Genomic DNA, 56670 nt, shown 5'->3' with positions numbered 1-56670 from the left:
GGCGACGCCGCTGAGTCCGGTGCCGCGGACGACCGGCCGGGCGTCGCCCGGGAACCAGACGTCGAGGCCGCATCCGCTGCCCTCACCCCGGGCCGTCAGGCTCGCGCGGTCCGATGTCAGGCCGGTCAGCCGGCCGGGGGCGGAGCGCGGGAAGGGGCGTGAGAGCTCGGCGACGTACTCGGCGGGCGGGGGCAGGTCCTTCCCGGTGACACAGTCCTCGATCATGAGGTTGCCGCCGGTCTTCGACTCGGCATCGGCGTGGGCGTCGCCGCAGGACTGCTTCCAGACCCAGAACGCGCCTCCGATGCGGTGCCGATCCTCCTGGTCGGTGTATCTCGCGATCGGGGCGGCGGCGGGGTCGCCGAACCAGCCCCACTCACCCGACCAGAGCCCGGCGCCGTAGTACTCCGCCGCCCGGCTCGCCAGCTCGAAGCCGCGCTCGATGCTCGTGACGGTGAGGCCGGTGCCCTGGTCGATGGTGATCGACTCGTTGTAGAGGTGGGGAGCGAAGACGAGCAGCCGGTCGTCGGTGAAGTCCTTGGGCACCGGGACCTCGAAGCCGAGACCCGACCAGAGCACGGACGGCTCGAAGAAGACCAGGTGGGGGAAGCCGCGCCGCTCACCCGCCCTGATGGCCTTGATCGCGCGGTCGTAGTAGCGGCCGAGCAGGACGCCGGAGGTGATCGGCGGCGCCTCGCCGAAGCCCGGCTCGTTCAGCAGGTCGTATCCGGCGACCATCGGCTCGTTCGCGAACCGCTCCGCCAGCATGCCCCAGGCGGCGACCAGGCGGGTCTGGATGCCGTCCCGGTCCTGGTAGAAGTTGGTGAAGGCGCGGGCGACGGCCGGTGAGATGTCGCGTCCGGTGAACTCGCACCTGGGGGCGCCGTCGAAGCGGTCGGCCCAGGTGGGGGCGCCGTCCCAGCCGTGCATCGGGGAACCGTTCGGGCAGGTGGTTCCGGGGGCGGCGTCGACGCCCTTTCCCCACGCGTCCTGGTGCATGTCGATGACCGTGCGCAGGCCGTGCCGGCCCGCGGTCCCGACGGCCCAGGAGATCTTGGCGAGGTAGGCCGGGTCGTAGTGGCCGGGCCGGGGTTCCAGCGCTGACCAGGACAGTGCGAGACGGATGACATTGAAGCCCATCTGCTCCATGCCGGCGAAGTCGGCCTCGGTGAGCGGTCGCGTCACCGCCTTGTCCGGACGCTTCTGGAAATAGTCTTCGAGCTGGTTGACGTTCACGCCGCGCAGCAGCACTTCGTTGCCGTCGGCGTCGATGATCCTGCGGTCGGCCGAGAGGGTCAGCCCCTTGGTGCGCGGGGGCTGCGCGGTGGTGGTGCCGGACGGCAGGAGCGGTAAGGCGAGCGCCGCCGCGGCCACGACGACCGCCATCGGGATCGGTGCGGCCAGGACGCTGCCCCTGCGCGCCGGCCGGGCGGCGGGCAGGAGGGCGACGAGCACGGCCGTCGCCAGGGCGAGGAGGGCGCCGAAGGAGAGCGCGGGGGCGAGGCGCAGCATGATCGCCGGTGCCCAGAACAGGTCGCCGCCCGCCAGGTCGCCGGGGATCCCGACGGCCACCTCGACCAGGCCCAGCATCGCGGCCGCGGCCAGTGCGGAGAGCCCGGCCACGACGGCCGGGGGCGAGGTGGTGGCACTGAGCCGGCGGTTCGACGCCCAGGTCAGCACACCCAGCAGAGTGACGGCGGCCAGGCAGCCCAGCGGTCCCGCCTCGGGCGCGGGAGCCAGCGGGGAGTCGCCGATGGCATAGCCGACGGGCGAGCCGCCCCACCACCCCCCGCCGACCGACGCGGCCAGGACCACGGACACTCCCGCCGCCGCCCATCCCGCCGCCGACGACCGTGGGAGAACCGTCCCCGGGGCCGCGGCGGGCCCTGCCTCGGACGCCGTGGAGGCCGACGCCGGGGGAGGTGGGACGAGGCGCCGGTGCAGGAGCTGGGTGAGCCAGGCGGCCGCCGCCACCGGCAGGCCGAACACCGCCGCCTTGACGCCGGTGAAGCCGGTCGACCACATCAGGTAGACCACGTCATCGGAGGTCATCGCCAGCGACATCAGCAGCTTCGCCGCCATCGCCGACCACACCACCGCGCCCCACACCAGCAATGCCGTACGCAGCGGGGTGCGTCCACGGGCGACCGCCCACGCCAGCACTCCCACCCCCGCCAGCAGCAGCGGCACGTAGACGGCCGGCGCCGCCACCTGCCAGAGCCCGGCGACGGGCAGCAGATCGGCGCCGGTCCATGTGTACGGCGCGGCCAGCCCCGACGGGTCGAACACCGCTCCCAGCGCGATGACGGCGGCCAGTACCACGACGGCGATCGGCGACAACCAGCGGTTCCTCATAGTGACGGCGACCATACATGAGCATCGCTCACAAATGAAGAGCCAAGATCCACGGCAGCACGTGGCCGCGCCGGGAGGGAATCCCGGCGCCTACGAGAAGGCGGGGGCGGAGTCGGTCACGCGACCTTGGACTCCGGCGCCTTCCAGGTGTTGCACGCGCCAGGAGTGCCCTTGGTGTAGCCCTGCGTGAACCAGTAGAGATCGTTGGCGCTGAGCTTGTCCTTGCTGAAGCGGTCGCGCCAGCGCTTGTCCTTCGGCGTGGGCTCCTCGGCCTTCAGGGTGGCCTTCCAGTTCTTCGACTTCGCGCCCAGGGCCTTGAGCGTCACGCCGGACAGGCACAGCCGCTGCATGTCGAAGCGACGCCCCTGCTCGTCGAGCTGCTTCTCGTCGGCGTCGTTCGGCATGGCCCAGTAGGCCCTGCCGATGCCGGTCAGGCCCATGACCACGCCGCTCCAGGCCTGGGCGACCTGGGTGCGGATCGGCAGGTCGTCCTTGGCGCTGATCCAGTCGGTGCCGAGCTGGATCTGGAGGAAGGTGTAGCAGGTGCTGACGAAGGAACCGGTGATCTCTATGCCGTTGTGGCAGACGCCCTTGTCGTGGGTGGTCTTGATGTCGGTCGTGACCGGCCGGAAGTCGGGGATGAACGGCCCCCAGGCGTCGTTCAGGCAGTCGACGAGGGTGTTCAGATACTTGGTGGTCGAGGACTTCGTCGTGCCCTTGTTCAGCTTGCAGCTGATCTTGGGCAGCTTGCCCTTCTTGTACAGGGCGTTGTGGGTCAGCTCGGGAACGCCCTTGACCGGGTAGGCGGCCGCCGTCCCGGAGAACGCCATCAGTCCGGCCGCCGTGGCAGCCAGCACGCGGATCATCATGAAGCGGGATGTTAGGGGCAGGAGCTTGGCACGGTCTACACAGATCGCGCCGCCATGATCCGGCGTGCGCCGCGTCGTTCTCCGGAGCCCGTCAGGGATGAGCCCCGGGGGCTACGTCTTCTCGCAGGCGCGTTGGCCGAGGACCCGAGGTGCTGCCGGGTTCTCGCTGCTCGCCTGACGCGTCGGCGCGAGCGACGGCGAATGGACCGACATGCTTTTCCCTTCGGCGGACACCACCGCCGTCATCGCGTGGACGTCCGTCAGGCGGCCGAGCCCGGACGGGGGAGCGTGGGCGAGTGTTCGGCGGTTCGGCATAATGTCCGGGTGATTCGCGCACGTATGGCCGTTTTGCCCGTCTTGTTCCTGTTGGCGTCCACTGCGGGCTGTGGGGTGATCGACTCGGTTGTCGGCACGTTCAGGATCAGCGTGTCGAGCAAGTCGATGGAACCGACGCTCATGCAGGGCGCGCGCCTGTCGGTGCGCCGAATCGATGGAGACCACTCCCCGCGCCTTGGTGACGTCGTCGTCTATCGAGCCCCTCAGGGCTGGGCCGGTATCACCCCGGACGCCCTGCTCGTTTCGCGGGTCATCGGCCTACCGGGAAGCACGGTGAACTGCTGCGATACCGCCGGCCGGCTCCATGTCGACGGCAAGGCGCTGGACGAGCCGTACCTTGCCGCTCCGCCGGCCTCGAATCGTCGGTTCGACGTTCAGGTGCCGCCCGGCCGGCTGTGGGTGATGAGCGACAATCGACACATCGCCCTGGACTCTCGCGCGCATGTCACCGATCCCGGCGGCGGAACCATCGGGATCTCTGACGTCGACGGCGTGGTGCAGCTCGCAAGACGCTGACACGTCCTCGCCGGTCGTCGCGGACCCCGGCGATGCAGCTGCTCACCGGCCTGCGAGAAGGCCGCCCACCTCCCTGGCGAACCCGTCCACGTTGTCGATCATGATGTTGTGGCCGGTATCCGGGACGGCGATCAGCCGTACTCCGGAGGCTGCCAGCCCGGCCGCCCCGCCGAGCTGGCCGTCCGCCTCCGGATAGAGGTAGGCGCGCGGGATCGGCAGCCTCCGCAGTCGTTCCCGCACGTCCGCGCGCGCGAGGTGGACCGCGCTGCGGTGCAGCGCCTCCCGTCCGGCGAGCCTCATCGTGGCCGCCCAGTGCGGCCCGACCCGGGTCAGCGTCTCGTCCCAGCCGTGCCGTACGAACTCTTCCTCGGTGTAGGTGGCGATGCCTGAACTGCCCGGCCGCAGTGCCGGTTCGGTCGGGTCCAGATTGGCGTCCACCAGCACCAGCTCGGCCACCAGCTCCGGATGCCGCTCGGCCAGGTGCACCGCGATCGTCCCGCCCATGCTGTGCGCGACCACCTGCGCCGCGCGCACGTCCGCCGCCCGCAACGCGGTCGCCAGCGCGTCCGCGTGCTCCTCCAAGGTGTAGCCGAACGCGGTGGGCCGGTCGCTGGTCCCGAACCCCAGCAGGTCCACGAACAGGCTCCGGTGCCCGGCCAGCTCCGGCCGGCTCGCGACCTGCAGGAAGTACGGCGCCGCCGCCGCGCCCAGCCCGTGCACGTAAACGCGGACCGGCTGCCGCCCGGCCACCTCGGCCCAGCGGATGCGGCTCCCGTCCGGCAGCGCCTGCGCGTCTCTCACAATCATCGCCTCCGAGATACCTAGATGTCGATGTACTAAGACATCGAGATAGCATAGCGGCATGATTGAGCTGTCGATCCTGGGCTTCCTCTACGACGAACCGCTCCACGGGTACGAGCTGCGCAAACGCGTCGCCGCCCTGACCGGCCACGTCCGGCCCATCGCCGACGGCACCCTCTACCCGGCGATCAAACGCCTGGAGCGCGACGGCCTGCTCGAACGCGACCTGCAGCCCGGCGCCCAGGCCGCGCCCAGGCACGTGCTCAGCCTCACCGGCGCCGGGCGCGCCGAGCTCCGGCGCCGGCTCGCCGAACCGGACGAGCCGTTCATCACCGACGAGAACCGCTGGTTCACGATGCTGGCGTTCCTGCGCCACCTCGACGAGCCCGCGCTGCAGGCGGGTGTGCTGCGACGCAGACTGACCTTCCTCACCGAACCGGCCAGCTTCTTCTGGGACGGCGACCGGCCCCTGCGGGCCGCCGACTTCGACGACCCGTTCCGCAAGGGGCTGTTCACGATCGCCACCGCGACCAGCAGGACCGAGATCGGCTGGCTACGGGAAACCCTGGCCGCGCTGGGCGCCTAGCTGCGATCGCGGCTACGCGTACCGCCCGGAGGACGTCATCCGCCCGAGGCCAGCGCCTTGACGTCCGCAGCCGTCACCGGCTGTCCCCCCACACCCCAGTCGCCGCTCTTGATCTCCTCGACCACGACCACGGTCAGGGGACGCATGTGCTCACCCTCGATGGCGACGATCGCGTCGGTCAGCTTCTTCACCATCTCGGCCTTCTGGGTGGCGCTGAACACACCCTCGATCACCTTCACGTTGACGAGTGGCATGGGTTCCCCTTCCCCCCGATGCGGTGCACCGATGGCACCTCACGCCGTGAGGCCGACCTGCCCCTGGGCGAAGGGGGCAAACTCCGCCAGGGAGCGGCGTGGGTGAGGAGCGAAGGTGGAGGGGTATGCGCAGGTGGGAGCTGGTGTGAGGGGGAACGGGGGATCCATGCTGGGGCTGCCTGAGGGGATTCGGGGGTGCCTGTTCGACATGGACGGTGTGCTGACACGTACCGCCACCGTGCACGCCAGGGCGTGGAAGTCGATGTTCGACGACTTCCTGCGGGCCTGGAGCGAGAAGACCGGGGTCGCGTTCGTCCCGTTCGACGCGGGCGCCGACTACGACCGCTACGTCGACGGCAGGAAGCGGGCGGACGGTGCCCGCGGCTTCCTGGACGCCCGAGGCATCAGCCTGCCCGAGGGGACACCGGACGACCCGCCCGGCACGATGACCGTGTACGGCCTGAGCAACCGCAAGAACGCCCTGGTGCAGGCCATCATCGACCGGGACGGCGTGGACGTGTTCCCCGGCTCCGTCCGCTACCTGGCCGCGGTCCGGGACGCGGGGCTGCGCCGCGCGGTGGTGTCCTCCAGCGCCAACACCGAGCAGGTCCTCGCCGCCGCCGGGCTCTCCGCGCAGTTCGAGGCCCGGATCGACGGCCTCGTGGCCCGGGATCGGCGGCTCGCCGGCAAGCCGGCTCCGGACATGTACCTGGCGGGCGCCGAGGCGCTGGGGCTGGGGGCGTCCGAGGCGGCGGTGTTCGAGGACGCCCTGGCCGGAGTCGCGGCCGGCCGGGCGGGACGGTTCGGCTTCGTCGTCGGCGTCGACCGGGTGGGGCAGGCGGACGCGTTGCGCGAGCACGGCGCCGACGTCGTGGTCACCGACCTGGCCGACCTGCTGGAACGGGACGCGCCGTCCCGGGATGCCGGATGATCCGGCATCCGGCGTTCACCGTCGAGCCGTGGGCGGTCCGCGAGCGGCATCTCGACCTGCGGGTGCTGGCGCAGACCGAGTCGGTGTTCGCGCTGTCCAACGGCCATATCGGGCTACGCGGCAACCTGGACGAGGGCGAGCCGCACGGGGCGCCGGGCACGTACCTCAACGGGTTCTACGAGGTGCGGCCGCTGCCGTACGCGGAGGCGGGCTACGGGTACCCGGAATCGGGACAGACGGTGGTGAACGTCACCAACGGCAAGGTGATCCGGCTGCTGGTCGGCGACGAGCCGTTCGACCTGCGGTACGGGACGCTGCACCAGCACGAGCGCGTCCTCGATCTGCGCGCCGGCACCCTGACGCGCACGGCGCACTGGAGCTCACCGACCGGGACCCCGGTCCGGATCAGGTCCACCCGGCTGGTGTCCTTCACCCACCGCGCGGTCGCCGCGATCCTGTACGAGGTCGAGGCCGTGGACCGGCCGTTGCGGGTCGTCGTCCAGTCGGAGCTCATCGCCAACGAGACCCAGACCTACGAGGGCGGCGACCCGCGCGCCGCCGCCCCGCTGCACGCGCCGCTGGTCGCGGAGGAGAACGTCCCCTGCAGCGACGGAACGGCGATCATGGTTCACCGCACCCGGGCCAGCGGCCTGCGCGTGGCCGCCGGGATGTGCCACGAGATCGACGGGCCGGACGGCACCCGGATCGAGGCACAGGTCAGCGAGGACGTCAGCCGGATGACCGTGGCCACCCGCCTGGCGCCCGGCCAGACGCTGCGGCTGGTCAAGTTCTTCTCCTACGGATGGTCGGCGCAGCGCTCGCGGGCCGCGCTGCACGACCAGGTCGCCGCCGCGCTGGCCTCGGCCCGCCTGGACGGCTGGGACGGCCTGCACGCGGACCAGCGACGCTTCCTCGACGACTTCTGGGAGGGCGCGGACGTCGAGGTGGAGGGCGACGCCGAGGTGCAGCAGGCGGTGCGCTTCGGGCTGTTCCATCTGCTGCAGTCGGCCGCGCGCCTGGAGGAGCGAGCCATCCCGGCCAAGGGCCTGACCGGCTCCGGCTACGACGGGCACGCCTTCTGGGACACCGAGATCTTCGTGCTGCCGGTGCTCACCTACACCTATCCCGCAGCCGTCGCGGACGCGCTGTCGTGGCGGCGGACCACGATCCCCCTGGCCCGCGAGCGCGCGAAGCAGCTCGGCCTGCACGGCGCCGCCTTCCCCTGGCGGACGATCCACGGCGAGGAGTGCTCCGGCTACTGGCCCGCCGGAGCCGCGGCCTTCCACGTCAACGCCGACATCGCGCACGCGGCGACCCAGTACGTGGACGCCGGCCAGGACGTGTCGTTCGAACAGCGGACCGGCCTGCCGCTGCTGGTCGAGACGGCCCGGCTGTGGTGCGCCCTCGGCCACCACGACCCGGCCGGGCGCTACCGCATCGACGGTGTGACCGGCCCCGACGAGTACACCGCCGTGGTCGACGACAACGTGTACACGAACCTGATGGCCCAGCAGAACCTTCGCGCGGCGGCCGAGGCCGCGGACCGCCATCCGGGCCCGGCCGAGCGGCTCCAGGTCACCGCCGAGGAGATCCGCCGCTGGCGGGACGCGGCGGAGGCGATGTCGGTGCCCTACGACGAGCGGCTCGGCGTCCACCCGCAGTGCGAGGGCTTCACCCAGCACGCGCTGTGGGACTTCGCGGCCACCAGGCCCGACCAGTATCCGTTGCTGCTGCACTTCCCGTACTTCGACCTCTACCGCAAGCAGGTGGTCAAGCAGGCGGACCTGGTGCTCGCCATGCATCTGCGCGGGGACGCCTTCACACCGGAGCAGAAGTCCCGCAACTTCGCCTACTACGAGGCGCTGACCGTACGGGACTCGTCCCTGTCGGCCTGCACCCAGGCGGTGATCGCCGCGGAGGTGGGCCATCTGGAGCTCGCCTATCGCTATCTCGGCGAGGCGGCGCTGATGGACCTGGCGGACCTGGAGAAGAACACCATGGACGGCGTGCACATGGCCTCGCTGGCCGGGGCGTGGATCGCCCTCGTCGCCGGTTTCGGCGGGATGCGCGCGGGCCAGGGACGGATCTGCTTCGCCCCGTCGCTCCCTCCCGGCATCACCCGGCTCGCCTTCCGGCTGCGCTACCGCGGCAGCCTGCTGAGCGTCGGCGTCGCCCCGGAGGCGACGGTCTACCGGCTGCTGCGGGGGCCGTCGCTCACGGTGACCCACCACGGCGAGCAGATCCTCCTGGACGGGACGGAGGTCACCCGGCCCAACCCGTCGCGACCGGCGCCGGAGCAGCAGATCCACCAGCCACCCGGCCGCGAACCGAGCCCGCGCCGCCACCCGCGACCTTCCCGAAGCTCCGGCACGAGGACACGTGGCTGAGACTCCCTGATCCTGTGCATCCGGCAGGGCCGCCGGCACGGGCCCTGCCGGATGCCTTCCGTCAGTTGCAGGGGCTGGAGGACCAGGTGATGTAGCCGCTGAGCCTGCCCCAGGTCGAGACCGAACCATCGCAGAACTGCGTCCTGACGCCCACCAGGTTGGTGCGCGCGGCGTCGGAGAAGTACTGGGTGTTGCACAGGTAGCCGGCCGGGCAGGCAGGGACGGCCTGCGCGGCGGCCGGGATGGTGGCGAGCGTGGCGGCGGCCAGGACCGCGACGGCCAGTACGCGACGGATCATGGATCGTCCTTCCTGATTCGCAGGGAAACGGGGGGAATCAGCTACAGGGTGTCGGACCAGTCCGGATGTACGGTGTGCACGCCCCTCCTGAGCGCGAAGCAGCACAAAGGTTCCACGGCTTCATGGGCAGCCCAGCCGGTGATCGAAATGATCCGTCGCATGGAATGAAAACGCAAGGGGCACTCATCTCCGTGGCGCAGCCCCTGAGCGGTACGTCGTTCTGCTCAGCCCTCTCGTGAACCGGCGAGCAGGTGACCGGTCTCGGTGCGCCGATAGACCACGCGCCGACCGGCCCGCGTGCCGACGACGAGGTCCGCATCGCGCAGGACGGCCAGGTGGCCGCCCACGGTGCCAAGCGACAGGCCGAGGTGTGCGGCGAGTTCGCTGCTCGTCGCGGGGTGTTCGAGTTCGAGGAGGATGGCCGCTCGACCGGCACCGATGAGCCGCTCCAGCGACCGCGCGCGCGGGGAACGCGCCGCGCCGTCGGCGGACCCGCGGGCCGGGTAGACCAGTGCGTACGACGTCGGCGGCGCCTCGCACAGCCACGTGCCGCTGCTCAGCACACTGACCGGGACGAACAGCATGCCCTCGTCGCCGACGACCCGGTCGGGGGAGGCCTGGTCGCTGAAGCGGATGGCGTCATCGCCGACCCAGGCACTGCGGCGGCTCATGTGCTGCAGCGCGCGCGGCCACCCGTAGGCGGCCAGCAACCCCGCCCGGTAGGTGACGTCGCGTTCCAGCAGTGCCCGCCGGCGCGGCCAGTCGGGGGCCACGTGAGCCTCCCACACGTACGTGAGCAGGTCGGCGGTACGGGCCGCCCAGCCGCGTCCGGTCAGCCAGCCCAGGTCGTGCTGCTTCCAGCTGTGCGCCACCGACTCCTCCAGCTCGGCTCGCACCTCCGCGTCGGACACCTGGACGACCGACGCGAGCTCGCTTTCCAGAGTGGTACGCATGCCGCCTGCCGGCGGGATCACCACGTGGCTCGGCAGCCACTTGGTCGAGCTCAGTAATCTGACCAGGCCCTCGGCGAAGGGGTCCGCCTCCAGGACGGCGCGGAACGCGCCGCGGTGGAGGCGATGCCAGGAGGCCAGCCACGGATCGGTGCAGGGCTTGCCGAGCACCATCAGCGATCCCAGCGTCTCGGCGAGCGGGGACAGCGCGAACCGGGACCGCGAAAGGGCCAGAGTGCTCAACCGCAACAGCGTCATCTTTCGCCTCCTGCCGAAACGTTAGTGTGCGATCCGGGACGTCTGCAGACTCCTGCCATGCTCTCAGCCCTCCTGCGACAGACAGATTTCCGCTGGTTCCTCTCCGCGCAGGCGGTGTCGCTGCTGGGCAGTTCGATGGCGCCGGTGGCGCTGGCGTTCGGGGTTCTGGACGCCTCGGGCAACACCGGCGACCTCGGCGTCGTCCTGACCGCCTACATGGTGCCGCTGCTCGCCTTTCTCCTGGTGGGCGGGGCCGTCGCCGATCGCCTCCCGCGCCGGACGGTTCTGCTGGCCGCCCACCTGGGCTCAGCCCTCACCCAGGGCGGCGTCGCCGCTCTGCTGCTCACCGGGAGGTACGCGCTGCTGCCGGTGGCCGCGCTGGGGTTACTCAACGGGGCTCTCGCCGCGTTCACCACGCCGGCCCTGCGTGGCATCGTGCCCCAGCTTGTCCCCAGGGACCGGCTACTGCAGGCGAACGCCCTGCTGGGGTCGGTGCGAAACGCCACGAAGATCCTCGGGCCGAGCCTGTCCGGGATCGCGGTCGCCGTCGTCGGCGGCGGCCCCGCCATCGCCTTCGACGCACTGACCTACCTCCTCGCCGCGGGATGCCTGGCCCGCCTGTCCCTCGCCGCTGCGCCGACCTCGCCGCGGCCCTCCTCCGGGATGTCGGCCGACATCCGCGACGGCTGGACCGAGTTCCGCCGCATCCGCTGGGTGTGGACGGTGTCCGTGTGCTTCTGCGTGGTCAACCTGGTGCAGGTCGGCACCTGGCAGATCCTGGGGCCCGTACTGACCAGGCAGCTCAGCGGCGAGGAGACCTGGGGGTTCGTGCTCAGCGCCCGCGGCGTCGGCATGCTGGTCATGAGCGCGCTGGTCTACCGGCTGGTGGTCAGGCACCTGCTGCGGCTGGGCCAGCTGATGAGCGCGCTCGGCGCGATCCCCCTGCTAGCGCTCGGTGCGCACCTGGACGCCCCCTGGCTGATCGCGGTCGCCTTCGTGGCCGGACTGGGCTCCTCGGTCGCGACCGTCAGCTGGGAGACCTCACTGCAGGAGCACGTTCCCGCACACATGCTCTCGCGCGTCTCGTCCTACGACGACCTGCTGTCCTACATCGCGATCCCCGTCGGCCAGCTGGGCGTGGGACTGCTCGCCGACAGGTTCGACGGCTACCAGGTGGCCGCGACCGCCGGCATCGTCTACGCCGCGGCGGCCGTCCTCCCGCTGCTTTCCGCCGCCGTACGCCGGCTCCCGCACGCCCAGGACGACCACGCCCGCAGCGGCCGGCGCAGCCGCCGGCCGAACACCGCCAACCTCCAGACGCCCGAACCACCGTGACACCATGGGCACCGTGATCTCCGCGGATGAGCTTGTCAGCCGAAAGCTGCTCCAGGTGACGGTGTCCTGGCACACCCATCCCAGCGATGACCAAGCCTCGCTGCTGCACATGTGGTTGCACATGAGCGATCTCGGTCCGGTTCGCTTCCACACCGCCCCCGACGACTCGCTCGAGCTGACGCTCCATCAACCACACAACTCCTATGACATGGACGAGTACGGCCAGGTCACCGTCGGTCCCGCCGCAGAGCACTTTCTGATGAGCCGATTCATCGGCCAGTCGATCCGAGCCGTTCACCGCATCATCGACCACCAGATCGAGGTCGAGATCGGCCTGCGGCTCGAACTCGATCACGGTGAGGTGCGCATCCTCAACCTGGCCGACGAACTGGTCATCACCGACACTGCTCTGCCGGACGCGCTCGACACCCACTCACCGACGATGATCGGACTGCAAAGATCAGCCGAGCGTGAACGTCCTGGCGTGGACACGGCGCCGGCTGGGAGGGTGGACCTCATGATGGAAGACTTGCGGGACGCCGAGCGCCGACTCCAGGCCGCGCAGCTTGCTGGAGATGTCGAGGCGCTGGATCGGCTGCTGGATGATCGGCTGATCTTCACCTTCGGTGCGAACGTTGCGACCAAGGCGGACGACCTGGAGCTGCACCGCACTCGGACGCAGGTGATGACGAGGGTGGCCGAGGAGGAGCTGACCGTGCTCGCCGATGGGCGCACCGGGGTGACGTGGTTTCTCGGCACCGTCGAAGGCACCGTCTCCGGCACGCCGTTCGCGGCCAGAATGCGCTACACCCGTACTTGGCTGTACGACGAGACACACGGCTGGCGAATCATCGCCGTGCACGCCGGCACGACCGATTGACACCGAAGAACCTTCAGTTCGCGTGAAATCCGGGCCCGAGGCTCGGGAAGCTGCGATGAGCCCCAAAGTAACTGCGTGCAACCGTGGTGACGGTGTGCTCGCAGAAATGCGAGGCGGGTGATCACGCGGTGGGCGAAGGTGTGCCCGAAGGTCGCGTTTCGCAGATCATCCTGGTGCCCGAGCTGCTTCAGGTAGCGGTCCCGGCCGGGCGGCGGACCGCGGTGGCATGTCGCGGCCGGATGCACGCGAGTCTTCTCGGAGAAGCCCTCCATGCGGATGAAGGTACGCCCTGGAGGCAGCGCCGGCGTTGTGCCGGACATCCGGTCGGCCGCGCCGGGGCGGGCGGTGGTGTTCTGCGTGCCCGAGCTGAAGCGGCCCGCGCGCAACGCCGCCGAGCTGATGACGTCGGCCGGCCGGTTGCCGGCGACCGGGATTCGTTGGCGCTGCCGACCGGGCCGTACAAGCTCAGGATGTCCTCGGGGAAGAACGAGGGGAAGCCACCGTCGGTGGCTCGCTGTGCCGCGCGTTGGCCGAGGCCGATCAGCGCCATGAGCAGCCTGATGCCGGTGAGCTCGCGCAATCGTTCGGTGCCTGGACAGCCCGCCCTGCGGGAGCGGGGATGCGGGGCCTCATCGAAGGTCGTCTCCCGCGTCGCCGGGCTCATGGAGGTGGTCGGGAAGGGAGCAGTGCCGGGAGGGGTGTGCGGCCAGATGGGCCAGTCGCGCCTTCGACGCCTCGTCCGCAGGTGCGTAGATGACCATGCGGGCCTCTGGTACACCGGTCACAGTAAGAGTGGTGGTGGTCAGATGCAGATCGCCGACTTCGGCGTAGCGGAGGATCTTGATGTGAGGCCCGGGAGAGGCCACGTCGTGAGCGCTCCAGATCCGGGCGAAGTCGGAACTGCGTTCCGACAGGCGGTGGACGAAACCGGTCCAGGCAGGGTCGGACAGGTGACGTCCGAACGCCGCACGCAGCATGGCCACCATGGGCCTGACCTCCGCCATGGGGTCGACGAAGGGGTTGCAGCACGGCGGGCTCGTGAAGTGCTCCCAGACGGCGTTTCGGCACGAGGCGGCGCTGAAGGAGGGAAACAGTCCGTTGAAGGTGCTGTTCCAGGCGAGCAGATCGAACCGGCTGGAATACACCGCTGCCGCGAACGGATTCAGTGTGTCCAGAACGAGCTGTATCTGCGGTTCCAGCGACTCGCGTTCCTCAAGGGTCGGCAGTGAAGGCACGCCCGCCAACCGGTAGAGGTGTTCGCGTTCGGCGTGGTCGAGTCGAAGGGTGCGTGCGATTGCGTTCAGCACCTGCACGCTGGGGTTGATCGGCCGCCCCTGCTCCAGCCACGTGTACCAGGTCACGCCGACCCCCGCCAGCAGCGCGACCTCCTCCCGACGCAGACCGGGGGTGCGCCGCCGGATCCCCGGCGGCAGCCCCACATCCTGAGGAGTGATGCGTTCGCGTCTGCTGCGCAGGAACGTCGCCAGCTCGCTGCGCAGCTGTGACTGGAGACCGTGAGACGACACCTCCCCTTCCTGCCGGCAAAGGCCATGTTCTGCCAGGTAGTCCCACTACCAGCATGAAGGGACCCTGCCGCTGGACGGGGCCGACCAGCACGCTCGGTTCCCATGACTACTCTCACCACACCGGCTCCGACCAGGCGGCGAGCAGCCGGCCGGCTGCTCGCCGTGCTGCTGATCGGCCAGTTCATGGCGGTTCTGGACGCCACCATCGTGACCGTCGCCGCTCCCACCATGCAGGTTGACCTGGGGGCCTCCGGTGCCGCACTGCAACTCATCGTCGCCGGCTACACCATCGTGTACGCGATGCTGCTCATCACCGGGGCGCGACTGGGCCGCCGGTTCGGCCATCGACGCCTGTTCCAGACCGGCCTGGCCGTATTCACCGGGGCGTCGCTGGCCTGCGGGCTGGCGGCCACGGCCGGGCAACTCATCGCCTTCCGCCTGGTGCAGGGCGCCGGGGCGGCGATGCTGGTACCGCAGGTGCTCAGCCTCATCCAGCTCACCGTCGACGGCACCGCCCGTGCCCGGGCTTTCAGCGTGTACTCCACCGTCCTGTCGGGCGCGTCGGTCGCCGGCCAGATCGTGGGCGGTGTCGTCACCAGCACGAACATCGCGGGTACCGGCTGGCGTCCGATCTTCCTGCTCAACGTGCCGCTCGGCCTGGCGCTGCTGGTGGCAGGGGCATGGCTGCTGCCTTCCAACCGTCCCGAGGCGGCCACCGGCCTCGACGTGGGTGGTCTGCTGACGCTCTCACCCGCTGTGCTGCTGCTGGTGACTCCGCTGGTGCTCGGGCATCAACTGGGCTGGCCCGTCTGGGGATGGGCGATGCTCGCCGGCAGCGCCGTCTTCTTCGGCCTGTTCGTCGCAGCTCAGCGGCGTGCTACCGCACCGCTGGTCCCGGCTCCGGTGTTGCGAGCTCCCGGGCTGGCGGTCGCCGCCGCTGCGATCTTCTCGATGATGGCGGGCCATGCGGGCTTCCTGTTCACCATGGCGATCTACCTGCAAGATGGCCTCGGCCTGTCCCCACTGCGGGCGAGCCTGGCCTTCGTACTGTCATCAGTCGGCTTCGGCGCCGCAAGCCTGAACTGGCGGCGCGTTCCCGCCCGCTTCCACCGCCGCATGATCCCTGCCGGCCTGCTGCTCTCGGCCCTGGGATACCTGAGCGTGGCCGTGGTCACCGCGGACTCGGGGCTCCCCGGCATCGGCTACCGGGTGGCCGTCACCGTGGCCGGCATCGGCATGGGGCTGGCCTTCAGCCCCGCCCTCAACGCGGCGTTGACCCGTGTCGCGCCGACGGACGCGGCGAACGCCAGCGGTTTGATGTCGACCGTGACCCAGCTCGGCCAGGTCGCCGGCATCGCCGGCCTCGGAGCCGTCTTCCTGGCCCTCCACGTCCCGTCCCGATCGGCGGCGGGCCGCCGCCACGGTCACCAACGTCAGTGTGGCGGCACTGGTCCTGCTGTCAGCGGTGTTCGCCGCGTTCCTCCCGACCAGAAACTCAGGCCGGTAGAGAAGCCGCATCGACCAGATCAGCCACCAGCGGGCGTGAACGCTTCCCACCAGGCGGCAACGCCAGCGGATGGTGGAGTCCCGCTCGGACACAGCTCACCCGCCGGCCAGAAGACCTGCTTGTCCTCATCCACTGTCCGGGACCGCACCCCGCTGAGTGAGGAAGAAGTTCGCTGCCATCATCGGAGTATGACGATCGCTGCGATCTACGCTGATTTCGCCGCGCGCGAGGCGCACGGTGTGTCGCCCACGTACGAACGCCTGGCAGCTGCGGTGACGCGGGATCTCGACCTCCTGGCTCTGCTCGCCGGGCTTCCGCCGGCCAAGTGGCAGCCGAACCTGCTGTTCGGCGTGGTCCGGTTGCTCGGGGGGCCGGTGGACGATCCGGCCGCGTTCCACGAGTACACGGTGGCGAACTGGCCCGTGATCGAGGCGGAGATGCGCACCCGGACCACACAGACGAACGAGGCCGGACGGTGTGCCGTCCTGCTGCCGGTGCTCAGCGCGCTCCCGCAGCCGCTCGCGCTGCTGGAGGTCGGCGCGTCCGCCGGGCTGTGCCTCTATCCCGACCGGTACGCCTACCGCTACGGCGATCACACGGTCGGCTCCGGTGACCCGGTCGTCGCCTGCACGCCGGCCAATCTGACGCCGCCGACCAGCCTGCCCCAGGTGGTGTGGCGGGCCGGCCTGGACCTGAACCCGCTCGACGTGACCGACCCCACGGATCTGGCCTGGCTCGACGCCCTCGTCTGGCCCGAACACACGCACCGCCGCGCCAGACTGCGGGCGGCCGCGGCCGTCGTCGCAGCCGACCCGCCGCTGCTCGTACGGGGCGACCTGGTGGACGACCTGCCGGCCCTGGCTGCGCAGTGCCCGCTCGATGCGACGCTGGTGGTGTTCCACAGCTCGGTGCTGTACCACGTGCCGATGCCACGACGGGTGGCGTTCGCCGAGGCGGTACGCGGGCTACCCGGACACTGGATCGCGAACGAGGCCCCCGACGTGCTGCCCTACGACACGCTCCCGACGCCGCCGGGCGAGACGCTCCACAACGTGCTCGCGCTGGACGGGCAGCCGCTCGCCTGGACCCGCACGCACGGCCAGGCGATCACCTGGTTCGCGTGATACGAGGGGACGCCCGCATGGACGAGCTCTGGGCCGGCCGTCCCATGATCGTCGCTGCGCCTGCGCTCTGCCACGCTGACCACGAGGTCCCGAAGATCCTCCGGCACGACTGACGCGGGCCGCGCCTCAGCACATCGACGGGATGCAGGTGAACGGGTTGTCCATCGGGGTCGGCAGCTGTGGCTGGGTGGTCTGCCGCGGCGGCTCGCGCGTGGGCTCCGGCGGGTTCTCCGTGTTCCGGGCCGGCGTCGGCTGGGGTACTGAGCCGTCGTCGACGGGGCTGCTCACCGCGTCGCCCGTCCTGGTCGGCCGGGTCACGGGGGCCGAGCTCCTGGGCCGGGCCCGCGGCGTGGCCGGCGGGGACGACGTCCGCCGCGGGGTGCTCTTGACCTGCTGCGGCGAGGCGGTGGCCGCGGTCGAGGCCGCGGTCGAGGCCGAGGCCGAGGCAGGGGCCGGGGCCGGGGCGATGGTGGTGCCCGACGACGAGGAAACGACCGACCCGATCGTGGCCGGGGGCGGCGGGGGCCGGTCGTCCACGGTGATCAGCACGCCGCCCGTGACGAGCAGCGCCACGGTCGCGGCGGCGGCCGCCGCAAGCAGCGCGCGCCGCCGCCCCCGACCGGCCTGACGCTCCGGCGGCGGGGGAGACCCGGCGGCCGGTTCCGGTACGAACTCGCGCGAGGTCAGCCCGGTGACCAGGTCGTCGGCGCTCGGCCGCGCGGCCGGGTCCTTCGACAGGCCGGCGGTGACGAGCCGGAGCAGGACGCCGTCCAGCCCGCGGACGGCCGGCTGCTCGTTCAGGATGCGGTTGATCACGGCCGGGGTGGAGTCGGCGCCGAACGCGGGCCGCCCCGAAGCGGCGAACACCATGGTGACGGCCCAGGCGAAGACGTCGGCCGCGGCCGTCACCTGCCCGCCGCCGATCTGCTCGGGCGCCAGATAGGACGGCGTGCCCATCAGCGGACCCGTCGAGGTGTTGCCCGGCGCGTCCAGGGCCCGGGCGATGCCGAAGTCGATCACGACCGGGCCCTCAGGCCCCATGAGGATGTTGGCCGGCTTGAAGTCACGGTGCAGCACCCCGGCCCGGTGGATGGCGGCCAGCGCGGCGGCGGTGCTGATCGCCAGCCGCTCCAGGGCGGCCCCCTGTCGTGGTCCCTCGGTGGCGACCAGGTCGCGCAGCGAGGGGCCGGGCACGTACTCGCTGACGATGTAGGGCCGCCGGCCCGCCAGGTCGGCGTGGAGCACGGGCGCGGTGGAGAACCTGGCCACCCGCCTGGCGATCTCCACCTCGCGCAGGAACCTGGCGCGCGCGCCGGGATCGGTCAGCAGGCCATGGTGGAGCAGCTTGACGGCCACCTGCCGGCCGGAGGGCGCGCGTCCCAGATAGACGACGCCCTGGCCGCCCTCGCCGAGCCGGGCGACGAGGTCGTACGGACCCAGCGTGCGCGGATCTTCCTCCACCAGCTGGTCCACTCGGCCCCCTGGAACACATGAACGGACAGGACGAAAGGTGCTGCGATGATGCCTGTTCTCAGGCCGGCAGGCCGCTCGGGTTGGCGTCGGCGACGAGGCCGAGAACGATGTCGTGCTCCAGCAGCGCCTTGAGGGCGCTGATCAGGAACGTGAAGCCGCCGGTGGAGTCGGTTACGTGGTGGACGAGCTCGTCGCCGGTGCCGGTGAACCCCGTTTCGGTGACTTGGACGTAGGTGGTGTCGTCGGGCATGGGGACGAAACGGAACTCGACTGTGGTGGGGGCGTCGGGAGTGTAGTTGCCCCAGGTGAAGCGGATCCGACGGTTTTCGTCCACCTCTTCGACCGAGGCTTGAGTCGACGCCCCGTACATCTCCCATTCCCAGGTCAGCTCGGCGCCCGGGGTCATCATCCCGCTGCTCTTGGTGTACCAGATCTTGCTCGTTATGACGGGGTCCACGATGGCCTGGAACACCTCGCGGGCGGGGCGGCGGATGAGCATGCCGACCTTCACCGAGGGGATCGTGGTGAGCTCGAGCGTTCGTGCGGACATGTGCTGGGTCTCCTATCGCGGTCCGGCGGTACACGGTCAACGTGTCAGGAAGGCATGTAACGCGGTGATCAGTGCGGCCGGATTGTCCTCCTGGACGTTGTGCCCGGCGTCCGGCACGACCACGAGCTCGCCGTCCGGAACGCGCGCGACCAGGCGTTCGGCGGTGGCCTGGGAGAGCACTCTGCTGCGTCCGCCGCGCACGAGCAGTACCGGCGTCCTGCTCAGCTGGGCGGGCAGCCGATCGATGGCCGCCAGGATGGCGGGGAAGTCCGGAGGCCGCGGATCTCCCTTCGGCACCCAGCCGCCGCCGGGTGCAGGGCGGAACAGCGTGCTCATGCGGTAGGCGACGCTGGCCCGGTTGGCGCGTGGATTGACCCGCATCGCGGCCTCGACCACGGTCTCCAGCTCCCGCACCGGGCCGAGCCCGCTGATGAACGACCGCACCCGCCAGGTGCTGTCGAAGTCCACGCCGGGCGCGACATCGATGAGCGCCAGCCGCTCCACCCGACCGGGACGCTCATCGGCGACGTGGGCCGCGACGACGCCGCCCAGAGACATGCCGACCAGCCGGACCCGGTCGAAGCCGAGGTGATCGGCCGCGGCGACGACGTCGGCCGCAAGGGTGCCGACGCGGTAGTCGCCGGACCAGCCGCTCTCGCCGTGACCTCGCAGGTCCAGCGCGATCAGCCGGGCGGCGCCGCGCAGGCCGAGGCAGACGAAGTCCCACGTGTGCGCGGTCAACGCGCCACCGTGCAACAGCAGCACCGGAGGTCCCGTTCCGCCCCAGTCGAATCCGTGCAGCCGGCAGCCCGCACGGGAGAAGTGGATCTCGCGGGGCGGAGCCGGATCGTCGATCTTGACGCCCAGTGTCGCCGCCAGCTCGGTCATCGCCGGAATCGCGAAGTGTCCCTGCACGCGCCACCTCCCTTACCTTGAGGCCCCAAGGTAAGGGCAGCTGCCTTGACCAGTCAAGGTAAGGTGGACGCGTGCCCACCCGAGTACGACGTCAGCCCGAGGATGCCAAGCGGCTGATCCTCGAGGCGGCGAGCAGGCTGCTCGCCGCGGGCGGCCCTGCCGCCGTGCAGGTGCGCGCCGTCGCCGCGGAGGTCGGCGTGTCCGACGCCGCGGTCAACCACCACTTCGGCACGCGTGAACGGCTGCTGGAGTCGCTGCTGCGATTCGGCGGGGCCAAACTGAAGGCCGAACTGCACACCGTGCTCGACACGTGGGCCGATGCCCCGATCGATCCCGCCGAGCTGGTGCGCACGTTGTCCGCGCTGTACGCGGGTGGTTATGCCGAACTGGCGCTGGCGCTGCACCGTTCCGGCTGGCGGGACGCCGGCAGCGGAATGCTGGACGAGGTGGTGGACCGGCTGCACGCCCAGGCGCGGCGGCAGTGCGCGGCCGGCGGGCGAACGCCGCCGTCACGCGAGGCGATCCAGCTGATCGTGTGTGCACTGCACCAAGCGGTCGCGACGGAGCCGCTGTTCGGCGACGAGTTCCGCCGGAGCGTCGGACTGGACGACAGCGCCCGGGATCGTCTGCTCGACTGGTGGATCGAGACCCTGCGCGCGACCCTCGCCGGACAGCGCTAGTCGTTCATCGGTTCCGCTGGGCCATCGCGGCGATTCCGTCGAGCAGGGCACGCAGGCCGAGCTCGAACGCGCGCACCGCGGCCTCGGCCGCGCTGCGGTCAAGGCCGCCGTTCCGCCAGGTCCGTTCGATCGCCGGGTATCGCGCCGAGTCGAAGAAGGTCTCCCAGAACTCCTGACGGGCGGCCCACCAGTCGTCGTCGGACAGGCCGCTGAGCCGCTCGGCATGGGCGTGTTCGGCAAGGGTGGCGGTCGCGGCGTCGACGAAGGTGACGATGGAGTCGCTCGCCGCGGACACCTCGGCGGCGGACAACCCGGTCTTGGACAGAGCGGCCAGGAGGAAGTCGGCCCTGGCCAGCAAACCGGGACCGAGGGGCGGTCGGACGGTCGACACCAAGCGCAGCCACGGGTGACGTTCGTGCAGGGCCATGTTCTGCTGCGCGTAGTGCTCGATCTGGTCCCGCCAGGGGCCCGATCGCGTCAGGTCGAGTTCCTGCCAGGCGGAATCCACCATCAGGTCGACCAGTTCGGCCTTGCCGGGCACGTGGGTGTAGAGCGTCATCGTGCCGACGCCGAGGGAGGCGGCGAGCCGGTCCATGGTCATGGCGGCCAGCCCTTCCCGGTCCGCCAGCGCCATGGCCGCACCCACGATCTTGTCGAGGGACACCTTGGGCGGCCGGCCGCGGCCCGATCGAGCCTGCGGGGCGCGCCAGAGCAGGCGCAAGGTCTCCCGAGGGTCTCCACCACCGCTGCGTTCCATCAAGCCTCCCCTTTCCGTAGATCGTACGGTAATCTTTATCCGTAGGGCGTACGGAAATGGAGGACGGGCGTGCGAGTACTGGTGACCGGGGCAACGGGGAACGTCGGGCGGCACGTGACAGCCGGCCTGGTCGAGGCCCACATTCAGGTATCGGCCCTGACCAGGGACCCGGCCAGGGCGCGACTGCCCGCAGCCGAGGTCGTCCAGGGAGATCTCACCAGGCCGGACAGCGTGCCGTTCGACGGCGTGGACCGGATGTTCCTCTTCCCGGAGCCGTCGACGGCGAAGGAGATCGTCGAACGCGCCAAGCAGGCCGGCGTGCAGCGGATCGTCGTGCTCTCGTCGGGGGCGGTGAGCGGCGGTTTCGACACGACCTTCCATCCGCCGGTCGAGCAGGCCGTTCAGGAGTCCGGTCTGGAGTGGACCCATCTCCGGCCGGGCGAGTTCGCCGCCAACAAGCTTTCGCTGTGGGGGCCGTCGATCCGGGCCGAGCGGCTGGTGCGGGACGCGAACCCGGACGCGGCCTGGTTTCCCGTGCACGAGCGGGATGTCGCCGATGTGGCGCTGAAGGCCCTGTTGGAGGAGGGGCATCACGGCAAGGCGTACGACATCAACGGTCCAGAGTTGATCAGCTTGCGCGCCCAGGTCGAAGCCATCGCCGACGCGCTCGGTGAAGAGGTCAGGTTCGAGGAGGTCACTCCGGCGCAGGCGCGCGAGATCTACCTGAAGATCGGAGGATTCGCTGCCGAGGCTGCGGATTTCCTGCTGGGCTTCACCGACTACGACGGCAATCCGGCCGATCCGGCCGACAGCGTGGACTTCGATCCGAGCACCTTGGGCCCGTTGCCCACAGCGCAGTCCGTGACGGGCAGCCCGCCACGGACGTTCGCGCAGTGGGCGCGGGATCATGTCCAGGACTTCCGATAGGAGATTCTTCACGGTTCAGGGTGATCGGAGCGGCTGTCCCGTCCAGTCGAGCGACGCGGACGTGGCGGCCGGCCACCTGGAAGAAGCGCAGTCATGACGGCGGCCCTGCCCGCATCTCCTGACCGGCACTCGGCGAGAACGCTCGCCGGAGAGTACGGTGTCGGGTGAGTGTCTAGGGTTCCGCCGCCCGGCCCGGTTCATGCGGGCCCGGCGGGCCTGGTCCGAGCGATACCGCCGGCGGCTCCGATGGCCACCGGTCAACTGAAGGGACAAAAGCCTGGAGGTCGTGGTTCCCGCGAGCGCGGGAGCCGGAAGGGCCTCCCGGTGTGTCCGACCGTTGTGCTGTGCATCCAGCATCTGCCCAGTGAGATCTCGCGGCAGAGCGCCTCGACTCTCGAGCTGCCTACCGGCCTCATCCCCACGCTGGTGACCGCTTCAGTGCTGGCCTTCGCTCTGGCCTGGCTGTCGTCGGTGGGCGGCGTGGGTGGCGGCGTGCTGACGCTGATCGCGTTCACCGCCCTGTTCGGTCTTCAGGTGGCCCTGCCCACCCTCACGCTGACTCAACTGGCCGGCAACGGCGGTCGCGTCTGGTTCAACCGGCGCGCGGTCCAGTGGCGGCTCGTCAAGTGGTACGCCCTGGGCGCCATCCCCTTCGCCCTGGCCGGAGGTCTCCTGCTGCCCTATGTGCCGGTCGAACCGCTCAAGCGCGTTCTCGGCGCGTTTCTCATCGTCACCGTCTTCTGGCGGCGATTCCGGCCGGCGCGCGCGGTACCGGCCGACAAGACGTTCGCCGCCATCGGCGCCGGTTGCGGACTCGCCTCAGCCCTGTTCGGGGCGGCAGGGCCGCTCGCGGCTCCGTTCTTCCTCGCCAAGGGCATCATCGGCAGCGCGTACATCGGCACCGAAGCTGCTGCCTCCCTGATCGTTCATCTGACCAAGATCGTCGCTTATGGCGCGGGCAGCCTGCTGTCCGTCCATGTGCTCCAGCTCGGTTTGGCCCTGACCCCGGCCATTGTCGCCGGAGCGTGGCTGGGCAAGGCGACCGTCGCTCGGATGAACGCCCGCGCGTTCGTGCTGGTCATCGAGGCTGGGATGCTCGTCGCGGCGATCCTGTTGCTGGCCGGGATCTGAGCCGGGGCTCGCGACCGGCCTTCCTGACGGGCTCGTCGATCAGCGTCACGATGCCCTCCAGGAGGCGGTGGAGCCCGAACTCGAACAGCGTGTCCAGGTCGAGCGAGTGGAGGGGGACGACTGCGAGATTCGGGAACGCCGTTTCGCCTGAAGGCCCCATCAGCGCCGGTGTGCCGCGGGCGTCCATCCACTGCTCGTCGGTGATCCCCGAGTGAGCCGCGGCCGCGGCCTCGGATTCCAGGTTCGCGGCCACCCCTCGGACGAACGCGGCCACGGAGACATGGATGTGCAGGCTTGTGGCCGGGTCCAGGCCGAGTCCGTCCAGGGCGCGCATCATCCACTCGCTGTGGACCATCGCGCGGGGAGCGAGCAGGGGGCGGGTGAAGGAAATGGCCTGAGCCAGCCACGGGTGACGCTGGTACATGGCCCACTGCTGCCTGGCTGCCGTCTCCAGGCGGTGGCGCCATCCGGGCGGCAAGGGCTCCGGGAGCGGGAACTCGCCGAAGGCGGCGTCGGCCATGAGCAGGATCAGCTGCTCTCTGCTGGATACGTGGCGGTAGAGGGCCATGGTGGTGACGTCCAATTCGGCGGCGAGGCGGCGCATGGACAGCGCGGCCAGCCCTTCGGCGTCGGCGATGGCCAGCCCCGCACCGACGATCCGGCCCCGGTCCAAGGACGCCGTCCGACGTCTGCGATCGTGCGGAGCCCGCGTGGGGAGGCCTGTGGTGTCGACGACCGTGCCGACTCCGGGAACCGGCCGGGCCAGGCCGGCCTGCCGCAGGGCGGTCAGCACCTTGGTGGCGGTGGCCATGGCGACGCCGAATTCCCGGACGATCTGCCGCGTGGAGGGCAGCAGGTCACCGGGGCGGAGCTCGCCGCTGTCAACGCGTCGGCGCAGTTCGGTGGCGATGCGCAGGAAGGGCGGATCAGTGGAGGGCTCGGCAGGGCTCATCACAGGACTCCCTCCAACGGGCCGCACTAGTGCACCGAACCGCAAGTCGGCCGTTGCTCCACCTGTATTGAGCTGTACTAGTGCGCGCTTGGTCGTCGGTGCCACCTCAGTCTACGGTGCACACATCGAGCCGGGACCCGCCTGCTCGGAGACTGACACGATCGGAGCACCGAGATGCCGAGCGCGCCCCCCACCCCGGTACGCGCAGCACTGGAACTGGACGGACGCCACCTGTCCTACCTCGACTACGGTGGCCACGGCAGGCCGCTGCTGGCCCTGCACGGGCATCTCGACCAGGGCATGACGTGGAGCGGCCTGGCGGCCGAGCTGGGCCCGCGCTGGCGGGTCATCGCGCCCGACCAGCGAGGGCACGGCGAGTCGGACCGAGCTGCGGACTACTCCCGCGAGGGGTACGTCGCCGACCTCGCGGCCTTGCTGGACCATCTGGACGTCGGTCCGGTCGTGGCTCTGGGCCACTCCCTCGGCGGCCTGAACGCCTACCAGCTCGCCGCCCGTCACCCGGCTTTGGTCCGCGCCCTGGTCATCGAGGAGATCGGTGCTGTCGTCTCAGGTCCGAGTCGTCTGGACTTCGTGCTGTCCAGTCCGTACGAGGCCGCCACTCGCGACGAGCTGGTCGCCGGGCTCGGCGCAGCGGGTCCGATGTTCGCGGACCTCCTTCGGCAACTCCCCGACGGCACCTGGCGCCTGCCGTTCCATCCCCACGACACGGTCGAGTCGGAACGGTCCAACTGGGGGGACCACTGGGCCGACTGGCTGGCGTCCGACGTCCCCGCGCTGCTGCTGGTGGGTCGGGACAGCCCGATCACCAGCGGGCAGGCGCAGGAGATGGCCGAGCGGCGGCCGCACACCCGGCTGGTCACCCTCCAGGGCGACCACTTCGTCCACGTCCAGGACCCGGCGGGTTTCATCGGCGCGATCCAGGACTTCCTGCGAATGCTCGACGTCACCGCAGTCACGGGGGAGGGGTGACGGCGCGTTCGAAGGGCGCGGCGCAGGCGCGCAGGCTTTCGCCCTGGTTCAGCTGCCTGGCGATGCGCCACCGATGGGCCTCGGCCTGACAAGCAGCGGGCGGCATGGACAGCACGCCGACCTCCGCATCCGGGACGGCGACGTCCACCAGCACCGGCGGGATCTCATCCAGCAGCGCCTGGCGCGCCTCCAACGAGATCACCCGATCGGCCACGGCGTCCTTCAGCTTGTGCCGGGCCTGACCCTCGCGGGCCGAGACCGCCTGGTCGAATCGTCCAGCAACGTCACTACGCCCGTCCGGATCACCCCCGAGGAAATCAGGTGCTCACACGCCGGCCGGAACGACAAGCTAGGCGAGTCATGCTCCATCGCCCGTGCCGGCAGGAACCCCTCCAGCTCCTTGCGCTCCAGCTTCCCCGCGTAACCGCTCCACCGCGGTAGGGGCCTTCGCTGTTCCTGTCGTCGGGAGCGGTGGGATGTGTCAGCCGACGTCCAGGCCCGGAGGGCAGTCGACGGGCTCGGAGGTGCCGTCGGCGTGCTCGACCTGGCAGCCGGTCTCCGTGCCGCCGAACGGGCTGAAATGTCCGGAGAAGGCGGCGAAGAGGGCCAGGCCGACGGCGGCGGCGATGAGCCCGATGACGATGCCGCCGTAACCGCCGCCGACGCCGACGTCACCGGCGGGCGCGGCCTTCGTCGGGTCCTGCGGGTCGTACAGGACGTCGGTCTCCCTGCCGATGCCCAGCTGCGACTCGGCCCAGGACTCGACGGTCACCTCCCGCCCTTCCACGGTCGTGAAGGCCAGCACCGGACGCCGGCTCGCCCGCAGATGCTCGCCGCGTCCGGTGAACGTGGTGGCCACGTCGGTGACCACGCCCGGCACCCGCCGCGCCTCGCGGACGAACCGCCTGCCGTGCACGATCCCCCTGACCGACACCAGCGCGATCACAGCGCCGAACGCCACGAACAGCAAGGGCAGGTACTCGAAGACTTGCTCCACGGCGGCCCCCTTGGAATCGGCAACACCCGGACAACGATCGAACCCGGCGCATGGTTCGCGGCGCTGCGGGGGAGTGCCGGGCCGGCGTCTTGCAATGAATACCTCGATATCGTAATATCCGAAATCGTGAAGTACGAATCCGTACCACCGAACCGGTCGGCGCTGCTGGCCCTGCAGCGCGCCACGCACGTCACCCTGCACCTGATCTCCACTGAACTCGTCGACCTCGACCTGACCGCCTCCGAGATCAACGCGCTGGCCAACCTCGCCGACGGTCATGCCCGCACCGTCTCCCAGCTGGGGGCCGCGGTCGGGGCCCGCCCCACGACGCTGACCAGCGTGCTCGACCGGCTGGAACGCCGCGGTCACATCACCCGCGGCACGCGCGCCGGCGACCGCCGCTCGGTGCTCATCGAACTGACCGACTCCGGGCGCGCGGCGTCCGCCGTCATCACCCGGACCCTGACCGACGTCGAGAACCGCGCGCTGGAGGGACTGCCCGCCGAAGCGGTCGCCGGCTTCCATGCCGTTCTGAACGCACTGATCAAGGAAGGGTCATGACCACACGCGACCACGACGACTCCTCGCCGTTCACCGAGTTGATGGGGGAGGTGATGGCGACCGCCGAGCGGTTCGGGCACCGCCAGCACGTCCAGCTGACCTGGCTGGCCGTCCGCCGCTACGGCACCACAGCGGCGGTCGACCTGGTCAGCGACGGCATCCAGCGCACCGCCCGCTACGCGGGCGCGCCGCAGAAGTACAACGCCACCGTCAGCCGGGCCTGGGTCGAACTGGTGGGCCACCACGCCGGACAGTCGGACACCGCCGACTTCGACGCGTTCGCCGGTCAGAACCCCGCGTTGCTCGACAAGAAGCTGCTCACCCGCTTCTATCGGTCATCGACGCTGGCAAGCGACCCGGCCAGGACCGGCTGGGTCGAGCCGGACCTCACTCCATTCCCCTGGCAGCAAGCCGTCGGGTGAGACGGAACCAGCTCTCGCCCCTGTCCGCCGATCTGGTCGGCCTGGGGTCAGGCAGCGCCCGCGATGTCCTGACACGCCACGCATCGGCAGGTAAGCAGCTGTTCGTCACTGGGCCGAGCGGTCGAGATATCGGCGCAGGGCTTCTCGCCCGCCTGGAACGAAGGGCCCTCGATCGACCACCCTCCGCAGGTCGGGCTCCGCGAGCCAAGAATGCCAAGCGATCTCGGACGGATCCGGAACCAACGGCTCGGCGACCAAAGCCTCGTGCACCCCGAACCAGACAGGGCTGATCCCGTCCTGGCACAGGAACTTGAACAGAAAGCGGACCGGGACGCCGACACTCAGTTCCTCGACCAGTTCGCGGGCCGCCGCGTCCTCATACGATTCGCCCACGCCCACGGCGCCGCCGACCATCACGTCATAGTGGCAGGGAAAGCGAACATGCCCCTCGGCTCGGCGCAGCACGAGGATCCACCCCGTCGGATCGCGGCAGATCGTCGTCGCGATGCGATGCATCCACCGCCGGCGCACCGCCTCCGCGCGCTCCACGACTCCCAGCACGCGGTCCTGTTCATCCACCCGCTCGACCAGCTCACCCATGCGGCACACGCTCGCAGACGCCACCGACAACCTGGCTTGGCTCCCGCCTCGACTCAGCGCCACACCCCACCCAGGCGTTGGGTTACGGCAGGCTGCCATCCGCGACACGGCGGGTGACCTCTTCCCAGCCGCGGATCACCCGCCGCTTGCCGTCCTGGATGGAGGACCAATGCGTGCGGGTCACAAGCTTCCCGGCTCACCCGCTCGGGCACATCCCGTTCAGGTAGCAGCCACCGAAAGGTCTGCCCCTCGACGATCCCGTCGATCCGGTCGAGGCTGAGGCTTCCGGTCATGATCCCGGCGTGGCGCCAATGCCAAGCTGCGGCCGGATAGAGCCGACGGCCGGAACGAGTCCCAAGTCCTCCTCGCAAGACGTGGGCCGACTGGGCCGTGCAGTCAGCGGCCGCTCGCTGGCTGCACGGCCTCCTGGCTGTTCGCCCGGACGCCCCTCGGCGTCCGGGCCGCGGTCAGCCACAGGCCGGTGAACACCGCGCAGGCCAGCGTCACGGCACCCGCCACGAGGAAGGCGCTGTTGAGGCCGGACTCGAAGGAGGCTCCGCCGGACTCCCGCGTGTGAACGATCGCCCCGAGCACCGCCACGCCGAGCACCGCGCCGATCTGCCGGGTGGTGCTGCTGACGCCCGAGGCGAGGCCGCCCTCCTGCGGGCTGACCGCCTGGATGGCGGCCCCGGTCAGCGGCGACATGGTGAGGGCGAACCCGATGCCGACGACCGCCAGCCGCCACCACACGTTCCCGTAGCCGGTGTCGGCGTGGACGAAGCCCAGCGCCAGCAGCCCCAGCCCGGCCAGCGCCAGGCCGATGCCGGCGACGACACGGAAGCCGTACCTGGCCGCGAGCCGGCCCGCGTACGGGCTGACGATCACCATGGCCAGCGAGACGGGCAGGGTCTGCAGCCCGGCGACCAGGATCGAAGTCCCCTGGACGTAGACGAAGAACTGGGAGAAGAAGAACGACGACCCCATCAGCGCGAACCCGACCACGACCATCGCCGTGTTGGACACCGTGAACAGCCGCTGACGAAACAGCCGCAGCGGCAGCATCGGCATCGACACACGGCCCTCGACCACGACGAACGCGGCCAGGAGCAGCAGCCCGGCGGCGAAGCTGCCCAGGATCACCGGCGAGGTCCAGCCTCGGGAACCGCCCTCGATCAGGCCGTAGGTCACGGCGCCCACGCCCGCGGCGGACAGGACCGTGCCGGGGACGTCGATCGGCGGCGCGCTCGGGTTGCGGGACTCTCCCAGCATGCGCAGCCCGGCCAGCAGCAGGACCGCCCCGATGGGCACGTTGACCAGGAAGATGGCGGGCCAGCCGAAGGATTCCGCCAGGATCCCGCCCGCCAGCGGTCCGGCGGCCAGGCCGATGCCGCTGAACCCGGCCCACAACCCGATCGCCCTGACGCGCTCTTTCGGGGCGGGGTACGCGGCGACCAGCAGTGCCAGCGAGGCGGGGCTCAGCGCCGCGGCCCCGACGCCCTGCAGCACCCGTCCGGCGATCAGCCAGCCGATCGAGGGCGCGAGTGCACACACCACCGATGCGGCCGTGAACACCACCACCCCGGCCAGGAACACCCGCCTGCGGCCGAAGCGGTCGGCGAAGACGCCGCCCGACAGCAGCAGCATGGCCACCAGCAGCACGTAGGCGTCGACGATCCACTGCAGGCCGGTCAGCCCGGTGTGCAGCCGCTCCTGCATGTCGGGCAGCGCGGCGCCGACGATCGTGTTGTCGAGCAGGACCATGAACTGACCCGCGCAGGTCAGGGTGAGCAACAGTTTCACGTACATCTCTCCTAAAAGCAGTTAGTGACTGCGTTAACGTAGACCCTCGCAGGCTCTAACGCAAGTCCCGACTGCGTTAAGGTGAGAGCATGGATGAGCAGGGGCGGGCCAAGCGGCCCGGCGGGCGCAGCGCCCGGGTCCGCGCGGCGGTGCATCAGGCCGTTACCGAGCTGGTCAGGGAGCGCGGCTACGGAAACTTCACGGTCGGCGACATCGCGGCCCGCGCGGGCGTGGCCGACACCAGCCTCTATCGCCGCTGGGGCAACCTTCAGGCCCTGCTCAGCGATGTCCTGCTGGCCCGGCTCAACGCGCAGTCGCCGATGCCCGACACCGGCAGCCTGGCCGGCGACCTGCGGACCCACGCCGCCAACGTGGCCCGCGAGGTCACCGGGCCCGACGGCCTGGCGCTGGTGCGGCTGACCCTCGCGCTGTCCGGCGAGGGCCAGCAGGGTCTTCAGGCGCGCGACGAGCTTCTGGCCGACCGCACCAGCCAGTTGCAGGCGGTGCTCGACCGCGCCCGCGACCGCGGCGAGGACCCGCCTGACGTGCTGGAGGTGCTGGACCATCTCCTGGCGCCGATCTACATGCGCGTCCTGTTCGGCGCGGGCCCGCTCACCCCTGAATACCTCGACGGGTTGGTCGACCGGTTGCTCGCCTGATCCGGTCCGTCGCGCCGTGGAACGGCGAGCCAGGAGCAATGCGTGAACCTCGTGCACCCCCCGACTGCCGACCTGCACGAGCACTACCGGCAACTCCGTTCCACCCACCCATGGCTCGACGTGAGCATGTGCTGGACCGTCGTGGTCCCGGACGACGGACAGGCGCTCCCTTTGAACCAGCTCGCCGCCCGGCTCGGCGGAGACGTCCGGTGTCCGCCGATTGGTGCGGGTCCGCCGCCATGCTCGTGGAGGGCGACCACCTCGGATCGTCCCCCGTAGTGCTCCGGCGGCTCAGCCAGGGGGCCCGGGCCTGCAGACCGTAAGACCGTGCCGGCATCGGCAACGGCCTGAGCTGCAGACGACTGGCAAGCCGCCATGCTCGCGGTCATCGATCAGACCACAGGAGCAGGCGGGTGGTGGGGAGATCAAAGACATATGATGGATAAATGCGGCTCTGGAGGCGGCACCCAACCCAGAATCACGTCATTGCTGAACATATGCAGAAGTTCTTTCGCAGCGTGCACCAAGGCGACCAACCGGAACAAGTGGCGAAAAAGTACGCAGCCTACTTCTGGGACCGGGACGCGGACACGTTGCGAGACATGGGATCACTCGCCAAACATGAGTTCGACGTGAGCCTAGGCTTCAAACAAGCCGACCTCGCTGCCGTCACGAAGCGTGTCTCGCTCATTTCCGACACCCTCCTTCTTGCGGATGGCATGGGTGGGACGTATCACGAGATCGGACAGACCGGAATCCACTGGGACGACCCGGGGAGACGCTCAGGCAGCAAACCGCAGCTCCCGCCCGGGACGCCGGCCGACTTACCGGCATCGATGATGCATATGGCGGCCGTCCGTGAGCCTCGTGAAGACTGGAGGGAGGACAACTTCGGCATCAGAACGCTCGATCTGGCGCAGCTCGGAACTTGGATCCTCGAGGCCCAACCTCTTCTGCAAGCCGGGCTGACCTGGTACCTGCCCAACTACTGCCTTCGCACGCAGCAGGTGAAGAAGGGACGCCCTGTACAAAGGACCAGGTCGATCCGTGAAGCTCGGGCGGTTGACTTTCTGCTCAAAGGGCGGCGTGGTATCGAGGCCTCGGGCGAAGAGCCCGTCAAAAGCCGACTCGTCCGACCGATCTTAGACATCAAGCTGCCCTATATCGACGGCGTAGGTCTTCGGGACTTCAGTAAAATCACTGTCGAGGAGTTCGGGTCCTACGACCGTTTCCGCACTTACCTGCGCGGGAAGTTTCTCCAGCTCGACGAGGCCCAAGACGCCGTTCAGGCCGAACTGGCCCTGACGCGGATCGGTGTGGAGATCCGGGAGCAGATTCAAGAATGCCAGGCCGAAATGGCCAAGATCCAAAGGACCAGAGCCCTTGCCGCGACCGGCGCCGTACTCGGGACGACGGGAGCGACCCTCACTGCGGTGTACGGTCCAGCCTTGACCGCCGCGCTTGGAGTCCTAGGCGCCACCGGTGGAATTTGGAGCATTGTCCAAGCGATCAGCCAGAACAGTGTCCGGACAGTTCGCGATGGCAGGTGGTACTACATCTGGACCCTCGATCAAGCGTTTGAACAGAAACGCGCGAAAGGCTACACCCGCAATCATCCAAAGCGCTCGAAGAGGCGGCGTTAGGGTCGCGGCCTGCGCCGTCCTCGCGCGAGCCTCTCCTTCCCGACGACAACCGCCGCCCGCAGGCTCCCCAGCCCCGTGGAAGCCGCCGACGGCGAGTCGGTCGCTGAGGCCGCCCGGACGCTCAAGATCGGCCGCTCTGCGGCGTACGAAGCCTCGGCTCAATGCTGACCTGTGGGGGAAGATCGGTCGCGTCCGGAGGCGCGTACGGCAAGGGGCCTGGAGCGGGGGTGGAAGCCGTTGAATTCGTGGCAGGGCGGGGTTCCCGGCGCCGCGCCGGAGCCCGTCCTGCTCTCGGCTTGGGCGACGACTGCGCCCAGGGGAACAGGTCGTCGAGGGTGGGTGGCGCTCCATGGCTGACGAATGGGCTCGGCGGCGCCCTGTCGCCGGGGACGGGGCGCTTCGCCCCTGAACATGAGGTGGCCGACGGCGGTGCTCAACCGGAGATGGGAGTCTCGGTGGTGTAGAGGAAGCGGGTCCGGGAGCGGTCGAGGAACTTCTCCTCGTCCTCGGCGACGGTGGTGGTGTAGGTGTCGGAGGTGAACCAGCGGGCCGCGTCGGCGATGTCGTCGACCCACACCTCGGCCACGCCGTCGTAGGCGGCGGTGCTGATGCCGGGGATCCCGTCCTCGATGGGCAGTAGCTGGACGTAGCGCCGGACCGGGACCTTCCCGCCGGGCAGGCTCAGAACCAGCGGGGTGTGCTTCTGCGTCCAGTAGTCCACGAACTGCTCGTGGGTGAGGTCGGCCCGGCGGGTCAGGAACACGCTGATCTTGATCACGAGGTCTCCTTGGGATCGGAATTCACTTGCCTGGGCAACTCACAACCTATGCCGCAGTGACTTGCCCAGGCAAGTGATCGCAGTTGCCTGGGCAAGTAAGATGGATCACATGGACGAACCGTCGACGTGGCTCGACACCGAGCAGCAAGAGCTCTGGCAGGACCTTCTCACCGTCGTGATCGCACTGCCTGCGGCCCTGGATCGTCAGCTGCAGCGCGACGCGGGCATGTCGAACTTCGAGTACGGCGTGCTCGCCCGGCTGTCGATGGCGCAGGAGGACACCATGCGGCTCAGCGAGTTGGCCCGCGCCTGCGACAGCACCCTCCCCCGGCTGTCGAAGCTGATGGACCGCTTCGAGGCGCGGGAGTGGATCGTTCGTCGAGTCGACCCGAGCGACGGTCGCTACACCCTGGCCACGCTGACCGACGGTGGTCGGCGGCAACTGGCCGACAGCGCGCCGGGGCATGTCGCGGAGGTGCGCCGGCTCGTGTTCGACCCTCTGACCGCCGTGCAACGCCGCCACCTCGGCGCGGCGCTTTCCAGGGTCGCCGACACCCTGCGGCGGGGGACAGGCTGTGGCCCCACCGGATGAGTGCGCTCACCACCCATTCGGCGTCCGCGAGCGACGCGCTCATGCCTTCTTGGTGGGGGAGCCGCCCTGCTCTTGCCAGGGCGTGGCCGCAGGCCGATCCTGGAGCGGGGGACGAATCATGTCTCGACACACAGCATCCGTAGCCGCCACCTGCGTCCTGATCGGCGGCCTGATCTCGGGCTGCGACCAGAGCGACTGCGCCCCGAAGGCGATCGCCGGCGTCTACGAGTCCTATTCGCCCATCGTCCTCGCCGTCCTGCCTGAGGTGGTGCCGAAGACGATCCCGGGGATCGCGGTCAGTCTCGGCCTGTTCGCGGCGGACGCGCTGGCCCGATACCTCATCGAGCACGCGGTCCCGAAGGACAGGACGTGGCTGCTGATCGAGCAGACGCTCCACGGGAAGCAGCGGACGAGCGTGTTCGAGCTCGGCACCGATCACGAGCTCAAGGTCAGCGTGAACGGCGCGCAGCTCAAGCACGTGGACCTCTACGTCAAGGAGCGGCAGATCAAGGTGATCATTCCGCGCGGCACCGCGGCGGAGGTCTCCGTCACCGACGCCGGGAACGGCGACGAGGTCGCGCTGCGCGGCACCGTTCCCGGCGACCTGGACGGCTCCCTCGACCTCGACACCGGCCACACCTTGCCGGACGACTCGCCCGGAGCCCGCGCGGGGGACGTCCACATCGAGACGTTCGGCTTCAACGTAGGGCCGAAACTGGTCAACGGGGCAACGGCCGCGCGGTTCGCCGGGACCGGCCGGCCGACGCTGCACGCCTGCATGTCCATGCCCGCCACGGCCTGGGCGGGCGAGTTCCAGGACTGGCAGCCAGGAACCGCGGACAGCTCCTGGTGCGTCAGGACCAACGCCGGGCACTACGGCCTCGCCGTCCCGAAGCAGACAGGCGTCTTCTGGATCGGCGACGCCGCGGATGTCAGTGCCGTCTCCTACCTGCTCTGGGCCCAGCCCGGCCTACCCGCGGCCGCTGCCACCGCCGTCCCCGGAGCGCGGATCGACGGGTGCTGACGCGTGCACGAGCACACGCCGGCGGCCACCGCCCGACGAGGGAGCCCGCTTCCCGCTTCTGCGCTCATGTGAGGCTGAGCGGGGCCGGTTCCACGTCGAGTTCCCGCATCGCCTCGGCGTAGAGCCGGTAGCGTCTGCGGGCCTCGCCGTGGCGGCGAGCTTTGGTCAACGTTCGAACCAGGTCCAGGTGGGCCGCCTCGTCGTAGGCGTCCCGCTCGAGCAGCCGAAGCAGGTAGCGAACCGCTCTGTCGGGGTCGTCGGCCTCCTCCGCGAGTGAGGCCAGTTCGCGAAGCAGGGCCTGGTGTACGGCGCGAGCCTCCTCACGAAGAGGCTCCAGCCACTCGGCGTAAGGAGAGTCCTCGCAGACGTCCCCGGTGTAGCGAGCTTCAGCCGCGACAAGGAGGTCCTCATCTTCGGAGGCGAGCGCCTCGGCGGCAGCGGAGAGGAACTCCTCGACATCGGTACGGAGCCCGACCAGCTGGATGCTGTACTTGTCGGCGCGAACGAACTCCCCGGGGCCGAACTTCCGTTGCGGATCCAGGACCGAGCGCACGGTGGACAGAGCGACCGAGAGCCGGTTGGAGCAGGACGCGGGCTCCTCGCCCGGCCAAAGGATCTCCATCGCGGCTTCCCGGGCGACAGTGCGGCCGCGTTGGCACGCCAGCCAGGTCAGCAGGTCGCGCGCCTTGCGGGACTGCCATTCGACAGCGCTGCCGCGGCGGCTGAGCCGTACTCCACCCAGCATGCAGAACCGTACAGCGTCATGGTCGAGGAGCGTGATCCCGCGGAGCAGGCCGGCGCCGGAGCTGTGCGGCCCGCGGATGCCGACGCGGCGGAGCTCCTGCTCCGCCTCGTCGAGGCCGGAGCCGTTGAGCCGCGCCCGGGCGAAAGCGTTACGCGCGATGTCCACAGGACTGCCGATCTGTGCCCAGATCTCCGCTGCGGACGCCAGCAGGTCTGCTCGCTCACCGGGGGAGTCGGCCACAGTGAAGGCCGACAATTCCAGGGCCGCCGCGATCTTGGCCCGGTCACGGCGGCTGACGGCCGCCTCGTGGGCGGATCGGGCGTAGGCGGCGGCTTTGGTGCGGTCGCCGGTCTCCGCCCAGACCCAGCCGGCGGCCAGGAGCGCGTCCACCCGGCTGGAGCCGCCGCCTGCCGCGACCGCGCGTTCGGCTAGCTGTACGGCCAGCGCCGGATCGTCGACCGCGTGGACACAGGCCAGTCCGGCCAGGGCTGTCTGAGTCAGATGGGCGTTCTGGAGTTGTTCGGCATGCTTCAGGGAGTTCTCGAAGCTGATTCGGGCATGCATCAGCTCTCCGCGCTCCAGATAGACCTTGCCGAGCCCCGTCAGTGGGTGGCCGAGCTTGTCGCTGCCCACCCGGCTGAAGATGTCGCGTGCCCGTTGGTAGTCGGCCAGGGCTTCGTCGAGTCTGCCCAGGCCCATGAGTGCATCGGCGCGGTTGTGCAGGGCGATCGCGGTCTGGACGGGGTCGCCGACCAGGTCCGCTCGCCGTGCCGACAGGTCGCAGTCGGCGATGGCCTCTTCGTAGCGGGCCTCCTCCGTGCGGCTCGCGGCGCGGTTGGCCAGGACGCGGGCGGACAACAACAGGTCTCCTGCGCTCTCCGCGAGGGCGAGGGCGAGGGCGCTGTGCCGTTCGCTTCCGGCCCCGTCGCCGGCGTCGTGGGTGACCATGGCCAGCGCGGTGTGGGCGCAGGCGGCGGCGCGTTCGTCCTGGCAGAGGGTGGCCATCGCCAGGGCTTGTTCGGCCAGCTGGGTCGCCTCCGCGCTCTCGCCGACCAACCAGCGGGCGCTGGCGGACCAGGCCAGCAACATCGCCCGGTCGGAGGAGCTCGAGGAGGACAGCGGAAACGCCGAGCCGTCGAAGCCGCCGGCCAGCTCGAACGTCGACAACGCCGCCTTGTAGTCCCCCCGCTGGTAATAGATCATCCCCATCCGCCAAGCCACCGCGGGGTCAGTGGCGTCGACATGGTGAAGGCACTCCAGCGCGCCGGCCCAGTCCCCCTGAACCTGGCGTGCCTGGCCCTCGGCCAGATCCACGGCACACGTCCGCGACTTCTCCGGCACGGCGCCGCAAGCCCGAACGAGCTCAGCCGCGTGCCCCTTGGCAAGCAGCGATGCACCCCACCTTTCGATCATGGCCACCCGATGGCCGGGCTCGTCGCAAACCGCCAGCGCCTCCCGGATGTACCCATGCGACTCATACCAATGGGCCGCCGCCGGCATCCGGCCGACGTCACCCATGAACTCCCGGACCAAGGTCGACACCACATAACCCTGATCGCAGGGCGTGATCAGGATGTGCTGAGCGGCCAGGGCGCGGAGCTCCTCGCGGGAGACGGCGACCCCCAGCGCCTGGCACAGCTCGACAGTGAACCACGGCAGTCGAGCGGTCGCGCGGAGGAATTCCTCATGCTCGTCCTTCACCACCTCCTCGACCAGATAGTCGAACAGCGGCGTGGCAGCGATCCGCTTGGCACGGTCCGACAAGGGCAGGCCGCTCAGCCAGCTCAGCGTGAGCCGTACGGCGACCGGCCACCCCTTGGTGAGCTCGTGAACCTCCTCCGCCAGGTCATCCGACCCCAGAACGATCGAGGAGAGTGAGCGGGTCTCGGCAGGAGTGAAGGCCAGCTGTTCCGCCGACACCTGGAAGACATGGCCCAGGCCACGCAGGCGCTGGATCGGGAAGGGCACGGCGGAGCGTGAGATCAACACCAGGTGAAGGTCGTCGCCGCCGTGGTGACAGAACTCTTCGAGCAGGCGCGCCCCAGGGGTGCCCGGCTCGATCCGCTCCACCTCGTCGATGACGAGGATGGTCGGCCTGGAGACGGCGGCGGCCAGCTCGGTGGCGAGTCCGGCGGAGCGGACCCACCCGGCCGGCGCGCCCAGGGCCTCGCAGATCTCTTCGATCAATGTGGCGTCGTCAGCCCAGGTCAGCCACACCACCGGATGATCAGGCCGGGCCCGCGTCCAGCCGCGTACGGACGAGGTCTTACCGCCGCCCGGGCCCGCGGTCACCACGGTGAGCCGGTGCCGCGGGATCTGATCGAACAGGGCGGTGAGTCGCGCCCGTGGCAGCAGAGGCTCGGTCGCCGTCACAGCGAGAAGTATCTGCCGGGCCGGACTTCAAGGCAACCGAGGATTCATTTCCACCGTCCGGCCCGATCTTCTCTTGGTCGAACGCTCCGGCTACGACTCGGGCGCGCCCGCCGTCAGCCGTTCGACGGTCTTCCAGAGGTCGGCTTCGCGCCGGGGGGCGTAGGACTCCTCCGACGAGCGGCTCACGCGGTTGCGGTCGACGTAGGAACCGGTCGGCGCCCGGAGCGTGCCGAGGACGACGTCGGCGAGGTGGCGGCCGGCGGTGCCGGGGCTCGTGGCGAAGGAGGTGAGGATCATCAGGGGCATGATGCGCCGCATCGCGAACCGGGAGAGAGGATCGGCGTCGCGGGCCAGGCCGGTGCCGGGCACGAACCCCGGGTTGTAGGCCACGACGTCGATCCCGGACGGCAGGCGGCGCGCGTACTCGTGAACCAGGTAGATCACGGCCAGCTTGCTCGTCGAGTACGCGGTGCGCCCGCCGGCCGCGGTGTGCGGCTTGGCGAAGGCGCCCGTACGGGCGAGAGCGTCCGGGGACTTCCAGATCGGCCCCGGCACCATGCCCAGGTTGTGCCTGAGGTCGCCGAAGTGGGTGTCACTTGAAGTGATCACGATCCGGGCGGGGGCGGCGAAACGGTCCTGGAGCAGGCGTACGAACAGATGGTTGGCGAGCACGTTGACCGTGAAGGTGGACTCCAGCCCCTCCGGCCCCTCGGTCAGCGCATTGGTGTACTGAATGCCGGCGTTCCCCACGAAGCCGCGCAGTGGCGGCAGGTCACCGCGGTCGAGCCGGTCGCGGATCTCGATGGCGGCCGCGCGGACGCTGTCCAGCGAGCCGAGGTCCGCCTGGACGTGCGAGACCGGGTGCCCGCCCGAGGAGAGCTCCGCGGCGAGCCGCGCGCCGGAGGACGGGCGGGCGACGACGAGGAGATGCGCCTCCGGTGACCGGCGCAGGATGTGCCGGGCGGCGACGCGGCCGATGCCGCGGCTCGCGCCCGTCATCACAATGGTGTGTTTCATACCAGTTCCTTCGCTGTCGCACCGGTGGCGCCCGCCTCGGGCGCAGGTCCACGTTCGTCTCAAGCGCCGCCACCGGCCAGTGCACCGTCCGTCACCAGGACCGGCAGTACCCAGGCTCGTTCGTCGTCGTGCGGCGAGAATGGGTCCATGGCTGCCTCCCGCTCTGACTTCGCCGCGCTCTTGCGCGCCTGGCGTGACCGCCTCTCCCCGGCCGACGCCGGCTTCACGGCGACGGGCGGCCGTCGCGCGCCGGGACTGCGCCGCGAGGAGCTGGCCCAGCTGGCGGGGCTGTCCGTCGACTACGTTCTGCGGCTGGAACAGGCCCGCGCCAGGAACCCCTCGGCCCAGGTCGTCGGCGCTCTCTCGCGCGCCCTTCAGCTCGCCCGCGCCGAGCGCGACCAGCTCTACCGCAGCGCCGGGCTTCTGCCGCCGCAGGACGGGACCGTCGACACCCACGTGCCCCCGGGCATCCAACGGCTCGTCTCGCGCCTCGGCGATGTCCCGATCGGCGTGTTCGCCGCGGACTGGACCCTGGTGTGGTGGAACACCATGTGGAGCGCCCTGCACGGCGACCCCGCCGCCCTCCCGGCCGCCGAACGCAACCTCGCCCGTGCGCTCTTCGGCAACGGCGCCGCGAGCGCCTCGATGCTTCCCGTCCGGTCGGAACGCGGACCGGACGCCTTCGCGGCCTCGATCGTCGCCGACCTCAAGGACGCGGTCTCCCGCTATCCCACCGACGCCCGGCTCGATCGTCTCGTACGAGAACTACGCGAGACGTCCGGCGCCTTCGCTCATCACTGGGCCGCGCAGACGACTGGCGCCCCGCATGCGACCGACGCGAAGACCATCCGGCACCCGCAGGTCGGCGACATCCTGCTCGACTGCGACGTCCTCATCGTTCCCGGCGCCGACCTGCGCATGGTCACCTACACGGCGGCGACCGGAAGCACCGAGGACGGAAAGCTCGACCTTCTCCGCGTCACGGGAGGCCGCGCCTGATGCCCAGAGTTAATCTACAAAGTAAAGGGCTTCGGCCTGAAGAAATCACACCCTGTAAGCAATTCGGCACGGGCTTCGCCCGTACTCACTCACCAAAACCAAAAATGGCGTCGCCTGAAGGCCGCTGAGCATGCCTCGTCCAGTCGGGCTAAGAAAATCGGTTCACCCGAAAGCGGGAGCGGCAGCCCGGCTCTGGCGGCGGGCCTGATTGGCCGCTGCTCTGTCCAATTTGTCCAAGCTTGGATCTTGTGAGCAAGTGCGGGCTACAGTGTCGACGGCCAGCAGTCAATGGCAGTAAGGGCTGGCCGAAACCTGAGGAGAAGACGAATGCGAAGAACGTGGCCAATGGCGTTGGTGGCACTCGCCGCTGTCGTCATGGGCGGCGCGACGCCGGCGAGTGGTGACGCCGTTGATCCGGCAACAAAGGCAACGGCGGCAACGGTGGCAAAAGCTGCGGTCTGTGGAAGCTCGTCGCTGGACGGCCCCACCACGCCGCCCGCCGGCGCGGTGGTCGTGCCCGCGGGCGACAACAGCGGCGTGGACTTACGCAAGGCGAACACCACGTACTACTTCGAGACCGGCACGCACACGCTGGAGCCTGCCCAATACGCCCAGATCCTGCCCGGCGAGAACGCGACGTTCATCGGTGCGCCCGGTGCGGTGCTGGACGGGAAGGGGGTGAACCAGTACGCGTTCGGCGATTCGGCGACCGGGGTCACCATCCGGTATCTGACCGTCACCGGGTTCGTCGCGCCGCAGGAGGAGGCTGTGGTCAACCACAGTGCTGCCGACGACTGGGTTCTGGAGCACAACACGTTCCGTGACAATTCCGGTGCGGCGCTGATGGCGGGGGCGAGGAACCAGATTCGTGGCAACTGCATCAAGGACAACGGCCAGCTCGGTCTGAACGCGTCCCAGCACGGCGATCACATCACCGGTCTGGTGGTGGCGGACAATGAGGTGACCGGCAACAACACCGATGACTGGGAACACCAGGGTCAGGGGTGCGGATGTACCGGTGGCCTGAAGTTCTGGGCGGTGAACGGTGCCGACGTGACCGGCAACTGGGTGCATCACAATCACGGGCCGGGGATCTGGGCGGACACCAACAACAACGACTTTCTCATCGAGAACAACCTCATCGAGGACAACGAGTCGATCGGGATCTTCTACGAGATCAGTTACAACGCGGTGATCCGTGACAACATCCTCCGTCGCAACACCTGGAAGGCCGGTGCCGAGCGGGCGGCGAAGGGGGACTCGTTCCCCGATGGGGCGATCTACCTGTCGGAGGCGGACGGTGAGCCGCGCATCCCGGCGCGGACCGGCAAGATCGAGGTCACCGGTAACCTGCTCGAGAACAACTGGGGCGGGATCACCGCGTGGGCGAACGCCGACCGGTTCTGCGGCAGCACGGCCTCGACCACCAGCGACTGCACGTTGATCGTCGGGCCGGCCAACACTTCGAAGTGTTCGGCGCCCGCCATCAAGGACGAGCCGCTTTACACCGACTGCCGCTGGTGGACGAAGAATCTCGACATCCATCACAACACGTTCTCCTTCGACCCCGGTGTCGTCGGCGGTGGTTGTTCGACGCAGTACTGCGGGCAGATGAGTCTGTTGTCCAATTGGGGTACGGCGCATCCGGAGTGGTCCCCGTACCTGGGGGAGAAGATCGAGAAGTCGATCGTCTACGAGTCGAACAATTCCTGGCACGACAACATCTACACGGGTCCGTGGCAGTTTCGGATCTACGACATGGGCAGGCGGGTCACGGCTGCAGAGTGGGTCGGTCCCCAGTACGGGCAGGACGCCGGCAGCACGTTCGACGGCAGGTCGCCGGAGACTCCGCCGATCACCGAGCAGGATTTCGAGGACGTCTCGACGGCGCCTTACTCGGCGTGGTACGGGTCCAGCGTGGCGCACGAGACCGGCGACGCGCACGGCGGTACGGGTTCGCTGCAGCTGGCCAGCACGGAGGGGTCGGGCAGCGCGGTGGCGCTCGACAGGTACCCCGGGTACAGCGGTGTGATCGCTGGTAAGAGCTATCGGGTGTCGCTGTGGTATCGGGAGGCGGTGGCCGCCATGCCTACTGTCTCGTGGAACGTGCGCTGGCGCGACGAGGGCGGTGTGGTGCTGCGTACCGACGCCGTCCCTCTGGTTCAGAAGACGGCTTGGACCGAGGCGGCCGGTACGTTCATCGCGCCGGCGGGCGCGACCCGCGTCGATTGGACGTTCGTCTGGAGCGCCCCGGCCGGGTCTGCGTTCCGGATCGATGACGTGGCGATGCGTGGTGCGGAAGCGTAGAAGGACGCGGAGGCTCCTCTGCTGGGGGCCTTGTCCCGGAAGGGTGCGTGAAGCACCCGCTCTGCGGCCCCCGTAAGTGGTCGTAGCAGGTCAGGGGTCCGGTTCTGGGCTTCGGGAGCCGGGCCCTTGACGTTCGGGAAGAGGCGGTTTGCCAGTTGAAGGAGAGATCGTCCGTGTCTGATCGGCCCAGGCTTGTGCGGACGGGGCGGGCGATGGCGTTGGCCACCATCGTCTTGAGAGTCACCGGTTTCGTCCGGGCGCTGGCGTTGGTGGCCGCGCTCGGGCTGGGTACTCGGCTGCTGGATGCCTACACCGCGGCGAACGTCACTCCCAATACCATCTATGAGCTCGTCTTCGGCGGCGCGCTGGCCGGCGTGCTCGTTCCGCTGCTGGTTCGTACGGCCGCTGGCCGCGACGTCGACGACGTGTTCGCCCAGCGGTTGCTGTCGCTGGTGGTCTATGGCTTTGGAGCGGTGGTGATCGTGACGATCGTCGCCGCGCCGTTCATCGTGGGCCTCTATGTTCCGGGGTTCAGTTCTGGCCAGCGGCATTTGGCGGTCGTTTTCACCTGGTATTTCATGCCTCAGATCCTGTTCTACGGCGTGAGTGCGACCTTGGCCGCGCTTCTCAACGCGCGGGGCCGTTTCGTCTCGCCCATGTGGGCGCCGGTGGCCAACAATCTTGTCGTCGTCGCCACCGCCTCGGTCTTCCTGCTGATCGGTGGTACCGGCAAGCTGGAGTCGTTGACCGGTGTTCAGGTGCTGCTGCTGTCGATCGGCACCAGTGCGGGGGTCGCCGCCCAGATGATCGTTCTCGCGGTGGTCAGCCGTCGAACCGGGTTCCGGCTGCGTGCTGACCCGCGTGGCATCGGCGTCCGGCGCATCGTCGCCCTGGCCGGACGGTGCCGTTGCTCTCTTTCCAGCGGTAGCGGGAGGTGGTCAAGGGGGCCGGTCGTCACAGCTTCGACCGCACCGGGCAGGTCGACCGGCCCAGCCCGGCGTGGCCGCAGGCGCCGAGACGCTGCGCGAGGTCCTGCGGGGCGTGGCCGGGCATCTTGGGCCAGCGTCAGGGAGGTGAGCCCTGTCCCGGGGGCCGGTCAGGTTTTGACGGCGAGCCCGCCGTACATCGAGACCATGGAGTCCTCCACGAGCAGCGCCTGGTCGTCGGGTCGCCACCGGTGCACCGGCACCACACCTGGCTCGATGAGCTTGAATCCGGTGAAGAACTCCTCGATCTGTGCTCTGGTGCGGGCCTTGGACATGATGCCGCGGCGGTTGTACTGGGCGACGGCTTCGCTTACCAGCTTGCTGGGCGCGCTGTCGATCGTGATGGTGGACAGGGCCAGGAAGCTGCCCGGTGGGAGCGGCTTCATCAGGTGTTCGATGATCGAGTGGACGTCGGCGTCGTCGCGGATGAAGTGCACCACGGCGATCAGGCACAGCGCGACGGGGCGGGTGAAGTCGAAGGTGTCGCGGACCTCGGCCGAGCTGATGATGGCGTCCGGGTCGTTCAGGTCGGCCTGGATGTAGCGGGTTCTGCCTTCCGGGGTGCTGGTGAGCAGGGCGCGGGCGTGGACGAGGACGAGTGGGTCGTTGTCCACGTAGATGATCCGGGCGGCGGGGTCGGCCTGTTGGGCCACCTCGTGCAGGTTGGGGGAGGTGGGCAGTCCGGTGCCGATGTCGATGAACTGGTTGACGCCGCGCTCGGCCGCCAGGTGGCGGGTCACCCTGACCATGAAGTCGCGGTTGGCGCGTACGGACGTCGGCATGTAGGGGGCGATCTTGATGACTTCCTCGGCCGCTGTGCGGTCGGCCGCGAAGTTGTCCTTGCCTCCGAGGAGGTAGTCGTAGACGCGTGCCGAGTGCGGCACGTTCGTCTTGAGGTCGACCCCCGTCTGCCTGTCGCCGGCCACCTCCGCACCTCCATGTTGATCAACTGCCATGTGCCCCACGTTAGCGGGATTCAGGGGTCGGGATCTGGCGAATCCCACCTGGAACAACAACATCCTGATTTATCGCGACAGCCCGGTCCCGTACCGGCCAAGGGATGGGGCGCGCCAGGCCCGGCGGCGATGCCTCATCGGCGTGCTGCGCGGCGAGGACGAGATGGTCCAGCTGTCTCCGTGACCGGCCGGGCAGGCTCGCTGATCACCCGGAATCCGCCGCTGCCGGCTCCTGGCCGTCGTATCCGATCTCTTCGCCCTGCATGGCGAGCGGTGATCCACATTCTATGATCTTCATGGCCCTCCTCCGATGATGTGGAGGGACGCAAGATGCGGCTCGGCCTCCCTCGTCACGGCCTGCTGGCAGTGGCGGCCCTGGACCTGCTCGGCGCCTTGTTGCTGGTTGCGGGACGATTGACGCCCACACCTGCGGCACTGGTGGTCGCCGCGTTGGTCGCGCCGCTGTCCGTCATGGGATACATGCACGCGTACCGGCTGTTCAGGGCCGCTCGTGAGGTCGGCGCCGCACCATGGGACGCGCTGAGGACGGTCGCCGACGCTCTGGTGCCGCTGCAGGTTCGCATGCTCATGAGAGCGGAGCGCAGGAACCTGGCCGGCTTCGCTCTGTGGGTCAGGCGGCGTCAGGACGGGGTGCCGCCGGGCGGTACCGCCCTGGCGTATGCGAAGAGTCTGCGGCCGCTGCTGCTGATGCTGCTGTTCGCCGTGGTCGTGCAGGCTGTCGCGCTGGAGTGGATGCTGGCGGCCTCGAACGCTGCGGCGGGCCTGTGTGCCGTCGTCATGGTGGCCGATGTCTACCAGCTGCTGTTCGTGCTGGGGCTCGGGGCGGCGTCCGCCACCCGGCCGCATGTCGTGACCGTGGACGAGTTGCGCATCCGCTACGGCGCGTACTTCGACCTGCGCGTCCCGCGCGAGCTCATCGCCTCGGTCAAGGTGAGCCGTAACTACAACGCGCGCGGTGTGATCGCAGTGGCGGACGGCCGGCTCACGCTGGGGGTGGACGCGCAGACCAACTTGATCGTCAACCTGACCGGGCCGATCGCCGTCACCAGGCCCCTGGGCCGTCGCGAGCACATCACGACGATCCGCTTCTACGCCGACGACCCTGGCTCAGCCTTGAGAAGCCTGGCAGGGCGTTCGTGACCAAGGTTCGACCACGCGTGCCTGCCGGGCACCATCGTGACCGGCATCGAGACGTTGCCTTCAAGGGCCTTCCGCTCGGGTCCGCGTCACCCTGGGGCGAAGTGACCCTGGGTGACGACGGAGACGGGGGTGCTGTGCTGACCGTGGCCCCAGCTCCTGGGTGGATCATCCGTCAGTGGCTGCTGGGAGGCCGCTTCTGGCCGCGTGGGGGATGCCGTCCGGGTTGGACAGGTGGGCTCCGCTGCAGAGGTATCGGCGCCCCATTCGGGCGTCCTGGACGCTCAGCTCCCCCCGGGAGCGGAAACCGCGGGCACACGACGAGCCGCCGTCGATGACGACGCCCTCGGCGGTGATCGGCCTCGGCAGGTCCGACAACGAGATCTGCAGAGGTGACCGCGTGCACGTGGTGATCTATGTCTACGGGAACGGGCTCGTCGCTCGTCACCGATTCCATCCTGACGGGCGGTATCCGGTTCACCCCTTCGGGTGAGGCCCGGCCGATCGCGCCCGGCCAAGCTTCGAGATTGTGCGTTTCCTATCTCTCATATCTCTCGTCGGCCGGACAGCCCCGGCATGTGCCGGTGGCCAGGAGCTGATCGACGACTACCACCCCGTCTACGGCATGCCGGGCGTCGCAGCTGCCGTGATCGACCGGTCGTCCGTCAAGACGATCGCCCGCGTCCGGGGCGAGGACGACCCGGCCGTCGAGGTTCTCCCCGAGTTCAGGATGGCCGGTCCGCGCCACACCGAGATCATTCAGCGAGCTGGATCCTCGCGCCCGCACGAAAGGAGGTCATCATGACTGCGTCCTCCACGCGTTCCCGTTCTGCCGGATCGACTGCCGTCGATGTGACGTGGTTCTTCGCGATCGCCGTCCTGTTGTGTTTCGCGCTGTCCGTTCCGATGGTCTTCCGGCTGGTCCCGACGGACTTCTACAACCTGATCACTCCGATCATGCAGCAGTCCCCGCTGCTCGCGGCGGTCATCATGTGGCTTGCCCGGCGACCCGGGACGTTCCGGGAGACGTTCGCCACCAGGTGGCGCGGCGCACCCCAGTGGGCCGGCATCGGCATCGGCCTCATCGCCGCGATCGCCGCGATCCAGACCGCCATCGCACTGGCCTGGGGCATCTGGCAGCTCAACCCGCTCGACCAGATCTTCACGGCGACCATGTGGGTCGTCCCGGTCTTCCTCATGCAGTCGGTCCTCGCCATCGGCGAAGAGTTCGGCTGGCGGGGCTGGCTGGCGACGCGGGCCGCGTCATGGGGATTCTGGCGGCTGGCGCTTGTCAGCGGGTTGGTCTGGATCGTCTGGCACCTGCCGGTCCTGGCCGTCATCGGTGATCGGCCCCTCTGGGACATCCTCATCTACTTCGCGGGCATGCTGCCCTGGGCGCCGCTGTTGCTCGCGCTTCGCCTGCGGTCGGGGAGTGTCTGGCCCGCGGTCCTGACGCACGGAGCGATCAACAGCGTCCGGGTGTACCTGCTGCAGTCCGTCCCCAACGCCACGGATCACCTGCTCATCGAAGTGATCGGCTGGGTGCTCACGCTCGCCGCTGCCGTGTGGCTGGTGCGCCGAGCCGGGCACAGCGCGTCCGCGGGTCCATCGTGAGGCGTTGACCACGCGGCGGAGCGCCGTCCACCACGAGGTGTGGGTGAACGGGCCCGGAGCGGTACGTGGTGCGGCCTTGGAGGGCGGCCCGGGGGTTCGCCGGCGTCCTACCGGACGAACGCCGCCCCCGCCTCTTCCGCTGTGACGGGCGGAGAGGTCGGGGGCCGGTTCCGCTCGGCGGCCAGTGGTCAGAAGGACGGATGCGTGTGCACCCGCCGTCCCTCCACATAGGTGGCCAGGACGGTGATGCCGCCCAGGTCCCCGGGGGAGACGGCGAACGGGTCGGCGTCGGTGACGATGAAGTCGGCGAGCTTGCCGGGCTCGAGGGTCCCCGTCCGGGTGTCGAGGTGGTTGATCCGGGCGGTGCCGATCGTGTACGCGGCCAGGGCGGCCGCCACCGGGAGGCGCTGCGCGGGCAGGAACGGCCGTCCCGATCCCTCGGGGAGCATCCGGTTGACGGCGACGTGGATGCCGAGGAACGGGTCCGGGCTGCTGACCGGCCAGTCGCTGCCCGCGGCCAGGGCGGCGCCCGAGCGCAGGAGGTCGCCGAACGGGTACTGCCAGGCGGCGCGCCGGTCGCCGAGGAAGGGAATGGTCAGCTGGTCCATCTGCGGCTCGTGCGCCGCCCACAACGGCTGGATGTTGGCGGTGACCTCCAGGGCCGCGAAGCGCGGCACGTCGTCGGGATGGACGACCTGGAGGTGGGCGATGTGATGCCGGTTGCCCTTGCGCCCGTTGACCTTGAGCGCCGCCTCGAACGCGTCCAGTGCCTCCCGGGCGGCTCGGTCGCCGACCGCGTGCACGTGGATCTGGACCCCGACGGCGTCCAGTCGGGTGACGTAGGCGCGCAGGTCCTCGGGCCCGACGAAGCTGATGCCGCTGTTGCCGGTCCGGCATCCGCAGCCGTCCAGGTAGGGGGAGGTCATGGCGGCGGTGTAGTTCTCCGCCACGCCGTCCTGCATGATCTTCACGCTGGTGGCCCTGAACCGTCCGGTGGTGGTGCGGCGGGCGAGCAGTTCGGGGATCTGCTCCTCGCCGCGGTCTCGATCCCACCACAGGGCGCCGACCACGCGCCCGGTGAGTGTCGAGGCGTCGGCGGCGGCCTGGTAGACGCGCTGGACCTCCGGGCTGACCAGCGCGTCCTGCCAGGCCGTCACTCCGGCCTGGTGCAGGCGTCGCTGGCCCGCCTGGAGGCCGCGGAGCAGGTCCTCGTCCGTGGGTTCTGGCACGTGCCGGCCCACGAGCGAGGCGGCGCCCTCGTGCAGGGTTCCTTGCGGGGTTCCGTCCGGTTCGCGTTCGATGCGGCCGTCGGCCGGGTCGGGGGCGCCGTCGTCGACGCCGCACAGCCGCAGGGCCTCGGTGTTGACCCAGGCGCCGTGCCCGTCCCTGTTGGTGAGGTAGACCGGCCGGTCGGGGACGACCTCGTCGAGGGCGATCCGGCTCGGTGTGCCGCCGGGGAACCATTCCATGGACCATCCGCCGCCGGAGATCCAGTGCGCCTCGGGATTGGCCGCGGCGTACGCGCGGACCGCGGCCAGGGCGTCGGCGGCGTCGCGCGCCTCGTGCAGGTCGCATCGGGTCATGGTGAGCCCGGCCAGCACCGGGTGCACGTGGGCGTCCTGGAACCCGGGGAGCAGGGTCCGTCCGGCCAGGTCGACGATCTCGGTCCGCGGGCCCGCGAGGTCGCGCATCTCCTCGTCGTCGCCGAGCGCCAGGATCCGCCCCTCGCGTACGGCCATCGCGCGGCTCGGAGTGCCGGCCATGGGGCGTACTCGGCCGTTGACGAACAGGATGTCGGCAGAAGTCATGAAACTCTCCTCAGAGCTGCGGGCGGGTGGGCCACGGCAGGACGCGTTCGACGGCGGCGCCGATGTGGAAGACGGTCGCGTCGTCGTAGCTGCGGCCGACGATCTGCACCCCGGTCGGCACGCCGTACGACGACAGGCCGGACGGGACGTTGAGGACGGGGCAGCGGCTGGCGATGTTGAACACGGGCGTCAGCGAGTACTCCAGGTAGTGGTCGAGCTGGACGCCGTTGACCGTCAGCTTGGTGTCGACGTAGTCCTCGCCCGCGGGCAGCGCGGCGGTGCCGGCGGTGGGGCAGATCAGCGCGTCGTACCGGTCGAGCAGGTCGCCGATCACGGCGTAGATCCGGCCCTCCAGCTCCAGCCCGGCCAGGAAGCCGTCCCGGGCCAGCGCGGCGCGCGAGTCCTCGGCGAAGGCCAGGGCGTAGGGCGTGAGCTCGTCGCGGTGCGCGTCGGCCACGCCGGCGACCATGGGGCCGAAGATGGCGCCGAAGTGGATGAAGGCCGCGCGCATGACGTCGGCGCGGCGCAGCGGCACCTCCACCTGCTCCACGACGGCGCCGGCGGCGGCCAGCGCGTCGGCGACCGCGCGGGTGTTGGCCGCGACGTCCGGTTCGATCTCCCAGTTCCCCAGGTCGGGGGAGTACGCGATGCGCAGCCCCGCGACGTCGCCGAGGCGCTCGGGGACGTACGCGGCCGGGCGGAGGGAGACGACGTCGGCCGGGTGCGGCCCGACGATGACGTTCTGCAGGAGCGCGCAGTCGGCGACGGTGCGGGCCATCGGCCCGTCATGGCAGTAGTGGTCCAGGTTGTACGGGGGCATCGCGGGCACCCGCCCGTACGGGGGTTTGTACCCGACCGTGCCGGTGGCCGCGGCGGGCAGGCGGATGGAGCCGCCGATGTCGGACCCCGTGGCGAGCGTCGCCGTCCCCGAGGCCAGGGCCGCGCCCGCGCCGCCGGAGGAGCCGCCGGGCGAGTAGTCCAGGTTCCAGGGGTTGCGGGTGATGCCCCACAGCCGGGAGTGCGTGTAGGCGGCGCAGCAGAACTCCGGCGTGGTGGTGCGGGCGTGGACGATCCCGCCGGCGGCGATGACGCGCTCCACGACGGGGTGGGTGGTGTCGGCGAGGTGGCCGGCGTAGGCCAGGGAGCCGTCGCTGGCCCGCCTTCCCGCGATCGGCTGCTCGTCCTTGGTGGCGACCGGGAGCCCTTCGAGGGGGCGCGGCGACCCGTGGAGGTAGGCGTGCTCGGCCGTCCTGGCCTGGTCGAGCGCCTGCTCGAACATCGTCTCGCTGAGCGCGTTGACGCGGGGCTCGACGGCCTCGGCCCGTTCGATGACCGCGGTCATGAGCTCGACGGGCGACAGGGCCCGGGTCCTGAACAGCTCCAGGGCTTGCGTGGCGGGCAGGTGTGCGAGGTCACTCACATGATCTCCTGAAGGGCGCGCCGGTCGGCGGCGATCTGTACGGGGTCCCAGCCGGGCCGCGGCACCGAGTGCAGCAGCAGGCGGGTGTAGGGGTGCTGGGGGGCGGCCAGGACCTGCTCGGTCGGCCCGGCCTCGACGACCTTGCCGCGGTACAGCACGACGATGTCGTCGGCCGCGTGCCGTACCAGGGCCAGGTCGTGGGTGATGAACAGGTAGGCGATGTCGAGGTCGCGGCGGATCCGCGCCAGCAGGTCGAGGATCTGCGCCTGGATGGACACGTCGAGCGCCGAGGTGGCCTCGTCCAGGATGAGCAGCTTCGGTTCGGTGGCGAGCGCGCGGGCGATGGCGACGCGCTGGCGTTGCCCGCCGGACAGCCGCCTGGGCAGCGCGGCCGCCTCGCGTTCGCCGAGCCCGACGCGTTCCAGCAGCTCATCGCGCCGGGCCCGCCGGGCCTGCGGGTCCATGGCGAAATGCAGCCGCAGCGACTCCTCCACGCATTCGCTCACGGTGATGCGCGGATCCAGGGAGAGGTAGGGGTCCTGGAAGACCATCTGGATCTCCCGGGCCCGCGCCAGCCTGGCCCGGCGGCCGCGCGGGACGCGCGAGCGGTCGCGGCCCTGGACGCCGATCCGTCCCGCGTCCGGGATCTCCAGGCCGACGAGCATGCGCGCGGTCGTCGTCTTGCCCGATCCCGACTCGCCCACCACGGCGAGCGAGCCGCCCGCCCGCAGCGAGAAGGAGACGCCGTCCACGGCGGTCTTGCCGCCGAACGCCTTGCGCAGCCCTTCGACCTCCAGCACGTTCTCAGTCATGGACCGGCTCTCCCGCTCTCAGGCACGCCACCTGGGCGTGCTCCAGGGTCTCCAGCGCGGGCCGCTGCTGCCGGCACCGCTCGACGGCCAGGTGGCAGCGGGCCGCGAACGCGCACCCGTCCGGCGACTCCGCGAGCGACAGGGGCCTGCCCGGCACGCCGTGCGGGGGCTCGTGCGAGTCCAGCCGGGGCGTGGCCGCCAGCAGTCCGGCCGTGTACGGGTGGCGGGGCCGGGCGAAGAGCTCGCCGGTGGCCTGCTCCTCGACGATCCGGCCCGCGTACATCACGTAGATGCGGTCGCAGATGGCCGCGGCCAGCTCCAGGTCGTGGGTGACGAACAACATGCCCATCCCGCGCGCGGTTCTCAGGTGCGACAGGATCGCGATGACCTCGGCCTGCGTGGTGACGTCCAGGGCGGTCGTCGGTTCGTCGGCGAGCAGCAGGTCGGGTTCGGCGGCCAGCGCCCCGGCGATCATCACCCGTTGCAGCATCCCGCCGGAGAACTCGTGCGGGTGGCGGCGCAGCGCGGCCCGCGGGTCCTCGATGCCCACCGCCTCCAGCAGCCGCTGCGCACGGTCGAGGGCCTGCCGGTACGGCAGGCCGCCGGCCCGCAGCCCCTCGGTGACGAAGTCGCCGATCCGCCGGACGGGATTGATCGACGCCCGCGGATCCTGGAAGATCATCGCCACTCGGCGGCGGCGCAGGTCACGCAGCCCCGCGGCGGCCTGCGACAGCACGTCCTGGCCGTCGACCAGGACGCGCCCGCTCACGGCGGTCTGCCGGGGCAGCAGGCCGAGCACGGCCCGGCAGGTGACGGACTTGCCCGACCCGGACTCGCCGACGAGCCCGACGGCCTCGCCCTGGGCGACGCGCAGCGACACCGCGTCCAGGATGGGCCGTGCGGCCTGGCCGGGCGCCAGCCGTACGGTCAGGTCGTTGATCTGGAGCATCAGCGCTCCCTCCCGGAGACGCGGTCGGCGATGCCCTCGCCGACGATGCTGAAGGCCACCACCGTGACCACGACGGCGGCGCCGGGGACCAGCGCGGGCAGCATGGCGCCCTGGAGCAGCGCGGACGCGCCCTCGTTGATCATGGCGCCCCAGTCCGGGACGGGCGGCTGCGTGCCGAACCCGAGGAAGGACAGCGCCGCGAGGTCCATGAGCGCGTAGCCGAAGTTGATCGCCGACTGCGCGAGGATCAGCGGCACGACGTTCGGGACCAGGTGCCTGAGGCAGATGACCCAGCCGGACCAGCCCTGCACCCGGTAGGCGTGGATGTAGGGGCGGGACATCTCCCGCAGGGCGACGCCGCGCGCCAGCCGTCCGACATAGGGGGTGTACGCGATGCTCATCGCCACGACGGGCGCGGTCAGACCGGGCCCGAACATGGCCACCAGGCTGATCGCCAGCAGCAGCGCGGGGAAGGCGAAGACGAAGTCCATCGCGCGCGACAGGACCGCGTCGGCGACCCCGCCGGTCCAGGCGGCCAGGACGCCGAGCAGGGTGCCGGCCACCGTCGACAGGGTCACCACCAGGAGAGGGCCGAGCAGTCCCGCCCGCGCGCCGAAGATCAGGCGGGACAGGACGTCGCGGCCGGACTGGTCGGCCCCGAGCAGGTGATCGGCGCTCGGGCCGCTCAGCGCGGCCGAGAAGTCGATGGCGAGCGGGTCGTGCGGCGCCACGACCGGGGCGAGGATCGCCACCGCCACCAGGACGGCCAGGACGGCGACGCCGGCGACGGTCGTCCCGTCGGCCGGGAGCCGGTATCGGCGGTGGAGGGTCACGGCTGTCAAGGGGACTCCTTCGCTACGCCCTGCGCAGGCGCGGATCAATGGCCGGTTGGACCAGGTCGACCAGCAGGTTGGCGCCCACGAAGACGACGACGATCAAGGTGGTGACGGCCTGCACGACCGGGAAGTCCTTGACGGTGACCGAGCTGACCAGCAGCTGCCCGATCCCGGACAGGCCGAAGGCGGTCTCCACGATCGAGGTGGCGACGAGCAGCCCGGCGATCACCGTGCCGGTGACCGTGCTGATCGGGCCGAGCGAGTTGCGCAGGACGTGGCGCCGGATCACCGCGTTCTCCTGGACGCCGCGCGAGCGCGCCACCTCGACGTGTTCGCGGGCCAGCTCCTCCAGCATGGACGCGCGGGTGACCCGGGCCAGCAGTCCGGCGAACGTCAGGGCCAGCGCGGCGGCGGGCAGGGTCAGATGCCAGAGCCGGTCGACCAGCCCCTCGCCGTTGCCGAAGGCGGGGAACCAGCCGAGCTGGACGGAGAACAGCGAGATCAGGCCGATCGCCGCGACGAACGAGGGGGTCGCGGTGGCCACCCCGGTGCCGATGAGGACGACCCTGTCGAGCGGGCCGGGCCGCAGCGCGGCCAGGGCGCCGAGGATCAGCCCCGCGACCACGATGAGCAGCCCGGCGTAGCCGACCAGGAAGAGCGTCGTGGGCAGCCTGGCCAGGAGCAGGCCGGTCACGTCCTGCCGGAACTGCACCGAGCGGCCGAAGTCCCCGGTCACCGCGCCGCCGACCCATTTGAGGTACTGCGTGAGGAATGGATCGTCCAGGTGGTACTGCGCCCTGATCGCCGCGATCGCCTCCGGGGACGCCGAACGCCCTTGGGTGAGGAACGAGGCCGGGTCGCCGGGAGCCAGGTACACGGCCGAGAACACCGCGAACGAGGCCCCCAGCAGGGTGGCGACCAGTCCGGCGAGCCGGCGGGCGAGGAAGGCGGCCATCAGTCGGCCGACCCGAGCACCGCGGCCCAGGGATAGACGAGCTGGGTGATGCCGGTGGGCGCGCCGGTGAGCCGCTTGTTGAGGAACATGCTGTGCGGCACCTCGTACAGCGGGATCCACACCATGTCCCGGACGGCGATCTCCTGCAGCTCGGCGACCACGGCGGCGCGGGCGGCGGGGTCGGCCTCGGCGCTCGCCCGGTCGACGAGCTTGTCGTAGTCGGGGTTGGAGTAGCCGCCGTAGTTGGCGAAGTTGCCGGTCTGCAGGATCCCGTAGAACTCCAGCGGGTCGGGGGTCGAGTCGTACCAGATGGTCATGACCAGGTCGATGCCCTGGCGGGCCTTGGGGTCGGAGAACAGCGCGGAGTAGGCGTCGGGGGCCACCGCCTTCTGCTCGACCTGGAGTCCGATGGCCTGGCCCGCGGCCTGGACGGCGTTGGCGATGACGCCGATGTCGGGGGCCATCGTGCTCGTGGCGATCACGATCTTCTTGCCGGCGCCGCCGGCCTCCTTGACCAGCTTCCTGGCCGCTTCGAGATCGGTGTTCAGCTCGGGGAGCTCGGCGTGGTACTGCTTGGCGGCCTCGGGGGCGATGCCCCACGCGCCGATCGCCGCCGGCGCCTTGGCCGGTGTGGCGACCCCGGCCACGCTGGCCTTGAGGATGGCCTTGCGGTCGAGCGCCATGGACAGCGCCTTGCGCAGTCTCAGGTCGCCGAGCGTGCCCTTGAGGTCGAGGGGGATGAGGCTGACGGCGGCGGTGTTGGGGCCGAAGTACAGCTTGCCGCTGGAGGCGGCGCTCAGGCGGGTGAAGCCGGTGGTGGGGACCAGGTAGCTGCCGTCCGCCTCGCCCGAGAGCAGGGCGTTGACGCGGGCCGCCGGGTCGGAGATGAAGACGTTCCGCACGGTCGCGGCCCTGGCCTTGAGCGCGGCGTCCCAGTAGCCGTCGAAGCGCTTGAGGTTGATCGCCTGGCCCTTGTCCCACGTGTCGAGCGAGTACGGCCCGGTGCAGTTCACGCCCTTGTCCGGGGTGCCGTACCCGGTGCCCTCGCGGGCCAGGAACGCGGCGCTCTCGATGGTCCCGGCCGAGGTGCCCATCTGCTCGTTGAACAGATGGTCGGGCTTCTTCATGTGGACGGTGACCTCCATGGGGCCCGTCTTCTCCACCGATTTGACGTTCTGGTAGGACGAGACCCAGTAAGACCCCACCTTCGGATCCATGTGACGGCGCATGCTGGCGACCACGTCGTCGGCGGTGAGCGGCGAGCCGTCGTGGAAGCGCACGCCCTCACGGATCGTGTACACCCAGCGCCCGGGGTCGGGGGATTCGGCCTTGCTCGCGAGCCCCGGCTCGACCCGGAAGTCGGGCGTGATCCGCATCAGCTGCTCACACACGTTGGCGAGCACGGTGTTGGGCGGGTAATCGAAGGCGTAGGCGTAGTCGAGCGACTGCGGCTCCGCGTAGAGAGCCCAGGTCACGGCGTCCACCGGGCCCTTGGCCGGCGGGAGCTCCGCCGTGACGGTGAAGGCTCCGGCTCCGGCGGCCTTCGGGGCGGCCGCGCCCCCTCCACAGCCAGCGGCCGCCAGTACGGCCAGCGCCGCGGCGGCGAGACGAGCGGTACGCATCGGACCACCTCTTCCTCGTGCGGGAAAGTGCCACGAGTATTGGTGAAGGAACGTTCCTGCACAAGACGCTGAAGGAACGATTCAGCAACGGTCAGCGAGGTGGCGAAAAGCCTGACATCCTGCAAAGATCGGACCCATGGAAGAGCCAGAGCGTAAGGTCGGCGCGCGCGTGCGCCTGGTCGACGTCGCCCGCGCGGCGGGGGTGTCCAAGACCACCGTCTCGGACGCGCTCAACGGCGCGGGCCGCCTCCCCGACGCCACCCGCGAGCACGTCCGGCAGGTGGCGCGCCGACTCGGATACCGGCCGAACGCCACGGCGCGGCGGCTGCGCGCCGGGCGCTCACGCCTGCTCGGCCTCGCCGCTCGCGAGTTCGTCGAGCATCCGTGGTTCTACACCGAGCTCGCCTACTTCGCCCGGCTGACCGCCGCCACGACCCGCGCGGGCATGACCCACGGGTACGGCGTGGTGCTGCTGCCCACCACCGGCCCCGACGACTACTGGACGGACCTGCCTCTCGACGGCGTGTTCGTGGTGGATCCGGTCGAGGGAGACCCCCTGGTCGGCGACTTTCTCGCCGCGGGGGTGGCCGTGGTCTCCGACCGCAGAGCCGTGGCGGGGACACCGTGGCCGTGGGTCGACTTCGACTACGGCGCGGCCCTGCGCGGTGTGCTCGACCACCTGGCGGCGGCCGGTGCCCGGCGGATCGCCGCGGTCGGCGCCCCGACCACGGCCTGCTACCACCGCGACTCCGTCCAGGCCTACCTCGACTGGAGTGCGGAGCGGGGCCGCGTGCCGCTGCTGGCCCAGCTCGGCGGGCCCGGGTTCGAGCCGACGCTGGCCGCGGTGGAGAGGTTGCTGGGCGATCCCGAGCCGCCGGACGCGCTGGTCGTGCTCGTCGAGGTCAGCCCGTCCCTGCTCCTGGACAGGATCCGCAAGCTCGGCAGGTCGGTGCCCGGCGACCTGCTGCTGGTCTGCGCGACGGAGGACCCCACGGCGCCGTTCACGGATCCGCCCGTCAGCACGCTCAGCTTCCTGCCGGTCGAGACGGCCGACATCGCGGTCGGGATGCTCGTCGACCTCATCGAGGGCCGCGATGTGGCGGGCGGCCGGCTGCTCCAGGCGAGGTTCGACGTCCGCGCCTCCTCCGATCCCCGCGCCGTGCCGGGAGGCTGATCACTTTCGAGCCGGGCGCAGAGTCGTCCACGCCAGGGTGAGGGCGGCGCGGAAGGCGTCGGCCTGGTCGGGCGACAGGCCCGAGACCATGTGGTCCTCCAGGCCGGCGGCGTCCTCGGCGTAGGCGTCGAGGAGCGCCCGGCCCTCGTCGGTGAGGTAGAGCAGCAGTTCGCGCCTGTTGCCCGGATTGGGCGAGCGGCGGATGAGGTGACGCCGGTCGAGGGCGCCGATCAGGTCGGCCATGGCCTGCGGGGTGACGAAGGAGTCGCGGGCGAGCTGGGCGGCGGTCATCCCGTCCTTGTGCTGCAGGACGGTGAGCGCCGTGTACTGCGGCGTGGTCACCCCCGAGTCGCGCAGCATCTCGTCCAGGCGCGACTTGATCGCCAGTTCGAGCCGTTTGACGGCGTACAGCAGCGACGGGGTCGGGCGGGGCGGGGCGCTGGACATGACGAACAGTATCCCAGCCAGGCATTGACAGGAAACCTGATGATACTTCAGCCTTCTTCATCAGGATTCCTGTCAATTGGAGAGCCTGTGATCCCTCCCTGCCCTGACCTGCCCCCATCGCTGGCGCT

General features: G+C 70.2%; 51 protein-coding genes and 1 pseudogene (2 of these 52 only partly in view). 24 read left to right on the top strand and 28 right to left on the bottom strand.

Annotated elements, in window-relative coordinates:
* Window positions 1-2355, bottom strand: partial view of a cellulase family glycosylhydrolase gene (locus tag ABZ459_RS36730; protein ID WP_357980406.1) — the 5' portion only. 75 nt of this gene lie to the left of the window's left edge; the window shows 2355 of its 2430 coding nt (coding positions 1-2355); it begins with the start codon at window positions 2353-2355; its stop codon lies beyond the left edge, outside the window.
* Window positions 2356-2471: 116 nt separating this feature from the next.
* Window positions 2472-3224 (bottom strand): hypothetical protein, encoded by a 753-nt coding sequence (locus ABZ459_RS36725; protein WP_357980403.1) that lies wholly within the window; start codon window positions 3222-3224, stop codon window positions 2472-2474.
* Window positions 3225-3548: 324 nt separating this feature from the next.
* On the opposite strand from ABZ459_RS36725, the gene lepB reads away from it, so the two are divergent.
* Window positions 3549-4076, top strand: coding sequence for a signal peptidase I (lepB, locus tag ABZ459_RS36720; RefSeq protein ID WP_357980400.1), 528 nt, complete (start codon window positions 3549-3551; stop codon window positions 4074-4076).
* 42 nt (window positions 4077-4118) lie between these two features.
* Here lepB and ABZ459_RS36715 read toward each other — a convergent pair whose 3' ends face one another.
* Window positions 4119-4883 carry an alpha/beta hydrolase gene (locus ABZ459_RS36715; RefSeq protein ID WP_357980397.1) on the bottom strand — a complete coding sequence of 255 codons (765 nt, stop codon included), beginning with the start codon at window positions 4881-4883 and terminating at the stop codon, window positions 4119-4121.
* Window positions 4884-4938: 55 nt separating this feature from the next.
* Here ABZ459_RS36715 and ABZ459_RS36710 point away from each other — a divergent pair, with 55 nt between their 5' ends.
* A complete protein-coding gene (locus tag ABZ459_RS36710; protein WP_357980394.1) occupies window positions 4939-5463 on the top strand; it encodes a PadR family transcriptional regulator in 525 nt (174 codons plus the stop codon).
* 35 nt (window positions 5464-5498) lie between these two features.
* Here ABZ459_RS36710 and ABZ459_RS36705 read toward each other — a convergent pair whose 3' ends face one another.
* Window positions 5499-5717: a 4-oxalocrotonate tautomerase family protein gene (locus ABZ459_RS36705; protein ID WP_357980390.1), complete on the bottom strand. Its 219-nt coding sequence runs from the start codon at window positions 5715-5717 to the stop codon at window positions 5499-5501.
* Between the two features lie 166 nt (window positions 5718-5883).
* Between ABZ459_RS36705 and ABZ459_RS36700 the strand changes: the two genes are divergently transcribed.
* Window positions 5884-6648, top strand: coding sequence for a beta-phosphoglucomutase family hydrolase (locus ABZ459_RS36700; protein ID WP_357980387.1), 765 nt, complete (start codon window positions 5884-5886; stop codon window positions 6646-6648).
* Window positions 6645-9035: a glycoside hydrolase family 65 protein gene (locus ABZ459_RS36695; protein ID WP_357980384.1), complete on the top strand. Its 2391-nt coding sequence runs from the start codon at window positions 6645-6647 to the stop codon at window positions 9033-9035. Before ABZ459_RS36700 ends, ABZ459_RS36695 begins: the two co-directional genes overlap by 4 nt.
* A gap of 61 nt (window positions 9036-9096) precedes the next feature.
* On the opposite strand, the gene ABZ459_RS36690 is transcribed toward ABZ459_RS36695, so the two are convergent.
* Window positions 9097-9333, bottom strand: coding sequence for a DUF6289 family protein (locus ABZ459_RS36690; protein ID WP_357980381.1), 237 nt, complete (start codon window positions 9331-9333; stop codon window positions 9097-9099).
* Window positions 9334-9557: 224 nt separating this feature from the next.
* Complete coding sequence (locus ABZ459_RS36685) at window positions 9558-10541, bottom strand: winged helix-turn-helix domain-containing protein (RefSeq protein WP_357980378.1); 984 nt, start codon at window positions 10539-10541, stop codon at window positions 9558-9560.
* Between the two features lie 57 nt (window positions 10542-10598).
* Here ABZ459_RS36685 and ABZ459_RS36680 point away from each other — a divergent pair, with 57 nt between their 5' ends.
* Window positions 10599-11876, top strand: coding sequence for an MFS transporter (locus ABZ459_RS36680; protein WP_357980375.1), 1278 nt, complete (start codon window positions 10599-10601; stop codon window positions 11874-11876).
* Between the two features lie 4 nt (window positions 11877-11880).
* Window positions 11881-12756: a nuclear transport factor 2 family protein gene (locus ABZ459_RS36675; RefSeq protein ID WP_357980372.1), complete on the top strand. Its 876-nt coding sequence runs from the start codon at window positions 11881-11883 to the stop codon at window positions 12754-12756.
* Between the two features lie 629 nt (window positions 12757-13385).
* On the opposite strand, the gene ABZ459_RS36670 is transcribed toward ABZ459_RS36675, so the two are convergent.
* Window positions 13386-14282: a helix-turn-helix transcriptional regulator gene (locus tag ABZ459_RS36670; RefSeq protein WP_357980369.1), complete on the bottom strand. Its 897-nt coding sequence runs from the start codon at window positions 14280-14282 to the stop codon at window positions 13386-13388.
* Window positions 14283-14384: 102 nt separating this feature from the next.
* Between ABZ459_RS36670 and ABZ459_RS36665 the strand changes: the two genes are divergently transcribed.
* Window positions 14385-16913 (top strand): MFS transporter, encoded by a 2529-nt coding sequence (locus ABZ459_RS36665; protein WP_357980366.1) that lies wholly within the window; start codon window positions 14385-14387, stop codon window positions 16911-16913.
* 126 nt (window positions 16914-17039) lie between these two features.
* Here the strand turns inward: ABZ459_RS36665 and ABZ459_RS36660 are convergent, their stop codons facing one another.
* The 3 genes from ABZ459_RS36660 to ABZ459_RS36650 are packed head-to-tail and all read right to left on the bottom strand — an operon-like array spanning window position 17040 to window position 19851.
* Window positions 17040-18386: a serine/threonine-protein kinase gene (locus ABZ459_RS36660; protein WP_357980363.1), complete on the bottom strand. Its 1347-nt coding sequence runs from the start codon at window positions 18384-18386 to the stop codon at window positions 17040-17042.
* A 58-nt stretch (window positions 18387-18444) separates the two neighbouring features.
* Window positions 18445-18936, bottom strand: a complete 492-nt coding sequence (locus ABZ459_RS36655) for an SRPBCC family protein (protein ID WP_357980360.1) — start codon at window positions 18934-18936, stop codon at window positions 18445-18447.
* Window positions 18937-18972: 36 nt separating this feature from the next.
* Window positions 18973-19851 carry an alpha/beta hydrolase gene (locus ABZ459_RS36650; protein ID WP_357980357.1) on the bottom strand — a complete coding sequence of 293 codons (879 nt, stop codon included), beginning with the start codon at window positions 19849-19851 and terminating at the stop codon, window positions 18973-18975.
* A 71-nt stretch (window positions 19852-19922) separates the two neighbouring features.
* Between ABZ459_RS36650 and ABZ459_RS36645 the strand changes: the two genes are divergently transcribed.
* Window positions 19923-20531, top strand: coding sequence for a TetR/AcrR family transcriptional regulator (locus tag ABZ459_RS36645; RefSeq protein ID WP_357980354.1), 609 nt, complete (start codon window positions 19923-19925; stop codon window positions 20529-20531).
* A gap of 4 nt (window positions 20532-20535) precedes the next feature.
* On the opposite strand, the gene ABZ459_RS36640 is transcribed toward ABZ459_RS36645, so the two are convergent.
* Window positions 20536-21288, bottom strand: coding sequence for a TetR/AcrR family transcriptional regulator (locus tag ABZ459_RS36640; protein ID WP_357980351.1), 753 nt, complete (start codon window positions 21286-21288; stop codon window positions 20536-20538).
* A 69-nt stretch (window positions 21289-21357) separates the two neighbouring features.
* Between ABZ459_RS36640 and ABZ459_RS36635 the strand changes: the two genes are divergently transcribed.
* The gene (locus ABZ459_RS36635; RefSeq protein ID WP_357980348.1) at window positions 21358-22215 is read left to right on the top strand and encodes an NAD(P)H-binding protein; all 858 of its coding nucleotides are present in this window, start codon (window positions 21358-21360) and stop codon (window positions 22213-22215) included.
* Window positions 22216-22554: 339 nt separating this feature from the next.
* Window positions 22555-23346: a sulfite exporter TauE/SafE family protein gene (locus ABZ459_RS36630; RefSeq protein ID WP_357980344.1), complete on the top strand. Its 792-nt coding sequence runs from the start codon at window positions 22555-22557 to the stop codon at window positions 23344-23346.
* On the opposite strand, the gene ABZ459_RS36625 is transcribed toward ABZ459_RS36630, so the two are convergent.
* Window positions 23294-24298: a TetR/AcrR family transcriptional regulator C-terminal domain-containing protein gene (locus tag ABZ459_RS36625; RefSeq protein ID WP_357980341.1), complete on the bottom strand. Its 1005-nt coding sequence runs from the start codon at window positions 24296-24298 to the stop codon at window positions 23294-23296. The genes ABZ459_RS36630 and ABZ459_RS36625 overlap by 53 nt on opposite strands.
* Window positions 24299-24472: 174 nt before the next feature.
* On the opposite strand from ABZ459_RS36625, the gene ABZ459_RS36620 reads away from it, so the two are divergent.
* Window positions 24473-25288 (top strand): alpha/beta hydrolase, encoded by an 816-nt coding sequence (locus ABZ459_RS36620; protein ID WP_357980338.1) that lies wholly within the window; start codon window positions 24473-24475, stop codon window positions 25286-25288.
* Here the strand turns inward: ABZ459_RS36620 and ABZ459_RS36615 are convergent.
* Together ABZ459_RS36615 and ABZ459_RS36610 are read right to left on the bottom strand one after the other, a co-directional pair.
* Window positions 25272-25502 carry a hypothetical protein gene (locus tag ABZ459_RS36615; protein ID WP_357980335.1) on the bottom strand — a complete coding sequence of 77 codons (231 nt, stop codon included), beginning with the start codon at window positions 25500-25502 and terminating at the stop codon, window positions 25272-25274. The genes ABZ459_RS36620 and ABZ459_RS36615 overlap by 17 nt on opposite strands.
* A gap of 267 nt (window positions 25503-25769) precedes the next feature.
* Entirely contained in the window at window positions 25770-26285 is a 516-nt protein-coding gene (locus ABZ459_RS36610; RefSeq protein WP_357980332.1) for a DUF3592 domain-containing protein, read from the bottom strand.
* Window positions 26286-26411: 126 nt separating this feature from the next.
* Here ABZ459_RS36610 and ABZ459_RS36605 point away from each other — a divergent pair, with 126 nt between their 5' ends.
* Together ABZ459_RS36605 and ABZ459_RS36600 are read left to right on the top strand one after the other, a co-directional pair.
* Window positions 26412-26846, top strand: a complete 435-nt coding sequence (locus ABZ459_RS36605) for a MarR family transcriptional regulator (RefSeq protein ID WP_357980329.1) — start codon at window positions 26412-26414, stop codon at window positions 26844-26846.
* Window positions 26843-27268 carry a hypothetical protein gene (locus ABZ459_RS36600; RefSeq protein WP_357980326.1) on the top strand — a complete coding sequence of 142 codons (426 nt, stop codon included), beginning with the start codon at window positions 26843-26845 and terminating at the stop codon, window positions 27266-27268. The genes ABZ459_RS36605 and ABZ459_RS36600 overlap by 4 nt, the downstream gene beginning before the upstream one ends.
* Window positions 27269-27373: 105 nt before the next feature.
* On the opposite strand, the gene ABZ459_RS36595 is transcribed toward ABZ459_RS36600, so the two are convergent.
* Window positions 27374-27868, bottom strand: a complete 495-nt coding sequence (locus tag ABZ459_RS36595) for an NUDIX domain-containing protein (protein WP_357980322.1) — start codon at window positions 27866-27868, stop codon at window positions 27374-27376.
* Between the two features lie 396 nt (window positions 27869-28264).
* Complete coding sequence (locus tag ABZ459_RS36590) at window positions 28265-29668, bottom strand: MFS transporter (protein WP_357980319.1); 1404 nt, start codon at window positions 29666-29668, stop codon at window positions 28265-28267.
* Window positions 29669-29757: 89 nt separating this feature from the next.
* On the opposite strand from ABZ459_RS36590, the gene ABZ459_RS36585 reads away from it, so the two are divergent.
* Window positions 29758-30327, top strand: coding sequence for a TetR/AcrR family transcriptional regulator (locus tag ABZ459_RS36585; RefSeq protein WP_357980316.1), 570 nt, complete (start codon window positions 29758-29760; stop codon window positions 30325-30327).
* Between the two features lie 446 nt (window positions 30328-30773).
* Window positions 30774-31970 (top strand): hypothetical protein, encoded by a 1197-nt coding sequence (locus ABZ459_RS36580; RefSeq protein WP_357980313.1) that lies wholly within the window; start codon window positions 30774-30776, stop codon window positions 31968-31970.
* 433 nt (window positions 31971-32403) lie between these two features.
* On the opposite strand, the gene ABZ459_RS36575 is transcribed toward ABZ459_RS36580, so the two are convergent.
* Window positions 32404-32748 carry an EthD domain-containing protein gene (locus ABZ459_RS36575; RefSeq protein WP_357980309.1) on the bottom strand — a complete coding sequence of 115 codons (345 nt, stop codon included), beginning with the start codon at window positions 32746-32748 and terminating at the stop codon, window positions 32404-32406.
* A gap of 109 nt (window positions 32749-32857) precedes the next feature.
* Here ABZ459_RS36575 and ABZ459_RS36570 point away from each other — a divergent pair, with 109 nt between their 5' ends.
* Both ABZ459_RS36570 and ABZ459_RS36565 read left to right on the top strand, forming a co-directional pair.
* On the top strand, window positions 32858-33340 hold the full coding sequence (locus tag ABZ459_RS36570; RefSeq protein ID WP_357980306.1) for a MarR family transcriptional regulator: 483 nt from the start codon (window positions 32858-32860) through the stop codon (window positions 33338-33340).
* Window positions 33341-33458: 118 nt separating this feature from the next.
* Window positions 33459-34364, top strand: a complete 906-nt coding sequence (locus tag ABZ459_RS36565; protein WP_357980303.1) for a hypothetical protein — start codon at window positions 33459-33461, stop codon at window positions 34362-34364.
* A 64-nt stretch (window positions 34365-34428) separates the two neighbouring features.
* Here ABZ459_RS36565 and ABZ459_RS36560 read toward each other — a convergent pair whose 3' ends face one another.
* Window positions 34429-37482 carry a tetratricopeptide repeat protein gene (locus ABZ459_RS36560; protein ID WP_357980301.1) on the bottom strand — a complete coding sequence of 1018 codons (3054 nt, stop codon included), beginning with the start codon at window positions 37480-37482 and terminating at the stop codon, window positions 34429-34431.
* 90 nt (window positions 37483-37572) lie between these two features.
* Window positions 37573-38499, bottom strand: coding sequence for an SDR family NAD(P)-dependent oxidoreductase (locus tag ABZ459_RS36555; RefSeq protein ID WP_357980298.1), 927 nt, complete (start codon window positions 38497-38499; stop codon window positions 37573-37575).
* Window positions 38500-38646: 147 nt separating this feature from the next.
* Here ABZ459_RS36555 and ABZ459_RS36550 point away from each other — a divergent pair, with 147 nt between their 5' ends.
* From ABZ459_RS36550 to ABZ459_RS36540, 3 genes and pseudogenes are all read left to right on the top strand, one after another.
* Window positions 38647-39498: a helix-turn-helix transcriptional regulator gene (locus ABZ459_RS36550; protein WP_357980295.1), complete on the top strand. Its 852-nt coding sequence runs from the start codon at window positions 38647-38649 to the stop codon at window positions 39496-39498.
* Window positions 39499-39843: 345 nt separating this feature from the next.
* Window positions 39844-41805: a right-handed parallel beta-helix repeat-containing protein gene (locus tag ABZ459_RS36545; RefSeq protein ID WP_357980293.1), complete on the top strand. Its 1962-nt coding sequence runs from the start codon at window positions 39844-39846 to the stop codon at window positions 41803-41805.
* 212 nt (window positions 41806-42017) lie between these two features.
* Window positions 42018-42692: pseudogene (locus ABZ459_RS36540) on the top strand (lipid II flippase MurJ); the annotation flags it as partial.
* A 209-nt stretch (window positions 42693-42901) separates the two neighbouring features.
* Here the strand turns inward: ABZ459_RS36540 and ABZ459_RS36535 are convergent.
* Window positions 42902-43747 (bottom strand): SAM-dependent methyltransferase, encoded by an 846-nt coding sequence (locus tag ABZ459_RS36535; RefSeq protein WP_357980290.1) that lies wholly within the window; start codon window positions 43745-43747, stop codon window positions 42902-42904.
* Between the two features lie 330 nt (window positions 43748-44077).
* Between ABZ459_RS36535 and ABZ459_RS36530 the strand changes: the two genes are divergently transcribed.
* The gene (locus tag ABZ459_RS36530; protein WP_357980287.1) at window positions 44078-44908 is read left to right on the top strand and encodes a hypothetical protein; all 831 of its coding nucleotides are present in this window, start codon (window positions 44078-44080) and stop codon (window positions 44906-44908) included.
* Between the two features lie 798 nt (window positions 44909-45706).
* Window positions 45707-46519 (top strand): CPBP family intramembrane glutamic endopeptidase, encoded by an 813-nt coding sequence (locus ABZ459_RS36525; RefSeq protein WP_357980284.1) that lies wholly within the window; start codon window positions 45707-45709, stop codon window positions 46517-46519.
* 188 nt (window positions 46520-46707) lie between these two features.
* Here the strand turns inward: ABZ459_RS36525 and ABZ459_RS36520 are convergent, their stop codons facing one another.
* Genes ABZ459_RS36520 through ABZ459_RS36490 form a run of 7 tightly spaced genes read right to left on the bottom strand, consistent with a single transcriptional unit; the run spans window position 46708 to window position 54921 of the window.
* Window positions 46708-48327 carry an amidohydrolase gene (locus ABZ459_RS36520; protein ID WP_357980281.1) on the bottom strand — a complete coding sequence of 540 codons (1620 nt, stop codon included), beginning with the start codon at window positions 48325-48327 and terminating at the stop codon, window positions 46708-46710.
* 10 nt (window positions 48328-48337) lie between these two features.
* Window positions 48338-49747 carry an amidase gene (locus ABZ459_RS36515; protein WP_357980278.1) on the bottom strand — a complete coding sequence of 470 codons (1410 nt, stop codon included), beginning with the start codon at window positions 49745-49747 and terminating at the stop codon, window positions 48338-48340.
* Complete coding sequence (locus ABZ459_RS36510) at window positions 49744-50559, bottom strand: ATP-binding cassette domain-containing protein (RefSeq protein WP_357980275.1); 816 nt, start codon at window positions 50557-50559, stop codon at window positions 49744-49746. The genes ABZ459_RS36515 and ABZ459_RS36510 overlap by 4 nt, the downstream gene beginning before the upstream one ends.
* Window positions 50552-51508, bottom strand: coding sequence for an ABC transporter ATP-binding protein (locus tag ABZ459_RS36505; protein ID WP_357980272.1), 957 nt, complete (start codon window positions 51506-51508; stop codon window positions 50552-50554). Before ABZ459_RS36505 ends, ABZ459_RS36510 begins: the two co-directional genes overlap by 8 nt.
* On the bottom strand, window positions 51508-52341 hold the full coding sequence (locus ABZ459_RS36500; protein WP_357980439.1) for an ABC transporter permease: 834 nt from the start codon (window positions 52339-52341) through the stop codon (window positions 51508-51510). Before ABZ459_RS36500 ends, ABZ459_RS36505 begins: the two co-directional genes overlap by 1 nt.
* Before the next feature lie 22 nt (window positions 52342-52363).
* The gene (locus ABZ459_RS36495; RefSeq protein ID WP_357980269.1) at window positions 52364-53299 is read right to left on the bottom strand and encodes an ABC transporter permease; all 936 of its coding nucleotides are present in this window, start codon (window positions 53297-53299) and stop codon (window positions 52364-52366) included.
* On the bottom strand, window positions 53299-54921 hold the full coding sequence (locus ABZ459_RS36490; RefSeq protein WP_357980266.1) for an ABC transporter substrate-binding protein: 1623 nt from the start codon (window positions 54919-54921) through the stop codon (window positions 53299-53301). The genes ABZ459_RS36495 and ABZ459_RS36490 overlap by 1 nt, the downstream gene beginning before the upstream one ends.
* 136 nt (window positions 54922-55057) lie before the next feature.
* Here ABZ459_RS36490 and ABZ459_RS36485 point away from each other — a divergent pair, with 136 nt between their 5' ends.
* A complete protein-coding gene (locus ABZ459_RS36485) occupies window positions 55058-56095 on the top strand; it encodes a LacI family DNA-binding transcriptional regulator (protein ID WP_357980263.1) in 1038 nt (345 codons plus the stop codon).
* Here the strand turns inward: ABZ459_RS36485 and ABZ459_RS36480 are convergent, their stop codons facing one another.
* The gene (locus tag ABZ459_RS36480) at window positions 56096-56542 is read right to left on the bottom strand and encodes a MarR family transcriptional regulator (protein WP_357980260.1); all 447 of its coding nucleotides are present in this window, start codon (window positions 56540-56542) and stop codon (window positions 56096-56098) included.
* 87 nt (window positions 56543-56629) lie between these two features.
* Between ABZ459_RS36480 and ABZ459_RS36475 the strand changes: the two genes are divergently transcribed.
* On the top strand, window positions 56630-56670 hold the 5' portion of the coding sequence (locus ABZ459_RS36475) for a crotonase/enoyl-CoA hydratase family protein (protein WP_357980257.1). 763 nt of this gene lie beyond the right edge of the window; the window shows 41 of its 804 coding nt (coding positions 1-41); its start codon is at window positions 56630-56632; its stop codon lies off the right edge, out of view.

Source organism: Nonomuraea sp. NPDC005692, assembly GCF_040631115.1.
GTDB lineage: Bacteria > Actinomycetota > Actinomycetes > Streptosporangiales > Streptosporangiaceae > Nonomuraea.
The sequence above is the reverse complement of the archived record's forward strand: the minus strand, read 5'-3'. Positions and strand labels throughout refer to the sequence as shown.

Coding starts and splice junctions, on each gene's coding strand:
- ABZ459_RS36505 (WP_357980272.1), bottom strand. CDS start 51,508: ATGCTCCAGATCAACGACCTGACCGTACGGCTGGCGCCCGGCCAGGCC.
- ABZ459_RS36665 (WP_357980366.1), top strand. CDS start 14,385: ATGACTACTCTCACCACACCGGCTCCGACCAGGCGGCGAGCAGCCGGC.
- ABZ459_RS36640 (WP_357980351.1), bottom strand. CDS start 21,288: ATGGAACGCAGCGGTGGTGGAGACCCTCGGGAGACCTTGCGCCTGCTC.
- ABZ459_RS36580 (WP_357980313.1), top strand. CDS start 30,774: ATGCGGCTCTGGAGGCGGCACCCAACCCAGAATCACGTCATTGCTGAA.
- ABZ459_RS36525 (WP_357980284.1), top strand. CDS start 45,707: ATGACTGCGTCCTCCACGCGTTCCCGTTCTGCCGGATCGACTGCCGTC.
- ABZ459_RS36680 (WP_357980375.1), top strand. CDS start 10,599: ATGCTCTCAGCCCTCCTGCGACAGACAGATTTCCGCTGGTTCCTCTCC.
- ABZ459_RS36710 (WP_357980394.1), top strand. CDS start 4,939: ATGATTGAGCTGTCGATCCTGGGCTTCCTCTACGACGAACCGCTCCAC.
- ABZ459_RS36530 (WP_357980287.1), top strand. CDS start 44,078: ATGCGGCTCGGCCTCCCTCGTCACGGCCTGCTGGCAGTGGCGGCCCTG.
- ABZ459_RS36595 (WP_357980322.1), bottom strand. CDS start 27,868: ATGGGTGAGCTGGTCGAGCGGGTGGATGAACAGGACCGCGTGCTGGGA.
- ABZ459_RS36625 (WP_357980341.1), bottom strand. CDS start 24,298: ATGAGCCCTGCCGAGCCCTCCACTGATCCGCCCTTCCTGCGCATCGCC.
- ABZ459_RS36490 (WP_357980266.1), bottom strand. CDS start 54,921: ATGCGTACCGCTCGTCTCGCCGCCGCGGCGCTGGCCGTACTGGCGGCC.
- ABZ459_RS36535 (WP_357980290.1), bottom strand. CDS start 43,747: ATGGCAGTTGATCAACATGGAGGTGCGGAGGTGGCCGGCGACAGGCAG.
- ABZ459_RS36480 (WP_357980260.1), bottom strand. CDS start 56,542: ATGTCCAGCGCCCCGCCCCGCCCGACCCCGTCGCTGCTGTACGCCGTC.
- ABZ459_RS36520 (WP_357980281.1), bottom strand. CDS start 48,327: ATGACTTCTGCCGACATCCTGTTCGTCAACGGCCGAGTACGCCCCATG.
- ABZ459_RS36620 (WP_357980338.1), top strand. CDS start 24,473: ATGCCGAGCGCGCCCCCCACCCCGGTACGCGCAGCACTGGAACTGGAC.
- ABZ459_RS36690 (WP_357980381.1), bottom strand. CDS start 9,333: ATGATCCGTCGCGTACTGGCCGTCGCGGTCCTGGCCGCCGCCACGCTC.
- ABZ459_RS36585 (WP_357980316.1), top strand. CDS start 29,758: ATGGATGAGCAGGGGCGGGCCAAGCGGCCCGGCGGGCGCAGCGCCCGG.
- ABZ459_RS36555 (WP_357980298.1), bottom strand. CDS start 38,499: ATGAAACACACCATTGTGATGACGGGCGCGAGCCGCGGCATCGGCCGC.
- ABZ459_RS36495 (WP_357980269.1), bottom strand. CDS start 53,299: ATGGCCGCCTTCCTCGCCCGCCGGCTCGCCGGACTGGTCGCCACCCTG.
- ABZ459_RS36715 (WP_357980397.1), bottom strand. CDS start 4,883: ATGATTGTGAGAGACGCGCAGGCGCTGCCGGACGGGAGCCGCATCCGC.
- ABZ459_RS36705 (WP_357980390.1), bottom strand. CDS start 5,717: ATGCCACTCGTCAACGTGAAGGTGATCGAGGGTGTGTTCAGCGCCACC.
- ABZ459_RS36700 (WP_357980387.1), top strand. CDS start 5,884: ATGCTGGGGCTGCCTGAGGGGATTCGGGGGTGCCTGTTCGACATGGAC.
- ABZ459_RS36600 (WP_357980326.1), top strand. CDS start 26,843: ATGACCACACGCGACCACGACGACTCCTCGCCGTTCACCGAGTTGATG.
- ABZ459_RS36695 (WP_357980384.1), top strand. CDS start 6,645: ATGATCCGGCATCCGGCGTTCACCGTCGAGCCGTGGGCGGTCCGCGAG.
- ABZ459_RS36510 (WP_357980275.1), bottom strand. CDS start 50,559: ATGACTGAGAACGTGCTGGAGGTCGAAGGGCTGCGCAAGGCGTTCGGC.
- ABZ459_RS36565 (WP_357980303.1), top strand. CDS start 33,459: ATGTCTCGACACACAGCATCCGTAGCCGCCACCTGCGTCCTGATCGGC.
- ABZ459_RS36675 (WP_357980372.1), top strand. CDS start 11,881: ATGGGCACCGTGATCTCCGCGGATGAGCTTGTCAGCCGAAAGCTGCTC.
- ABZ459_RS36485 (WP_357980263.1), top strand. CDS start 55,058: ATGGAAGAGCCAGAGCGTAAGGTCGGCGCGCGCGTGCGCCTGGTCGAC.
- ABZ459_RS36655 (WP_357980360.1), bottom strand. CDS start 18,936: ATGTCCGCACGAACGCTCGAGCTCACCACGATCCCCTCGGTGAAGGTC.
- ABZ459_RS36550 (WP_357980295.1), top strand. CDS start 38,647: ATGGCTGCCTCCCGCTCTGACTTCGCCGCGCTCTTGCGCGCCTGGCGT.
- ABZ459_RS36570 (WP_357980306.1), top strand. CDS start 32,858: ATGGACGAACCGTCGACGTGGCTCGACACCGAGCAGCAAGAGCTCTGG.
- ABZ459_RS36685 (WP_357980378.1), bottom strand. CDS start 10,541: ATGACGCTGTTGCGGTTGAGCACTCTGGCCCTTTCGCGGTCCCGGTTC.
- ABZ459_RS36725 (WP_357980403.1), bottom strand. CDS start 3,224: ATGATGATCCGCGTGCTGGCTGCCACGGCGGCCGGACTGATGGCGTTC.
- ABZ459_RS36545 (WP_357980293.1), top strand. CDS start 39,844: ATGGCGTTGGTGGCACTCGCCGCTGTCGTCATGGGCGGCGCGACGCCG.